The sequence below is a fragment of the Rhodococcus sp. 14-2470-1b genome (assembly GCF_002259415.1).
GTDB lineage: Bacteria > Actinomycetota > Actinomycetes > Mycobacteriales > Mycobacteriaceae > Rhodococcoides.
In genome coordinates this window covers 113,553-171,223 of record NZ_NPFY01000025.1, presented here as the reverse complement: position 1 = coordinate 171,223, position 57,671 = coordinate 113,553, and the positions used below count along the sequence as shown (strand labels likewise).

The 57,671-nt window shown below is 64.8% G+C and carries 45 protein-coding genes and 1 pseudogene (2 of these 46 cut by a window edge); 32 read left to right on the top strand and 14 right to left on the bottom strand.

The window, feature by feature from the left end:
- The 4 genes in view from CH293_RS19275 to CH293_RS19260 are tightly spaced (at most 9 nt apart) and all read left to right on the top strand, a layout consistent with a single transcriptional unit that may run on beyond the window.
- A protein-coding gene (locus CH293_RS19275; protein WP_094721181.1) for an alanine racemase crosses the window boundary here: on the top strand, positions 1 to 1,243 show its 3' portion. The gene continues 41 nt to the left of window position 1, outside the view; only the last 1,243 of its 1,284 coding nucleotides appear in the window; its start codon lies beyond the left edge, outside the window; the stop codon is at positions 1,241 to 1,243.
- 9 nt (positions 1,244 to 1,252) lie between these two features.
- Positions 1,253 to 2,845: an amidohydrolase family protein gene (locus tag CH293_RS19270; RefSeq protein WP_094721180.1), complete on the top strand. Its 1,593-nt coding sequence runs from the start codon at positions 1,253 to 1,255 to the stop codon at positions 2,843 to 2,845.
- Complete coding sequence (locus tag CH293_RS19265; RefSeq protein WP_094721179.1) at positions 2,842 to 3,471, top strand: bifunctional 4-hydroxy-2-oxoglutarate aldolase/2-dehydro-3-deoxy-phosphogluconate aldolase; 630 nt, start codon at positions 2,842 to 2,844, stop codon at positions 3,469 to 3,471. The genes CH293_RS19270 and CH293_RS19265 overlap by 4 nt, the downstream gene beginning before the upstream one ends.
- Entirely contained in the window at positions 3,468 to 4,901 is a 1,434-nt protein-coding gene (locus CH293_RS19260; RefSeq protein ID WP_037105375.1) for a GntP family permease, read from the top strand. The genes CH293_RS19265 and CH293_RS19260 overlap by 4 nt, the downstream gene beginning before the upstream one ends.
- Positions 4,902 to 4,913: 12 nt before the next feature.
- Here the strand turns inward: CH293_RS19260 and CH293_RS19255 are convergent, their stop codons facing one another.
- A complete protein-coding gene (locus CH293_RS19255; protein ID WP_094721195.1) occupies positions 4,914 to 6,005 on the bottom strand; it encodes a hypothetical protein in 1,092 nt (363 codons plus the stop codon).
- A 101-nt stretch (positions 6,006 to 6,106) separates the two neighbouring features.
- On the opposite strand from CH293_RS19255, the pseudogene CH293_RS19250 reads away from it, so the two are divergent.
- Positions 6,107 to 6,361 (top strand): annotated as a pseudogene (locus CH293_RS19250) (indolepyruvate decarboxylase); the annotation flags it as partial.
- 1 nt (position 6,362) lies between these two features.
- Here the strand turns inward: CH293_RS19250 and CH293_RS19245 are convergent.
- The 7 genes from CH293_RS19245 to CH293_RS19215 form a co-directional block, all read right to left on the bottom strand.
- On the bottom strand, positions 6,363 to 7,523 hold the full coding sequence (locus CH293_RS19245) for an NAD(P)/FAD-dependent oxidoreductase (protein ID WP_094721178.1): 1,161 nt from the start codon (positions 7,521 to 7,523) through the stop codon (positions 6,363 to 6,365).
- Positions 7,524 to 7,575: 52 nt separating this feature from the next.
- Positions 7,576 to 8,337 carry a DeoR/GlpR family DNA-binding transcription regulator gene (locus CH293_RS19240; RefSeq protein WP_094721177.1) on the bottom strand — a complete coding sequence of 254 codons (762 nt, stop codon included), beginning with the start codon at positions 8,335 to 8,337 and terminating at the stop codon, positions 7,576 to 7,578.
- 15 nt (positions 8,338 to 8,352) lie between these two features.
- The gene (gene pdxA / locus CH293_RS28630; RefSeq protein WP_094721176.1) at positions 8,353 to 9,366 is read right to left on the bottom strand and encodes a 4-hydroxythreonine-4-phosphate dehydrogenase PdxA; all 1,014 of its coding nucleotides are present in this window, start codon (positions 9,364 to 9,366) and stop codon (positions 8,353 to 8,355) included.
- Positions 9,363 to 10,556, bottom strand: coding sequence for a four-carbon acid sugar kinase family protein (locus CH293_RS28625; RefSeq protein WP_255122916.1), 1,194 nt, complete (start codon positions 10,554 to 10,556; stop codon positions 9,363 to 9,365). Before CH293_RS28625 ends, pdxA begins: the two co-directional genes overlap by 4 nt.
- Positions 10,557 to 10,647: 91 nt before the next feature.
- Positions 10,648 to 11,322, bottom strand: a complete 675-nt coding sequence (locus CH293_RS19225) for an SDR family NAD(P)-dependent oxidoreductase (RefSeq protein WP_094721174.1) — start codon at positions 11,320 to 11,322, stop codon at positions 10,648 to 10,650.
- On the bottom strand, positions 11,319 to 12,536 hold the full coding sequence (locus CH293_RS19220) for an exo-alpha-sialidase (RefSeq protein ID WP_094721173.1): 1,218 nt from the start codon (positions 12,534 to 12,536) through the stop codon (positions 11,319 to 11,321). Before CH293_RS19220 ends, CH293_RS19225 begins: the two co-directional genes overlap by 4 nt.
- A gap of 20 nt (positions 12,537 to 12,556) precedes the next feature.
- Positions 12,557 to 14,131, bottom strand: a complete 1,575-nt coding sequence (locus tag CH293_RS19215) for an ABC transporter substrate-binding protein (RefSeq protein ID WP_094721172.1) — start codon at positions 14,129 to 14,131, stop codon at positions 12,557 to 12,559.
- Positions 14,132 to 14,415: 284 nt separating this feature from the next.
- On the opposite strand from CH293_RS19215, the gene CH293_RS19210 reads away from it, so the two are divergent.
- The 7 genes from CH293_RS19210 to CH293_RS19180 all read left to right on the top strand — a co-directional run bounded on the left by CH293_RS19210 (position 14,416) and on the right by CH293_RS19180 (position 20,429).
- A complete protein-coding gene (locus CH293_RS19210; protein WP_255122915.1) occupies positions 14,416 to 15,435 on the top strand; it encodes an ABC transporter permease in 1,020 nt (339 codons plus the stop codon).
- Positions 15,435 to 16,367 carry an ABC transporter permease gene (locus tag CH293_RS19205; RefSeq protein WP_052060042.1) on the top strand — a complete coding sequence of 311 codons (933 nt, stop codon included), beginning with the start codon at positions 15,435 to 15,437 and terminating at the stop codon, positions 16,365 to 16,367. The genes CH293_RS19210 and CH293_RS19205 overlap by 1 nt, the downstream gene beginning before the upstream one ends.
- 3 nt (positions 16,368 to 16,370) lie before the next feature.
- A complete protein-coding gene (locus tag CH293_RS19200) occupies positions 16,371 to 17,204 on the top strand; it encodes an ABC transporter ATP-binding protein (RefSeq protein WP_094721171.1) in 834 nt (277 codons plus the stop codon).
- A complete protein-coding gene (locus CH293_RS19195) occupies positions 17,201 to 18,040 on the top strand; it encodes an ATP-binding cassette domain-containing protein (protein WP_094721170.1) in 840 nt (279 codons plus the stop codon). The genes CH293_RS19200 and CH293_RS19195 overlap by 4 nt, the downstream gene beginning before the upstream one ends.
- Positions 18,037 to 18,993 carry an aldo/keto reductase gene (locus tag CH293_RS19190; RefSeq protein WP_094721169.1) on the top strand — a complete coding sequence of 319 codons (957 nt, stop codon included), beginning with the start codon at positions 18,037 to 18,039 and terminating at the stop codon, positions 18,991 to 18,993. The genes CH293_RS19195 and CH293_RS19190 overlap by 4 nt, the downstream gene beginning before the upstream one ends.
- A gap of 14 nt (positions 18,994 to 19,007) precedes the next feature.
- Positions 19,008 to 19,769 carry an HpcH/HpaI aldolase/citrate lyase family protein gene (locus CH293_RS19185; protein WP_037105355.1) on the top strand — a complete coding sequence of 254 codons (762 nt, stop codon included), beginning with the start codon at positions 19,008 to 19,010 and terminating at the stop codon, positions 19,767 to 19,769.
- A gap of 393 nt (positions 19,770 to 20,162) precedes the next feature.
- Positions 20,163 to 20,429 carry a hypothetical protein gene (locus CH293_RS19180; protein ID WP_037105352.1) on the top strand — a complete coding sequence of 89 codons (267 nt, stop codon included), beginning with the start codon at positions 20,163 to 20,165 and terminating at the stop codon, positions 20,427 to 20,429.
- Positions 20,430 to 20,536: 107 nt separating this feature from the next.
- On the opposite strand, the gene CH293_RS19175 is transcribed toward CH293_RS19180, so the two are convergent.
- Positions 20,537 to 21,274, bottom strand: coding sequence for an SDR family oxidoreductase (locus tag CH293_RS19175; RefSeq protein ID WP_094721168.1), 738 nt, complete (start codon positions 21,272 to 21,274; stop codon positions 20,537 to 20,539).
- Positions 21,275 to 21,460: 186 nt separating this feature from the next.
- Here CH293_RS19175 and CH293_RS19170 point away from each other — a divergent pair, with 186 nt between their 5' ends.
- Complete coding sequence (locus CH293_RS19170; protein ID WP_037105493.1) at positions 21,461 to 21,868, top strand: VOC family protein; 408 nt, start codon at positions 21,461 to 21,463, stop codon at positions 21,866 to 21,868.
- Positions 21,869 to 21,905: 37 nt separating this feature from the next.
- On the opposite strand, the gene CH293_RS19165 is transcribed toward CH293_RS19170, so the two are convergent.
- Positions 21,906 to 22,880 (bottom strand): sigma-70 family RNA polymerase sigma factor, encoded by a 975-nt coding sequence (locus tag CH293_RS19165; protein ID WP_094721167.1) that lies wholly within the window; start codon positions 22,878 to 22,880, stop codon positions 21,906 to 21,908.
- A 172-nt stretch (positions 22,881 to 23,052) separates the two neighbouring features.
- On the opposite strand from CH293_RS19165, the gene CH293_RS19160 reads away from it, so the two are divergent.
- From CH293_RS19160 to CH293_RS19135, 6 genes are all read left to right on the top strand, one after another.
- Positions 23,053 to 24,021, top strand: a complete 969-nt coding sequence (locus CH293_RS19160; protein WP_037105344.1) for a GTP pyrophosphokinase family protein — start codon at positions 23,053 to 23,055, stop codon at positions 24,019 to 24,021.
- A 77-nt stretch (positions 24,022 to 24,098) separates the two neighbouring features.
- On the top strand, positions 24,099 to 25,553 hold the full coding sequence (locus CH293_RS19155; RefSeq protein WP_094721166.1) for a DUF2079 domain-containing protein: 1,455 nt from the start codon (positions 24,099 to 24,101) through the stop codon (positions 25,551 to 25,553).
- Between the two features lie 178 nt (positions 25,554 to 25,731).
- Positions 25,732 to 31,200 carry a glutamate synthase-related protein gene (locus CH293_RS19150; RefSeq protein WP_094721165.1) on the top strand — a complete coding sequence of 1,823 codons (5,469 nt, stop codon included), beginning with the start codon at positions 25,732 to 25,734 and terminating at the stop codon, positions 31,198 to 31,200.
- Positions 31,201 to 31,220: 20 nt separating this feature from the next.
- A complete protein-coding gene (locus CH293_RS19145; protein ID WP_094721164.1) occupies positions 31,221 to 33,008 on the top strand; it encodes a sulfite reductase subunit alpha in 1,788 nt (595 codons plus the stop codon).
- Between the two features lie 53 nt (positions 33,009 to 33,061).
- Entirely contained in the window at positions 33,062 to 34,117 is a 1,056-nt protein-coding gene (locus CH293_RS19140; RefSeq protein WP_094721163.1) for a hypothetical protein, read from the top strand.
- 101 nt (positions 34,118 to 34,218) lie between these two features.
- A complete protein-coding gene (locus CH293_RS19135; protein ID WP_094721162.1) occupies positions 34,219 to 35,094 on the top strand; it encodes a hypothetical protein in 876 nt (291 codons plus the stop codon).
- On the opposite strand, the gene recD is transcribed toward CH293_RS19135, so the two are convergent.
- From recD to recC, 3 genes are read right to left on the bottom strand one after another with little or no spacing between them, the layout of a single operon-like run.
- Positions 35,056 to 36,954 carry an exodeoxyribonuclease V subunit alpha gene (gene recD, locus CH293_RS19130; RefSeq protein WP_094721161.1) on the bottom strand — a complete coding sequence of 633 codons (1,899 nt, stop codon included), beginning with the start codon at positions 36,952 to 36,954 and terminating at the stop codon, positions 35,056 to 35,058. The two genes, CH293_RS19135 and recD, sit on opposite strands and share 39 nt — an antisense overlap.
- Complete coding sequence (locus CH293_RS19125) at positions 36,951 to 40,361, bottom strand: UvrD-helicase domain-containing protein (protein ID WP_094721160.1); 3,411 nt, start codon at positions 40,359 to 40,361, stop codon at positions 36,951 to 36,953. Before CH293_RS19125 ends, recD begins: the two co-directional genes overlap by 4 nt.
- A complete protein-coding gene (recC, locus tag CH293_RS19120; protein WP_094721159.1) occupies positions 40,358 to 43,633 on the bottom strand; it encodes an exodeoxyribonuclease V subunit gamma in 3,276 nt (1,091 codons plus the stop codon). The genes CH293_RS19125 and recC overlap by 4 nt, the downstream gene beginning before the upstream one ends.
- Before the next feature lie 117 nt (positions 43,634 to 43,750).
- On the opposite strand from recC, the gene CH293_RS19115 reads away from it, so the two are divergent.
- The 5 genes from CH293_RS19115 (at position 43,751) to fahA (ending at position 48,028) form a co-directional block, all read left to right on the top strand.
- Positions 43,751 to 44,164, top strand: a complete 414-nt coding sequence (locus CH293_RS19115; protein WP_094721158.1) for a nuclear transport factor 2 family protein — start codon at positions 43,751 to 43,753, stop codon at positions 44,162 to 44,164.
- A 42-nt stretch (positions 44,165 to 44,206) separates the two neighbouring features.
- Entirely contained in the window at positions 44,207 to 44,734 is a 528-nt protein-coding gene (locus CH293_RS19110) for a MarR family winged helix-turn-helix transcriptional regulator (RefSeq protein ID WP_020113024.1), read from the top strand.
- A gap of 75 nt (positions 44,735 to 44,809) precedes the next feature.
- On the top strand, positions 44,810 to 46,003 hold the full coding sequence (locus CH293_RS19105) for a homogentisate 1,2-dioxygenase (protein WP_033187813.1): 1,194 nt from the start codon (positions 44,810 to 44,812) through the stop codon (positions 46,001 to 46,003).
- On the top strand, positions 46,000 to 46,797 hold the full coding sequence (locus tag CH293_RS19100; protein WP_094721157.1) for a hypothetical protein: 798 nt from the start codon (positions 46,000 to 46,002) through the stop codon (positions 46,795 to 46,797). Before CH293_RS19105 ends, CH293_RS19100 begins: the two co-directional genes overlap by 4 nt.
- Positions 46,798 to 46,852: 55 nt before the next feature.
- Positions 46,853 to 48,028 (top strand): fumarylacetoacetase, encoded by a 1,176-nt coding sequence (fahA, locus tag CH293_RS19095; RefSeq protein ID WP_094721156.1) that lies wholly within the window; start codon positions 46,853 to 46,855, stop codon positions 48,026 to 48,028.
- On the opposite strand, the gene CH293_RS19090 is transcribed toward fahA, so the two are convergent.
- A complete protein-coding gene (locus CH293_RS19090; RefSeq protein WP_020113020.1) occupies positions 48,025 to 48,687 on the bottom strand; it encodes an IclR family transcriptional regulator in 663 nt (220 codons plus the stop codon). The two genes, fahA and CH293_RS19090, sit on opposite strands and share 4 nt — an antisense overlap.
- A 196-nt stretch (positions 48,688 to 48,883) precedes the next feature.
- Here CH293_RS19090 and CH293_RS19085 point away from each other — a divergent pair, with 196 nt between their 5' ends.
- The 8 genes from CH293_RS19085 to CH293_RS19050 form a co-directional block, all read left to right on the top strand.
- Complete coding sequence (locus CH293_RS19085; protein ID WP_020113019.1) at positions 48,884 to 49,708, top strand: SDR family NAD(P)-dependent oxidoreductase; 825 nt, start codon at positions 48,884 to 48,886, stop codon at positions 49,706 to 49,708.
- Positions 49,701 to 51,140, top strand: coding sequence for an FAD-dependent oxidoreductase (locus CH293_RS19080; protein WP_033187993.1), 1,440 nt, complete (start codon positions 49,701 to 49,703; stop codon positions 51,138 to 51,140). The genes CH293_RS19085 and CH293_RS19080 overlap by 8 nt, the downstream gene beginning before the upstream one ends.
- Positions 51,141 to 51,179: 39 nt before the next feature.
- Entirely contained in the window at positions 51,180 to 52,514 is a 1,335-nt protein-coding gene (locus CH293_RS19075; protein ID WP_027499034.1) for an MFS transporter, read from the top strand.
- An 11-nt stretch (positions 52,515 to 52,525) separates the two neighbouring features.
- Complete coding sequence (locus CH293_RS19070) at positions 52,526 to 53,299, top strand: SDR family NAD(P)-dependent oxidoreductase (protein ID WP_094721155.1); 774 nt, start codon at positions 52,526 to 52,528, stop codon at positions 53,297 to 53,299.
- 108 nt (positions 53,300 to 53,407) lie between these two features.
- Positions 53,408 to 55,006 carry an FAD-dependent monooxygenase gene (locus CH293_RS19065; RefSeq protein ID WP_094721192.1) on the top strand — a complete coding sequence of 533 codons (1,599 nt, stop codon included), beginning with the start codon at positions 53,408 to 53,410 and terminating at the stop codon, positions 55,004 to 55,006.
- A gap of 75 nt (positions 55,007 to 55,081) precedes the next feature.
- Positions 55,082 to 55,435, top strand: a complete 354-nt coding sequence (locus tag CH293_RS19060; protein ID WP_020113014.1) for a VOC family protein — start codon at positions 55,082 to 55,084, stop codon at positions 55,433 to 55,435.
- 197 nt (positions 55,436 to 55,632) lie between these two features.
- On the top strand, positions 55,633 to 57,045 hold the full coding sequence (locus CH293_RS19055) for a dicarboxylate/amino acid:cation symporter (protein ID WP_094721154.1): 1,413 nt from the start codon (positions 55,633 to 55,635) through the stop codon (positions 57,043 to 57,045).
- Positions 57,046 to 57,103: 58 nt separating this feature from the next.
- Positions 57,104 to 57,671, top strand: the 5' portion of a protein-coding gene (locus CH293_RS19050; RefSeq protein ID WP_255122914.1) for a hypothetical protein. The gene runs 557 nt beyond the window's last position; the window shows 568 of its 1,125 coding nt (coding positions 1-568); it begins with the start codon at positions 57,104 to 57,106; its stop codon lies off the right edge, out of view.

Genomic DNA, 57,671 nt, shown 5'->3' with positions numbered 1-57,671 from the left:
CCTACGAGCGCGAACGATCGGACCCGAACACAAGTCGGTTCCACCCCACGCCTGGGGACGTTCGATCGAGGAGTTCGTCCGAGAAGCACCGTCGGCGACGTCCTTCCAGACGCCGCTGTTGACGCTCGACGACAAACGAATCACTCACAACATCGAGGTCATGGCCGCCTGGGCTGCCGAGGCGGGTGTGAAACTCGCGCCGCACGGCAAGACGACGATGGCTCCGGCGCTCTGGAAACGCCAACTCGATTCCGGTTCGTGGGCAATCACATTGGCGACCATCTGGCAGGTGCAGTTGGCGAGAACGTTCGGCGTGCAACGCATCATGTTGGCCAACGCCCTCGTCGACCCGGTCGGTCTCGCCTGGCTGGCACGGGAACTCACCGAGCATCCGGAGTTCGAATTCTACTGCTGGGCAGACGGACTCGGTACCGTCGAGGCAATGAACGCAGCCCTGTCCGACGCAGGCGCAACCAGGCCGGTCCACGTCGTCGTCGAGCTGGGCGGCGAGCACGGCAGAACCGGTGCGCGCACGATCGACGAAGCTCGTGCGGTCGCCGACGCCGTCGCCGCGTCGCCTCGTCTGGCACTCGCGGGTGTCGGAGGATACGAGGGCGCCCTCAGCCACGATCGGTCCGAGGCCGGCCTGAAGGCCGTCGCCGACTACCTCGATGCCGTCGCAACGCTCCATCGAGAACTCGACGCAGCAGGTCTCTACGGCGAGCACGCCGTGGTCACCGCGGGCGGAAGCGCGTATCAGGACATCGTGGCCGCGCACCTGGCGCCGCTGGCCGACGAGGACGGCGCACGCGGCGTCGCGACCACGGTGGTGCTCCGGTCCGGGGCGTACATCATCCACGACGATGGGTTCTACTCACAGATCTCACCGATGATCCCGAGCCGTTCGGACCATCCACTCGAAGCTGCGATGCACGGCTGGGCGCGCGTCGTGTCGCGCCCGGAGCCCGGCCTCGCGCTCCTCGATGCTGGCAAGCGGGACCTCCCCTACGACGAGGGTTTGCCCACTCCGCAGTCGGTCGACGGCGAGATCACCGCCCTCAACGACCAGCACGCCTTCCTGCGGTTCGCCCCGGACGCCAGCGCGGCTCCGATCGGAAGCGTTGTTCGCCTGGGTCTTTCGCATCCGTGCACTGCCTTCGACAAATGGCGGCTGATCCCCCTCGTCGACGATGCAGGCAGCGACGATCCGCGCGTCGTCGACCTCGTCCACACCTTTTTCTAGGAGCCACGAATGACATTGCTGATTCGTGGAGCCGACGTCGTCGACGGAACCGGATCACCGCGCGTGCGTCGTGACGTCCTCGTCGACGGGGGCATCATCGCGGCCATCACCGAACCCGGCGTCACGACCGCAGCGGACAGGGTCATCGAGGCCGAGGCTGGGCATGTGCTCTCCCCCGGCTTCATCGACATGCACGCACATTCCGATCTTCGGTTGCTGACCGATCCAGGGCATTTCCCGAAAATCAGTCAAGGCGTGACCACCGAGGTCATCGGCCAGGACGGTATCGCCTACGCCCCGATCGACGACGCCACGCTCGATGTCGTGCGCCGTCAGATCGCCGGCTGGAACGGCAACCCGTCGGACCTCGATTTTTCCTGGCGGTCGGTGGCCGAGTACCTGACGCGGCTCGATCAGGGCATCACACCGAACGCGGCGTACCTCGTACCTCAGGGCACGCTCCGGTATCTGGCCGTCGGCGGCGATCAGCGTCCGGCGACGCCTCGCGAGATCTCCCACATGCAGGAACTGCTTGCCCAGGGCCTGAGCGAGGGCGCCGTCGGGATGTCGAGCGGGTTGACGTACACACCCGGGATGTACGCCGATACAAGCGAACTCCGCGCATTGTGCGAGGTCGTCGCCGATTTCGGAGGCTTCTACGCTCCGCACACGCGATCGTACGGCGCAGGTGCGCTGGAGGCGTATCAGGAGATGCTGGATCTTGCGCGGGCGACCGGATGCGCACTGCACCTCACCCACGCGACCATGAACTTCGGCGTGAACCGCGGCCGGGCGGGCGAATTCCTCGACAAGGTGGATTCTGCACTTGCCGACGGCTGCGACGTCACGCTGGACACCTACCCGTACCTGCCCGGAGCCACGACGCTGTCCGCATTGCTTCCGAGCTGGGCCATGTCCGGTGGGCCGGATCAGGCGCTTGCCCGTTTCGGCGACCCGGAGATGCGCGCTCGCATCACCGAGGACGTGAACGTGAACGGATCCGACGGCTGCCACGGTGTGACGGTCGAGTGGGAGACCATCCAGATCAGTGGTGTCGCGAATTCGGAACTGGACTCGCTGGTGGGCAAGACGATGGTGGACATCGCCGCCGAACGGGGCGAATCACCGGTGGACTCGTTCTTCGACATCCTCGTACGCGACCAACTGGCGACGACGATTCTGCAGCATGTCGGGCACGAGGAGAACGTGCGCGCGATCATGGCGCATCCTCGGCACATGGGCGGAAGCGACGCCATTCTCGTCGGCGAACGCCCCCATCCACGGGCGTGGGGAACATTTCCGCGCTACCTGGGCCACTACGTGCGCGAGGAGAAGCTCCTCGACCTGGAGGACTGCGTCAACCACTTGACCGGACGGCCGGCGGAGCGGCTCGGACTCACCGACCGAGGAACCATCGCGGTCGGCAACGCTGCGGACCTGGTTCTCTTCGATCCCGATACAGTCCGCGACACAGCGACATTCGAGCAGCCGAAGCAACAAGCCGTCGGTATCGGCCATGTGATCGTGAACGGCCGACTCGCCATCGACGACGGACGACCCACTGGCATTCTCGCCGGACATTCTCTGAGAGCGGAACGATGAACGCACTGCAGACCATTCTCGACGACCGTGCCCTCGCCGTGGTGCGAGCACCCTCGATCTCCGATCCGCAGGCACTCGCCGAGGCATTGGCCAGGGGCGGTATCCGCGCCGTCGAGCTGACGTTCACGACGCCTGGCGTGCTCGACCTGCTGCGGGTGGCCGCCGACGCGGGTGCGGTGGTCGGAGCCGGCACGGTTCTGACGTCCGAACAGGCCCGGGCAGCGATCGACTCGGGCGCACAATTCCTCGTCACCCCCGGGCTCCGACCCGCCGTCGCCGAGGTCGCCTCGGCACGCGGTGTTCCGCTGATGATGGGCGCTCTGACTCCCAGCGAGGTGATGGACGCGATCGACATGGGCGCTGCGGCCGTCAAGATCTTCCCGGCACGAGCCCTCGGTCCCGCGCACTTCAAAGACCTGCTCGGGCCGTTGCCGGACGCCAAGCTCGTCCCGTCCGGCGGCGTCAACACCTCCAATGCCGCGGACTTCCTCACGTTCGGCGCAGTCGCCGTCACTGCAGGAACAGACGTCGTCTCGCCCGCAGCCGTCGCATCCGACGACTGGGACGGTATCGCCGAACGCGCACAACGTTTCGTCACTTCTCTTTCACCGAAAGGCACTTCATGAGTACCGCCGTCGACTGGCTCAGGACATCCACCCCTGGCCTTCTCGTACTGTGTGGCCTGGCCATCGCCGTACTTCTCTTCGTCATCATCAGGGTCAAGCTCGAACCGTTCGTAGCCCTGTTGATCGTCGGACTCGGTCTCGCGCTGGCGGCAGGCCTGCCGGTGTCGGAAATCGTGGGTACAGCGATCAAGAGCAACGAGTCACTACTGGAGACCGGGTTCGGTGGCATTCTCGGGCACATCGCGGTCATCATCGGACTCGGCACCGTACTGGGCGCCATCCTCGAACGATCCGGTGGAGCGCAGGCATTGACGTCCAAGCTCCTCGGGGTGTTCGGGGACCGCGGTGCGCCGATCGCGATGGGCCTGCTGGGTCTCATCTTCGGCATCCCGGTGTTCTTCGACATCGGCATCTTCGTTCTCGCGCCGTTGGTCTACGTAGCAGCTCGCCAGGGCGGCAAATCGCTGGTGCTGTATGCACTTCCGATGCTCGCCGGCCTCTCGATGACCCACGCATTCCTACCGCCTCACCCCGGACCGGTCGCTCTCGGCGGACTGCTCGAGGTCAACCTCGGCTGGCTCATCCTCATGGGATTCGTCTGCGGAATACCGGGATTCATCGCTGCAGGCCTCGTCTGGGGCAACTGGATCGGCAAACGCGTCATCGTCGATGTGCCCGAGGACTTCGTCAACGAAGGCGACGACGCCGAGCCGACGGGCGGCAGCGGCGTCGCGACCAAGCGTCCCGTCGTCACCACTCCCCCGTCGGTCGGACTCATCGGTGCAATCATCGCGGTCCCGCTCGTCCTCATTCTCGGCGCCACGTTCGGCAGCATCCTCCTCGACCCGGGCAATCTGCTCGAGGTGCTGACTTTCCTCGGCACACCGGCCGTCGCACTGCTCATCGCCGTGTTGATCGCGTTCTACGTCCTGGGGATCCGGCGCGGTTCGACGGTTCAGGAACTGAGCACGTTGACCGGAGAATCCCTGCGTCCGGTCGGCATGTTGCTCCTGGTGGTCGGTGCAGGCGCCTTCTTCGGAAAGGTCATCTCGGCCACGGGAATCGGCACCGCCCTCGCCGACGCCATGGCCGCGGCCGGGCTACCGATCATCGTCCTCGCGTATGTCATCAGCTGCGCGCTGCGTATCGCCCAGGGCTCGGCCACCGTCGCGATCGTGACGACCGGCGGAATCGTCGGACCTCTCGTTGCGGCACAGGACTACTCACCGATGGCCACCGCGCTGGTCGCGATGTCGATCGCAGCGGGCTCCATCATTCTCAGTCACGTCAACGACGGTGGTTTCTGGATCATCGCGAAGTTCTTCAACATGACGGTCAAGCAGACACTGCAGACATGGACAGTGTTGGAAACGATTCTGTCGGTGGTCAGTTTCGCGGTGGCGGCAGTGCTCTTCGCCATCATCGCCTGACCCGTCGCGGCGCTAGAACTGGTCGCCGACGAAGTGAGTGTTGTCGGCGGACAGTTCGCGCTGGCCCGCGCGAGCCACGAGTGCATCGATTCTGCTGTCGAGGCTCTGCGCTTTCTGCATCACGTCCATGGTCCGCAGGTCGCCCTCCGCGTGGGTCACGAGATCCGCGACGCGCACCAGCGCTGCGACACGGTCGATGAGCTGAGACCACACGGTGTCGAGGGCGGCACGCCTGGTCGACACCTGAGCGCGGGTGGCGTCGTCGAACATCATCGCGGCGATGCCGTCGAGTTCGTCACCGATCCCCTGCAACGAATGCACGTCGACCGAAATCTGGGTCAGCTCGTCGATCAGGTCGAGTTGCGTGCGCTGGACGAGAAAATGGTCGGATCGCCACGCCGGTGAGGTGTGGATTCGGTCCACCGAGTGACCGGCGAGGAACAGTAGGGCTTCGAATTTGTCCAGGAACGCGTCGTCTCGTCGGTCCGCATAATCGACGACCACGCTCGCTGCCTTGTCCCCAAGCTCGGCGAACCGCGTGTTCGCGGCCGCCTCGGACACTCGTTCCGCCGCGGTCTCGAGCAAAGCCATCCCGGTGCGTTCCAGCGTCGTTCCCTGTTCGCGTCGAGGAACAGGGGTGTGCATCGTCGCGTCGAACAGCAGGTCACGCTGGTCGAGATCGAGGTGCAGACCGTCACGTCGATCCCGGCGGACGGCCCGCACGCCGTGCGCGTAGTGCGTGCTGGAGAGCGTGAATTCCGTCCGCAGGTGGTCCAGTCGTTTCGCCAGTTCTGCGGCGCGCAGGCGGTACACCATCGCCGACCCCGGTTTGTTCTTCGTGTCCTTCGACAACCAGCGATCACGCTCGTCCGCCAGCACACGCACCGCACCGAACCCGCCGACACTCGGCAGCGACCTACCTGCTCGACGCCTGGCCGACAGCACCGCGCGCGTCGCCTCGTCGAGCCTTCCGGACGCTATCGCCAGGGCGGAGGCGTCGGACAACAACGGACGGCGGCCCTCGAGCCGAGCGTCCTCGCACCAGCGCCGCACTCGTTCCTCGACGCGTTCGCGCTCGGTTCCGATCTCCGGGTGTGCGGGCATTCTGGACTCCTCTGCCATGTGTCGATATCCACTGTTCCAGAATTCTTCGATCGACGCGGCGGGAGCCCCGTCACACCGGGACCGTCGGTCCAGTTTCTTGCGCCATTCACGGTGAGACGGCCGAGTACAACGACATCGTGTCCTGGGATTGGACAGCGATCCCCGCCGCGCTCGGCGTCGGTACCGAGCCCATTGTTCGCCGGGTCACGACAGTCGGCGAACTCCGCGATGTACTGAACGACGCAGCGGCACAACGAGACCGGATGGTCGTGATCGAGGCGGTCGTACCGCGGATGGACGTGCCTCCACTGTTGACTCAGCTGGCGACGGCAGCGAGCGCGGCGAACAAGTCCTGATTCACACGGGCGGCGCCGACGCGTCGGCGATGAGCTGTTTCCCGTCGTCCAGGCCTTCCCAGACGTTCCAGAACAGCACACCTTTCACGGCATCGGACTCGTCGACGTAGTAGACGATGCCCTCGCTGGGCTTCGTCTTCCAGTCCTCCACCGTCTTCAACGACGTCGACACCGTGCCGACGGCCTGATATCCGTCGTCGAACACGTCGGAGTAGAAGTACGGGGTGTAGGTGTACGGGTCGGTGCCGCCCGCCATGATTCGACCGACCGCCTTACCCATCTCGTTGGCGTTGTCGACGTGCTCGATGCGTCGACGACCCAGGATCGCATCGGGGTAGTTCGCAACGTCGCCCGCCGCGTGGATGTGCTCGTCGTCGGTCCGCAAGAACTCGTCGACGACGATGCCGTTTTCGGTTTTCAGCCCCGCTGCCTCGGCGAGGTCGGAGTTCGGGGTGACACCGAGCCCGAACACCACCGCATCGGCTTCGAGAGCGGACCCGTCGTCGAGTTGTAGCTGAACCCGCGCCGACGCCTCGGCGCCCGACGTCACCTTCACTCCTCGGCGCACCGTCACACCGTGGTCGACGAACCCCTGATCGAACGCCGTTGCCAGGGCGTCCGGGAACATGTGCGCACCGACCTTGGCGTCGGACGTCACCAACGTGACCTCGACGCCGTTCTGAACCAGGGCAGACGCGATCTCGGCGCCGATGTACCCACCGCCGACCACGGCGATGTGTGACGCCGTCTGCAACTGCTCACGGAGCGCCCGGTAATCGGCGAACGTCCGGAAGTAGATCACCCGAGGACTCGGCGCGAGGTCGATCTGTCTGGGCGAGCCTCCCGTTGCCAGCAGCAGTTCGCCGTACTCGAATTCGTCACCCGAATCGGTGGCGACGGTCCGCTTCGCACGGTCGACGGACACCACCCGAGTGGTGGTGTGTATCTCCGCGCCGGTGTCCGACGCCGTGTTCAGCGGGACCTGGTCACGGCCGAAATCCTTGTCGGTCCACAGCTTCTTCGACAGCGCGGGCCTGGTGTAGGGCTCGTCGCTGTCGGCGCCCAGAATTCCGATGGAACCCGTCTTGTCCAGCTCTCGAATTCCACGTGCAGCGTTGTCGGCGACCATTCCGCCGCCGACGATCAGATAGTCGTAGCGCACAACGCACTCCTTGCAGTAGACAACTCTTCAGGTCGTCTACCCCGGATGCACGTCAGACAACCACGACGTCGATCGATGCCCTCTCGAATGGCTCGATCTGCTCCCGAGTCGCGGCCGAATCCGTGACGAGGGTCGTACCGGGAGGAATGGGCGCCCAGGCGTGGAACGGCTTCTGCCCCAGCTTGGCCGAGTGCGCAAGTACATACGTACGTCCGGCGCGCTCCATCATCAGTTCCTTCAGCCGTGTCTGCTCGTACCCGGCTTCGCAGATACCGAATTCCGCTGTGACCGCGTCCGCCCCGAGAAACGCTCGGTCGAACGAGACGCGCTGTAGCGACGCCTCGGCCAACGGACCCACGAAACCCTGGCTGAGGTGACGCAGCGTCCCGCCGATGCACTCGACGTGGACCGAGTCTGCGTCGGCCAACGACTCCAGCGCAGTCAGACCGGCTGCAATCACCGTCAAGTCTGTCGCCGATCGAAGAAATTCACCCATCGCGCCGACGGTCGTTCCTGCGTCGAGAAGGATGGTCTCCCCCGGCTCGACTTGCTCGGCCGCCCACGCCGAGATCTCGCGCTTGGCGTCGTATCCCTCGAGCGAGCGCTGTTTGATCGACGGTTCGCGGTGGCCGCTCAGCGCAATGGCCCCGCCGTACGTTCGTGCGAGCAGTCCTCGTTCGGTCAGATGGTTCAGGTCACGACGAATTGTCGACGCAGTCACCTCGAACAGCGAGGACAACTCGTCGACGCTCGTGAGTGCGCCCGATTTTGCCAGCCGAACGATTTCGCTACGCCGGATCTCCGATTCGCGCAATGACCCGCCCCCTTTTCAGCTCAGTAGTGCTGGGCTGGTTGCCAATTCGGCCGCCTGCCGTAACGCTTCGACCATGCTACCGGCCTCGGCGATTCCTTTCCCTGCGATATCGAATGCTGTTCCATGATCCACGGACGTCCGGATGACCGGAAGCCCCACGGTGATGTTGACGCCCGCCTCGATGCCGAGAACCTTCACCGGTCCGTGTCCCTGATCGTGGTACATCGCAACGATCAGGTCGTAGTCACCGCGACCTGCAAGAAAGAATGCGGTGTCCGCGGGCAGAGGGCCGACCGCATCGATCCCTTCGGATTTCAGCTTCTCGACAGCCGGGACGATCTTCAGGTCTTCTTCGCCGTATCCGAAGAGGCCGTTCTCCCCAGCGTGCGGGTTGATGCCGCAGACCCCGATCTTCGGGTTGTGATTGCCGGAACGTACCAGCGCCTCGTGTCCCCGCTTGATCGTGCGTTCGACCAGTCCAGGTTCGATCTTGGCGACAGCGTCGAGCAGACCGATGTGCGTTGTCACGTGAATGACCTTGAGCTTCGGTGTCGACAACATCATCGACACCTCCTCGGTGCCGGTCAGGTGCGCGAGCAGTTCGGTGTGGCCCGGAAAGATGTGCCCCGCGGCGTGCAGCGCTTCCTTGTTGAGCGGAGCTGTACAGATCGACTGCACTTCGCCCCGAACCGCGAGTTCGCTTGCCACCCGGATGTATTGGTAGGCGGCGTCACCGGCGACCGCGGAAAGTTGCCCCCACGGCAGATCCTCGGGAAGCAGGTTCAGGTCGATCACGTTGATGCGCGACGGGGTGAACTCGGCGTCGGTGACTGCGTCGACCACGACGATGTCGACCTCGATGCCGAGAACGTCCGCGGCGAGCGCCAGTCTCTTCGCGTCGCCGACGACGACCGGTCGGCACCGCTCGAGCGTCGACGGATCGATCATGGCAGGAACGATGACCTCCGGGCCGATGCCGGCGCCGTCGCCCATGGTCACCGCGATGTAGGGAGGGAGTGCTGAAGTCATGCCGATGCCTCACTGTGAGAGAGAAAATGGGAAGTGTCGTCGATGCCGCGCAGGTAGTTGCTCATCGAGATCAAGCTGTCGTGACCACCGAAGCTTCCGGGTCTGGTGGCGATCCACGACCCGTCCTCGGTGCGGGAGACCACCGCCCCGTCGTGCACTTCGGTGATCGGTACGAGTGTGGTGATCCCGAGAGCGTCGACTACGCGTCGGGCGGTCTCACCTCCGGTGAGAACGAGGCCGATCGCTCGGCCGCGCACCACCGATGCGACCAACTCCCCCAATGCGCGCGACACCGAGCCCGCCAGTCTCGTATCGACGGGCCCGGCGACCGTGAGAACGGCGACGCCGCCGGCCAGCGCGGATCGGACGGTGTCAGGGTTCGCACGCCCGTTCACCAAGTCGTCGACATCGATCTGTACCGGGCACGCACCGGCGGCCACCGCATGTCGAACCTGTTCGGCAGCAACGGTTTCTGCGGTGCCCACCACTATCAGAGCAGGTACCGGCTCGAGATTGCCGCTGTCGACCCGAGCCGCGGGAAGTGTGCGCGCCACGGCTGCTGCGAGCGCCGACGTACCCACGAGACGAACACCCGGAAGCGCTGCTGCCGCAGCCACCACTGCATCGAGGTCCGCGTCGGTCGCGGCATCGCAGACGGCGATCCCAGCGTCGAGCGCGGTAACCAGGTCGGAACTGTCGACGCCTGCGCCCACGAGAACGTGCGGGGCAGCACCGAGCATGGCGCCGATCGACGCAGGGGGCACAGCGTCTTCCATGTTCCATCGCCCGCTGAGGTGCAACGGAACTCCGTCGATGTGCAGAACACCGTTCACAGTGATCCGGTCGAGTGCAGGGAGAGCTGCGGCGATCACGACAGGGCCGGTTGCGGCGAGTACTTCCATCTCGGCTGCGATGTTGCCGCGAAGCATGGAGTCGATCTTCTTGATCACCTGGACGCTGGACGGGAGCCCCGCGACCGCGGCGTTCAGCTTCGCTGCAGCGTCTGCGGAAGACATCACTCTCGTACCGAGATCGACGACACGAACCTCGGCCGTCGACGGGACCACGCCAGTGGTGGCATCGGCGACGTCGATGGCGATGGCGACATCGCGTCCCAGGAACGCCGCCGCGCTTTCAGCGGCACCGGACAGATCGTCGGCAAGCACGAGAAGGTCTGGTCGAGCGTTCATCGATCGAACCTCCCAGTCCATATTGCGCTTTTCGCGCATCTCAAAGTAGCACTTTCGCGCGTTTTGCGCAGTAATTTCGCATGGGACGTTTTCACAACGAAGTCCCGGCGCATTGCACGATCGTCTGACCCGTGATGCTTCGACCGCTCGGCGACAACAGAAACGCAACGAGATCGGCAATCTCCGCGGGATCGATCAGATGGCCGAGAGGGGGTGTGATCGGCGGAGTACTACTGCGGCCGGGGTCGTTGAGCATCGGGGTGTCGGTCGGGCCCGGCGCAACGACATTGACCGTGATTCCCCGCTCCACCAACTCCATCGCCCAGGACCGTGCCATCCCCACCAGAGCCGACTTGGTCGCGACGTACTGACTCTTGCCCGCTACACCGGTCATGGTGCGGCTGCCGATCAGCACGACTCGCCCGCCTGTCGTTATCCGGGCCGACAGCCCGTCGACGAGTACCTCGGCTGCCGCGACATGCACGCGCCACATCTGCTCGCTGTGCGCAGGATCGAGAGCTCCCAGGCGGCCCGAACGCTGGACCCCGGCCGCATGGACCACTGCCGTCGGATCATCCAGAGTCCCGACGACCTCGGACACCGCCGCCGTGTCGGCCAGGTCGACACCGACCCACTCTCCGCCGAACTTCCCACGCGGCCGTGAGCGACTGAGACCGGTCACGCGCCAACCTCGATCGAGGAGCGTCCCGGCAACGGACGCGCCGATGCCACTGCTCACTCCTGTGACGATGGCGTGCGGAGTCACTGCGACTCACCGATCCACGCTCGCTCGAGCCGAACGTACTTTATCGCCTGACGAAAATAGGTGTAGGCGACATGAATCCGCCCGTCCGCCGTCTCTGCGATCGACGGATACGAGAATTCACGATTGGACCCGTCACGCGAATTGTTGGTCAAGCAGTAGCCGTCGCCCTCGTCGAGGTTACGTCGAATCGGCCACGTGAGACCGCCGTCGCGCGAGACAGCGAGAGTCATCGGCGCCCGTGGCGCACCCCAGAACGCGGAGCGTGCGTCGCCGTCGTCGACAGGTGCCTCCACCGTGACATCGGAACCGTCGGCCAACCCGTCGTCGTCGATCTCGTCGTACAACGAGGTGCGCCGCGAAGTCGCGTCCAACGCCGACGAGTGGTTGTAGACAAGGGCCACCCCTCCGTCCGCGAGACCGACCGCTTGGACCGACGAGTTGTTGTTGGGAAGTTCGGTGGGTACCGGCGCCGTCCACGTCTCGCCGTCGTCGGTAGAGATGCTGCGATACACGAAATCGGCCCAGCGGCTGCGATACAGCGCGACCAACGACGCGTCGGGTCTCACCACCACGTCCATGTGCACACACCCGACGCTCTCCGGAACGACGGCCTCGCGCCACGTGGCTCCGTCGTCGTCCGAGATCATGACACCGCTGTAGTCACGGTCGCCGACCCACTTCCGACCCTCGATCTTCACGCAGTGGAACACCGGAAGCAGCAATCGTCCCGACGCAGTCTCGACGACCGGCTGACGAACGAACACCCCGCCCGCATCGGATTCGGGAATCAGGACATGCGCGTCGCCCCAGGTGACCCCGCCGTCGTTCGAGATGCGCCTCAGCACTCGCGCGGTGTCCTGGTTACCGGCATGCTGTGACGTCCACAGCAACCAGATCACACCTGAATCGCGAACGAAGAGAACCGGATTCTGCTCGGATCTGGTCGGATCGTCGGAAAGCTGCACCGGGGTGGTCCACGTCTGCGAACCCACCTCGAGTCGGGAAAACCACACGCTGATATCCGGTACACCCTCCTGGGTTCCAGCGAACCACACGCAGCCGAGCGCTCCGTCCGGCAGCACCGCCAGATTGGCGGCGTGGTTCTGCACCTGGGGTGCGGGCAGGAACGCGTCGGCGCGTCCGGGGGCGTCCGTGGAACGAACCACACCGTCGGCGAGAAGATCGCCCGGAGTGAGGAAACTTGTGTCGCTCATGTTGTCCTTTCTCTTCCGAATCAGGATCGGAGGGTGACCGCGGCCATGTCGTACGAGTTGGTCGGCCTCAGACCGATACCGTCGATTCGGTTGCGCCGCGCGATGACCGTCTTCGGCACGAAGGACCACAGACATGGCCAGGTGTCCCAGATGCGGCGCTGCGCGTCGGCGAGCGTTTCTTTCCGGCTCACCGGATCCGTATCCTCGGATGCCTTCGCGATCAGGCCGGCGATCTCGGGAAAGATGTAGCCATGGTAAGTATCTCGGGTTTCTTCCTTCGCCGCGGTACCTGCGTACATACCTTGCATGATCGTGACGGCCAATCCCGTCGGGCTGGGATAACCGTTGCCGAGGATGTCCCAGTCACCGGCTTTGCCCTGTCGCCAGGTCGAGATGTCGCCGCCGGGCTCGAACTGCTGAAGTGTCGCACGCACTCCCACTGCCGACAGCATCTGCAACACCGATTCCATGATGTCGGTGTCCGCGGCGAATTCTCCTGTTTCCCATATGATCTTGAGCTCCAGATCCGACACGCCCAGCGCGTCGAGTTCGGCGCGCGCGCGGGCAGGATCGTATTCGTATTCTCCCGTTTCGATCGCACCGTCGAGAATTCCTGGAACGACACCGCGCGACGGTGTCGCCGCACCCTGCATGACCTGGTCGATGAGCGCATTTCCGTTGATCGCGTAGCTGAGCGCACGTCGCACCCGAGGGTCCGCGAGCGGATGCCCCGCAGGCTTGCGGAAGTTGTAGAACAGCTGATTGAGCCGCACTCCGTCGACCCGCTCGACGGTGACGCCCGCCAATCCGGCAAGTTGATCGGCAGCATCCGGCGTGATCGCATCGATGACGTCCACCTCGCCACTGCGCAGCGACACGACGCGATTCGACTCGTCGGGAACGAAACGGATGTTCACCGATTCGACCGTCGGCGCGGCCCCCCAGTAGGTCGGATTCCGCGCCAGCGAATAGTTTCCCGTCCCGCGATCGGACTCCGTCACGACATAGGGCCCCGTTCCGACTCCGTCCTGCAAGTCTTCGGGCACATTCTGCGCCGCGGGCGTGATGAGGATGTTGGACATCAGATAGTCGAGCACCGGCACCGGCCGTTCGGTGTCGAGGGTGAACGTCGACTCGTCGATCTTGCCGACGGTCGGCCATTCCGGAAAGAATCCGCCGACGAACGAACCGCTGACCTGGGGGTACATTCGCAGGGCGGTATCGACGTCCTCGACTCTGACCGGGCTGCCGTCGGAGTAGGTGACACCGGGACGCAGGTGAACGAGCCAGCGCGTCGGGGCCACCAGTTCGAAGCTGTCGGCCAGAACCAACTGCACCTTCAGGTTCGTATCGATGGTCGTCAGCGCCTCGCGGACGGCACGCTGGACGGTCAGGGCGGCGTCGAACTGCAGGAGCTTGTTGTCGAGGCTGACCATCGATCGATTCATGGCCAGGCTGACCGTGTCCGGTCCGGGCTTACCGGTCGGAGTAGCGCATGCTGTCACTCCGCCCAGGGACAGTCCTGCGCCGAGGATCAAGCCGCCACGGAACAGGTTTCGGCGTGAGAACGGCTGGCTGACAAAGCTTTCGGTCATCGTTGACCCCTCGTTACTGTCACATCGATATGCGTGTGCCGAGTCAGGGCCGGGGCGCCGCACTCGACAGAAGTGATCGTGAACACACTCGGGACTGTACACGGAGTTGCTCGAAATACGCAGGAATAATTTTCTGCTTGCGCAATTCGCGCAGTAGTGCCATTGTGAGCTGAGTAACAACGGGCCGTTGCCGGACGTGTGTGCAACCGGGCCCGCATCGAACGCAGCAGTGTTATCGAAAGGTCGACGATGACCCAGGCAACTCGAGGAACGGGGGTGGGGAGATGACGCAGCTGACCGCCGCTCCCCCGAGCGTTCCTGCGGCCAAGTCCCGCAAGGACTCTCCGCTTCCGGCGTTCCTCACCGCGCCGACCACCAGGTACGTGATTCGCCGGCTCGGACAGAGCCTCCTCACCATCTTCTTGACTCTCACCACCGTTTTCGTGCTGATACGCATGGCACCGGGTGACCCCGCGTACTCGATGGCGGGCCCCTTGGCCTCCACGGAGGATCTCGCGCAGATTCGCGTGAATCTCGGCCTGGATCAGTCAGTCGTCACCCAGTACCTGCTGTACCTGAAGGGACTGTTCACTCTCGATCTGGGCACGTCCTACTCCTTCCAAGCCCCCGCGCTCGAAGTTGTGCTGCAGCGCATTCCGTACACGGTCACGCTGGCTCTCGCAGCGATCTTGTTGACGACCCTCGTCTCGATCCCACTCGGTATCTGGATGGCGAAGCGCGCCGACACCCGGCGCGAGCTCGGCGCCAACGTCGTCACGATCGCGGGACAGTCGATGCCGGACTTCTGGACCGGGTTGATGCTGCTCACTTTCTTCGCTGTGCTGGTCCCGGTGCTCCCCGCCGCCGGCTTCACGACGTGGTCGAGTCTGCTGCTTCCCGCACTGACCGTCGCCGTCCTGCAGATCGCATTGATCTCACGCATGGTTCGACGAGAGATGGTCAACGCCTACTCGTCTCCCTATGTCACAGTCGCTCGATCTCGCGGAGTGTCCGAACGAGAGATCACGTGGCGATACGCGCTCCGCAACTCGTCGATTCCTGTCGTGACCGCACTGGGCACCCGCTTCGCGTCGATGCTCAACGGTGTCGTCGTCGTCGAGGTCGTGTTCGCCTGGCCCGGTGTCGGTTCGCTGGTCGTGCGAGCACTCGAAACCCGCGACTACCCGCTGATCCAAGCAACAGTTCTCGTGACCGCAGTTCTCGCGGTGCTCGTGCAACTCGCCGTCGACCTCTGCTATCCGCTCCTCGACCCCCGTGTCCGTCTCGGGAAGGCAGCCCACTGATGACCGTCGTCGCCCCCTCCGACAAGCCAACGCGTCCCAGCGCCGTCACCGCCAAGGACTTCGCCGCCGCGGGCGCAACCCGACGCGCACGCGACAGCCGTGTGAAGATCTGGATCGGCACAGTCTGCGCCCTGACCGTCATCCTTCCGGTCGCCCTGGCACGAGTACTGCCACTGGCGTCGCCCGATGCCACCGACCTCGCCCAACGCAGGTTGCCGCCGCTGACCGACGGACATCTGTTCGGCACGGACCAACTCGGCCGCGATCTTCTCTCCCGCGTGCTCTACGGCGGACAGGTATCCCTGACCGTCGGAATTCTCGCAGTCGTGGTCTCCGGCATCATCGGTCTCGTTCTCGGATCGCTCGCCGGTTTCCTCGGCGGCTGGGTCGACACCGTCGTTTCCCGCTTGCTCGAGGCCCAGTTGTCCCTGCCGCTGCTGATGATGCTGCTCCTCGTCGTAGCACTGTTCGGCCCTTCCATTCCGGTCATCACGTTCGTCATCGCCATCGCGCAATGGCCGGAAATCGCACGTCTGACAAGATCCCTGGTACTGGTCGAACGCGAGAAGCCCTACGTCGCCGCTGCTCGCGTGCTCGGACTCGGCCGGATCGCGATTCTCCTCCGACACGTCGTGCCGAACATCTTCAAGCAGGCCTCGCTCGTCGTACTCCTGCTTCTGGCGCAGGCCGTCCTGCTCGAAAGTGCCTTGAGCTACCTCGGTGCAGGTCCGCAGCGACCGTTCGCGACGTGGGGCCGGATCATCTCCGACGGTCAGGACTACATCACCACATCGTGGTGGCTCGTCACCCTGCCCGGCCTCGTCATCGTGCTCCTGGTCGTCGGAGTCAACCTGCTCGGCGACGGTCTCCGTGATCGACCGGCCGGCTTCGGCCGCTTCGGTCTCTTCCCCCGATTCGGAAAGGGTGCGTAAGTCATGGGAAACCTATTGAAGGTCGACGAACTCCAGATCGAACTCGTTACCGACAAGGGCGTCATCCGGGCCGTCGACGGTGTGTCGTTCTGCATCGACGCTGGTGAAACGGTCACGATCATCGGTGAATCCGGCTCCGGCAAGTCGACGACGGCAATGGGCCTGCTGGGGTTGTTGCCGTCGGATCTCGCGGTGATGACAGGATCGGTGACCTTCAAGGACACCGAGATCCTCGGTAAGGACAAGCAGCTGAGCAAGATTCGCGGGAAGCACATTGCACTGATTCCGCAGGACCCGATGACGGCGCTGTCCCCGGTTCACACCATCGGCAACCAATTGAAGGAAGCTGTCCGGCACAGCGGCGTGACGGGAAAGTCCAAGCAGACGGCGCGCTGCATCGAACTCCTCGAACAGGTTCGCATCCCCGACCCGAAAATCCAGTTGGGCAAGTATCCCCATCAGATGTCGGGCGGCATGCTTCAGCGTGTGCTGATCGCCAGTGCTCTTGCGTCGAGCCCGGAATTGATAGTTGCCGACGAGCCCACCAGTGCCCTCGATGTCACGGTGCAGGCCAGCATTCTCGATCTGCTGATGGAGCTGCAGGAACGAACCGGCATCGGGATGCTGGTCATCACCCACGATCTCGGTGTGGCACGGTTGGTGTCGGACCGCATCTACGTCATGAAGAGCGGTGTCTTCGTCGAGGACGGTGGCGCGGAAGAACTCGTCGGAGCGCCCCGGAATCCGTACACCAAGAAGCTGCTGGACGCGATCCCGCACCTCGGGACGTGGAACCAGAGTGCCGGCCAACCAGAACGAGTCGAGGTAACGGTATGACCACCCCATTGCTGTCGGTGGAGAATCTCGTCGTCGAGTACCCCGTCGCCGACGGCGTGTTCCGGGCTGTCGATTCGGTGAGCTTCTCGGTCGACAAAGGCAAGACACTGGCCGTTGTCGGTGAATCGGGCTGCGGAAAGTCGACGATCGCGAAATCCATCGTTCGTCTGCTCACCCCCACCTCGGGCCGCATCGTCGTCGACGGAACGGACATCGCCGGACTGTCCGAGAAGTCCCTACGCCCGTTCCGATCTCGCGTACAGATGGTGTTCCAGGATCCGTACGGATCCCTCGATCCTCACCTGACCGCAGTGGACATCGTCGGCGAACCACTGCGACTGAAGGGAATTCGCAGCAAGTCCGAGCGAGCCAAGAAGGCAGCGAGACTCATCGATCAGGTCGGCCTGCCGAGCACTGCACTGAACCGCCGACCGGTCGAATTCTCGGGTGGCCAACGTCAACGCATCGGCATCGCCCGCGCACTCGCGTCCGGGCCGGAAATTCTGGTGTGCGACGAAGCGACGAGCGCCCTCGACGTGTCCGTGCAGGCGCAGGTTTTGACTTTGTTGCGGGAGATTCAGCAGGACACCGGACTCACCTACGTTTTCATCTCGCACAACCTGGGTGTCGTCCGCGAGATCAGTGAAACCGTCGTCGTGATGAGCAAGGGCCGCATCGTCGAAGGAGGCGACACCGAGGAGGTGCTCGCACGCCCCAAGGAGCCCTACACCCGGGCGCTGCGCGCAGCTGCCCTCGACCCGGCGACAATGGTCGGAATCAAACCTCGTCACATCGTGTCTCGCCTGTCCACCCCTTCCGTAGGAGCTCCTGTATGACCTCGCTCGACATTTCCCCACTCGTACTGGGCACCATGACGTTCGGCGACACCGTCGACGCCGCCGGGTCTGCGAAGATGTTCGACGCTGCAGTCGACGCAGGCATCACCCACATCGACACCGCGAACGGGTACGCGGGCGGTGAATCCGAGCGGATACTCGCGGACCTGCTCGCAACTCGTCGCGATCGGGTGACCCTCGCGACGAAAGCGGGAATGCCCAACCCCGACGCCGGGGACAACAGCCCGTTGTCACCGAAGGGTCTTCGTCTGAGCGTGGAGGCAAGCCTGGCTCGCCTGAAGACGGACCACGTCGACCTGTTCTATCTGCACCAGCCGGATCGCGCGACATCGATCGCCGACACCTTGGCAACCGTCGCCGAACTGGTGCAGGAGGGCAAGATTCGTGCTCTGGGCGTCTCGAACTTCGCGGCGTGGCAGATCGCCGAGGCAAATCGGGTAGCCGACGAGGTCGGCGCGCCGCGGCCGATCGTCGCGCAGCAGCTCTACAACCTCCTCGCCCGGAGGATCGAAGAGGAATACGTCGAGTTCGCCGACGTGACCGGATTGATCACGATGGTGTACAACCCACTCGGTGGCGGGTTGCTCACCGGCAAGCATTCCTTGGACGCGACACCGACCGACGGACGATTCGGCGATTCACGCCTGGCTGCCATGTATCGCGAACGGTACTGGAACACAGCGATTTTCGACGCTGTCGCGCAGCTCACCACGATCGCCGACGAAGCAGGCGTCCCACTGACCGAACTCGCCCTGCGGTGGCTGGTGTCCAAGCCTGCCGCAGGTCCCATCCTGCTCGGTGGATCCAAGGTCGAGCACCTGCAGTCCAACATAGCCGCGATCGCGAAAGGTCCACTCGGCGCCGACGTCGTGGATGCGTGCGACGACGTCGGCTCCGCGCTGCGTGGACCGATGCCGAACTACAACCGCTGAAAGGCCCTCTACACATGTCTGCACAGGAATTCGCCGCTCGCGTCAGAAACCGGGAGCGCATCCTCGGTTACTGGTCCGTCATCGACAGCCCGGTCTCCACGGAGTGGCTCGCCCATGTCGGCTGGGATTACATCGCACTCGACCTGCAGCACGGATTGATCGGATACTCCGGAATGCTCGCCGGGCTCACCGCAATCGATGCAGCCAACGGTCCCGCCGGACTGATCAGGGTCGAAGCGAACAACGCGACGGTCATCGGGCGTGCGCTGGACGCAGGCGCGGCGGGCGTCATCGTTCCGCTCGTCGACACCGCAGCAGACGCAGCGGCGGCGGTCTCGGCGGCAACGTATCCCCCGACCGGCATTCGGTCCTACGGTCCGATGCGCTCGCAGCTTCGGATAGGACCCAACCCTGCCGATGCCGACCGTGACACAGTTGTGCTGGCGATGATCGAGACGCCTCAGGGGCTGGCGAACGTCGAGGAGATCTGTGCCGTTCCAGGTCTCGACGGTGTCTACGTCGGCCCGTCCGATCTGCGGCTCGCGGTGGGTGGATCGTCACCGACCGACACCTCCGTGGACGAGCAGTTCGAGGCTGCACTCGTTCGGGTGTGCCGAGCCGCCGCCGCCGCAGGCATCACGGCCGGCATTCACACACCGTCCGGTGCTGTGGCAGCCAAGCGCTTGGACGAGGGGTACACACTGGCGACCGTCGCGTCGGACCTGACACATCTCAAAGCTGTGTCCGCGGATCATCTGAAAGCCGCCCGCGGCTGACCGACCACGCCGAGATGGAGCTTCGCCCCTGGTGACACGCCTTCGTGACACCGGGGGCGCTCGTGTGTGACCAGCAGCGGACGTGGAAATCGGCGCTCATCGCAAAGTTCATCCAGTACGCAAGGCTCACGGCTACGAAGACTCAATGTGGGACGAACATCGACCGCCGCTGTCAGGAACACCGCGCTCGCTCGCGGTGTTGCTTCGACGGGTGGCAGGCACCGGGTGGCTGCGGATTGTTGGCAGCATCACAGCTTCAGATGGTTGGCCCAGCCCACAAGACTGGGCATCTTGGTAGGGGCCACGAAACATCGTTGACACATAGAGCGACCGTGTAACAGTTCCGAGGAGCGAAACGAATCATTCCTCAGGACGCGAACAAAAGGAGACGATGTGACTTTGCAGATCGATTCGCTCGCTATCAGCGCCGACGAAGCACCAACACACGACGTACAGATCGACCAGCTTCACGAGCAGGTCGCGACGCTCGACGCCGATATCCTGGGCGCTATCGAGCTCCGCACCGAACTGGTGCGCAAACTGGCTGCAGCCACAAGCGACGCAGCTGTATCTACCCCCACGTCGACTTTCGACGAACTGGGTTCCGACGGTTCGGCCCTGTCGCGGATGCTCGCCCGCATCGCCTCGGTGACCCGCTAGAACCGTTACATCCCCCTCCTTGTTTGCCACGAGGCCCCGAGCAGCACTGCTGCTCGGGGCCTCGTCGTCTGGCCTCGTCGTCTGTGCGGTCAGGGTGACCGGACCTTCTACAGCGCGCGCACGGCGCCGCCGTCGACGGTGACCGTCGAGCCGGTGATGTACGACGCGGCCGGCGACGCCAGGAACGCGACGGTACGTCCGAACTCCTCCGGATCGCCGATACGGCCGAGCGGGATCCGTGCCAACGCATCGTCGGACACGGCGCCGCCCCGGGACGTGTCGAATCGCCCGGGAAGGACGCTCACGACCCTGATTCCTCGTGGCCCGAGCTCGTCGGCAATGTCCTTGGCCACCATCGCCAAGCCCGGGCGCAGTCCGTTGGACACGCCGAGGCCCGTCAACGGCGATTTCACCGATGTCGACAAGACGAACACGATGGCACTTCCGTCGGTCATGACGTTCGCCGCTTCGCGGGCCAGCCGCACCGCCCCGAGGAACACGGACTCGAACGACGCAGTCCAGTCCTCGTCGGTGGCATCGAGGGCGGTGCTCGGCGGAGGTCCGCCGACACTCACGACGAGCCCGTCCAGCTTGCCCCAGTGCGCGATGGCCGACTCGACGAGCAACTGTGCGCTCGCAGGATGGCCGTTGTCGGCGACCATTCCGTGGACTGCGTTGGGGCGGTGTGCGCCCAGTTCGGTCACTGCCTCGTCGACCTTGGTCTGTGACCGGGAGGCCACCGTCACCTTCGCTCCCTCACGAAGCAGCTCACGCGCGGACGCGAATCCCAGCCCTTCGGTTCCTCCGGTGACGACGAACGCTTTACCCGACAGACCCAAATCCATGAACTCTCCTCTTGTTCGAACAGCGTCGACGCGCCGCTTCCGGCATGCATGACGTGTTCCCATCTTGCTACAGGCGAGTCGACTCCCCGAATGCGGTAGAAAGTCGATGTCGGATCCGCGATGAATTCACGATTCGTCCGTTGTCGATACACACGAGACTTCCACGCCGAATGAATGGAGACCCCAATGTCCCGAATGCTGTTCGCCAACATGCCCGTCAAGGACGTCACCGCCACCCGCGCTTTCTTCGGCGGGCTGGGCTTCGAGTTCAACGACGTGTTCAGTGACGAGAACTGTGTATCGATGGTCGTCAGCGAGCAGGCGACGGTGATGTTCCTGGCGGAACCTCGCTTCAAGGACTTCATCTCCGACGCGATCACCGACACGACGCAGTCGCGAGAGGTCCTGATGTGCATCAGCGCCGACAGTCGCGACGAGGTCGACTCACTCGTCGACGCGGCGATCGCCGCCGGAGGGTCGAGTTGGATGGAGCCTCAGGATCACGGGTTCATGTACGGGCGCGCGTTCCGTGATCTCGACAACCACGTATGGGAAGTCATGTGGATGGACCCCAGCGCCGTGCCGTCCGAATAGCCGGGACGGGCCAGGTGGGGCTCCCTCGAACTCCCTGTCAGAGACGCTCGGGCAGACCGAATTTCTCGAACAGGGTCAGATCGAAGAAGCACGCCACGTGGCCCACTCTCCCCGCCACGATGTCGACGACGTGGAGTTGGAACGGCTGGTGGATTCCGTCCTCGTTTCGCATGTACAGCCCGTAGGCGGGCTGACCGTTGGCCGACGTCGCGACCATCCGCATATCGCCCGCTCGCTGCGCCGGGCAGTTTCCACGGATGAGGGTGCCGATATTCTCGGCCCCTTGGTACCACCCTTCGAACGGTGGCATCTCCCACACCGCATCCTGGGTGAACAGAGTCACGAGCTGCTCGATGTCGTAGCGTTCGAAACTGTCGACGTACTTGGCCAGCAGTTCCCTGGTCTCGGCGGCTGCTGGCTCGACGACATCGTTTTCCGACGGCATGACCTCGTCGAGTTGCGCTCGTGCGCGTTGAAGCAGACTGTTCACCGCGGTGGTGGTGGTCGCCAAGGCTTCCGCTACTTCGGACGCCTTCCACTGCAGCACTTCACGCATCAGCAATGCTGCTCGTTGACGTGCCGAGAGGTGCTGCAGTGCGGCGACGAACGCCAGTCTGATGGTGTCCCTGCCGACGACGATCGATGCGGGATCGTCCGAATCCGCGAGTTCGGAATCCGCGATGGGCTCGAGCCACGCAATTTCGTGCGTTGCCACCAGGTCGTCGGTGGGGTCCGAACTCGGCGCGCCGAGCCCTGTCGGCAGCGGACGCTTGGACTTGCCGTCGAGCGCCGTGAGGCAGGTGTTGGTGGCGATGCGATACAGCCAGGTCCGCATCGACGAGCGCCCCTCGAACTTGGAGTAGCCCTTCCACGCGCGGATGTACGTTTCCTGCACGAGGTCCTCGGCGTCGTGAATCGAGCCCGTCATGCGGTAGCAATGAGCGAGCAGCTCACGACGATAGGGATCGAACTGCGCTACGAATGCGTCGCCCTCTGCGACCGTGGCCGTCATGAGTGAAGAGACTAATCCCACACTCCGACGAACGCCCGACTGATCGTACGAATTAGTTGTGCCGACGCGGCCGATCACGCAGGGCGCGCCGAAGCCGGCGGCGGTCGGCTCGTTCCCCGTCGAAGCGGATAAAGTGTGGACAGCCCGTTGGGCGTGATCGGAGGCGCGGACGGTGACAGCGTCGACGAGCATCGACGACCTGGTCGACGAGGCCTACGCCGAACGTCGCCGGGCATGGCAGGCCGCGCTGGTGACGGCTCAGAATTTTCTGGAGACCATCGCGGACGAGATCCTCGACAACGTCGACCGAGATCGGCTCAATGCGCAGACCGCCCGAATCAAGGATCCGGTACGGGCAGCCGACAAACTGCGGCGGAAGATCACGGAAGGCCGGATCGTCGAGCCGAGGACCATCGACGAGGTCGTGGAATCCTTGCCGGACCTGATCGGCATCAAGGTTCTGTGCAAGAGCCCGCGGGATCTTCACGCCTTCGTGGACGCGTTGGAACGCGCGTGCACCGACCCGGAATGCTCGGTGCGCTTCGCCCGAAACCCGACCGACTACGTCGCGTTCCCCAAACCCAGTGGATACCGCGCGTACCACGCGATTCTGGTCATTCGCGTCGCCACCCACCAGGGCGATCTGATCGTGAACGTCGAAGTACAGGTCAAGACCAGACTGCAGGACGCCTGGGGTGAACTCACCCACGAGGACATGTACAAGCCAGGCGAAGCTCTCAAGCCGACGGAGGCGCACACCGAGTACGCACGACAGATGGCCGAGCTTCTCCTCCAGGTCGACTTGATGGCGGACGACCTCGCGGCGCAGCTCGATTCACAGACGGCCGTCGCGAAGGGCGCCGTCGTCGAACCGGTTCCGAGGGACTCGGCGATCATCTCTGCTCGAGTCACCCGCACCGGTCCGAGGTATGCGTTGGCCGTCGGACCGGACGGTCGCCGGGGACTCATCCCCGCGCGTTCGGTCAAGGCGGTGATCGGTGCCAAGGACCGCATTGCCGTCGACGACTATCTCGAAGTCGGTGATGTCGTGGAGGTCGTCGTGGAGGACACCGCCGACGCCCTGTACTACCACTTGTCCTCTCAACCCCCGTCGAATCGTCCACGCAAACGGCGGGTGTGATCGAGAGGTCCGGCCCGGGCGCTGTCACCTGCACTTCTCAGGTTGGTCCAAGAAACGTCGGGTAGACAGCATTTCCTGTGACTGCAACCGAGATCTCCCCGCCCACTGCGGCCGAATCGGTCGAGGAACACCTGGACACGCGAGCGAGTCGTGCGCGGCCCACAGCTGATGTCGTCGTCCCGGTGACGGCGTTCGCGGCACTCGCGACGCTGTACTCGCTGTTGTCCGTGCTCGGCCACCGACAGCTCCGCACGTCCGGATTCGATCTCGGAATCTTCGTGCAACAGATCTCGTCGTACGCCGAGTTTCGGGCGCCGACGTCCGATCTCCTGGGCACCGGTTACAACACCCTGGGCGACCACTTCTCCCCGATCACCGCACTGCTGGCACCGGTGTATCGCCTGTTCCCGTCGCCGGAGGCGTTACTGATCGCGCAGGCGGTTCTGTTCGCGCTGGCAGTCGTTCCGCTGTCCCGGTGGGCGGTCCGTGAGTTCGGCACGGCAACAGGCATCGCGGTGGCGTTCGCCTACGGGCTGTCCTGGGGTGTGCAGGCCGCCCTGAACTTCGACTTCCACGAAATCGCGTTCGCCGTGCCACTGATGGCCATGTCTCTCGTCGCCCTGGGTAATCGCCGATGGCTACCGGCCTTGGCATGGGCGCTCCCGCTGGTGTTCGTCAAGGAGGACATGGGTCTGACGGTTGCCGTCATCGGCGGTCTGGTCGCATTCTGGACCACCGGACGCACCCGCGTGTTCGGAGCTCTGACGGTTCTCTGGGGCCTCGGCTGGGTCGTTCTCGCCGTCAAGGTGATCATCCCGCTGCTCAGTGCCGACGACTCGTACGGTCAGGGATCGAAGTTGCCTCCCCTCGGGTCGGGCATTGCCGATACCGCCCACGGTGTCGTCGCCGGTGACTCCCGCGCAGCGACTGCTTTCCTCATCCTGGCCGTGACCGCGTTCGTTGCGCTGCGCTCTCCGCTCCTGCTGGTCGCGGTCCCCACCGTCGCGTGGCGATTCCTCAGCGACAACACCAACTTCTGGAAGCCGATATTTCATTACAACGCGATCCTGATGGTCGTCGTCTTCGCGGCCCTGATCGACGCCGTCGTGCGGTGCCGCAGGCACGAGCAACTCACCGAGCGTGGGCAACGCACGATCTTCACGGCCGTGGCTGCGTTCGCGATCGTCGCCCTTCCGTTTCTTCCCATGGCTCGCTTGGCGACAGCCGACGGGTGGTCGACCGATCCGCAGGTGACCGCATCCCACGCAATCGCCGATGCCATCCCCGAGGGCGAGACGATCGCGGCGTCGAACAATCTGGTTCCGCAGTTCGTCGCCACGCACGACGTCTCTGTGTTTCCGCAACGTGTGACGAACACGGAAGTGCCGGACTGGATCGTGGTCAACCGCAGCGACCCTGCCGGATGGCCGACGGATGGTGCGGGCGACGACAAGGCAGTCGCCGACGCGGTGGCGTCGGGCTACGTGCTTCGCTTCACCGACGCCGGAATCGAGGTCTTCGAGCGGCCGTGATGATCGACCTGTCCAGGCGAATTGACAAAGGCTAGCCTTATCTTAGTAGTCTGGCCTCTCCGGGTGCCGCTTCATCGAAGCAGCGACGCCCTGCCCTGACGGCGTCGCGCCGTCGATTCTGCGCACGGCGGATCCGACTCTTCGCCCGCCTGCGCCCGGACAGGGAGAGGGTCGATAGATGCACGAGAAGTCCGTCGGTCTGTACGATCCGTCGCTGGATTCCGACAGCTGCGGGGTCGGCTTCATCACGCGCAAGGACGGCGTTCAGTCCCACGATGTGCTGATCAAGGCTCGGGAAGCGCTGTGCTCGGTGCCGCACCGAGGCGGCATGTCCGCCGAAGGCGTCGGCGACGGTGGCGGTGTGTCCCTCGACCTGTCCGTCGACTTCTTTCGACGGATCACCGACCGGCGGACTCTCGAACTCGGCCGATTCGCAGTAGGCAACTTCTTTCTCCCTGACGACGAGTCCCAGCATGCACGAGCGGTCGAACTGATCCACCGCGCCATGATCGATCGCGGATTCACCCCGCTCACTGTCCGCGATGTTCCGGTGAACAACGACGCCATTCGTCCCGCGGCCGTGAAATATCAACGCCCCGTTCGCCAGTGGATCTGGGAAGTACCACGTCCCCGGCCCGAACCCGCAGCCATCGATCGGCTGATTCACGAGGCACTGCTGCACATCGAATCGATCGCGTACACCACCCCCGCCCTGGCTGGGCTGTATCCGTTGTCGCTCAGCGCGAGGACGCAGGTGCTGAAAGGTCGGCTGAACTCCGACGAGGTCGTTCCATACTTCTGCGACCTCGTCGACCCGGAGCATTCGGTCCACACGATCTTCTTCCACACCCGCTTCTCCACCAACACCGATCCACATCCGACCATGGCGCAGCCGTTCCGGTTCATGGCGCACAACGGAGAGCTGAACACCGACAAGAAGAATCGCCTCGCGGAAGCAGCAGTGGCAAGCGCCAAGCGTCGCGCCATCGTGCGCCCGCCCGGCCAGTCCGACAGTTGCCGCCTGGACCAGACCGTGCAGGCCCGCGTCGTCGAGGACAACGTGGAACTGGTCACGGCCGTCGTGTCGATGATGCCTCCGGCGTGGGAGAACGACTACACGCTCTCGCCTCGGGTCCGAGCGATGTTCGAGTACTTCTCGCTGTACGAGGAGAAGAACGACGGGCCGGCCGCTGTGGTGTTCGGCGACGGCACGGTGATCGGTGCACGTCTGGACCGCCTGGGGCTTCGTCCCCTCCGGACGGTGGAAACGAACGACTACCTGTGTGCCTTCTCCGAGGCCGGGCAGGTTCGGTTCCCACCCGAGACCATCACGCATCGTGGTCGCGTCGAAGCCGGCGGAATGATCTACTTCGATCACCGCGACAAGCACACCTACTACACCCGCGAAGCCTTCGAAAAGCTCGCTGCCGAACGCGATTACACCGCTCTGCTCGCGGCCGCGCGCGTCGGCCTCGACGACCTGGAGACCACCGACTCCGTCGCCGACGCCTATGCGGGCGATTTGGAACGTCATCAGCGTTACGTCGCGTATTCGCTGGATCAGGAGAGCTTCAAGTTCCTGATGGATCCGATGCTGGCGAGCGGCGTCGAACGCGTCTCGGCGATGGGATACGGCAACGCGATCAATGCTCTCACCGACCGCGAAGGCGGCATGGCGAAGTACTTCTCGCAGCGGTTCGCGCAGGTGACCAACCCTCCGCTCGACAGCATTCGCGAGGCCGACGGAATGACGCTTCGGGTGTCGCTGGGCCCGAAACCCAATGTCGGTGGCCCTGTTTCCCGCCAGGTCGTCGTGCCCAGTCCCCTGCTGTCGCACGCGGATCTGCACCGGATCACCGAACAGTCGCATACCCCGGTCGCACGGTTCGACATGACGTACCGGTCGATCGACACCGACAGTGAGGCCAACGAACGCGCGCTCGTGGAGGCCGTGAACTCGCTGGCCGACTCGGTCGTTCGGTTCGCCCGTGGCGGCGGTATCGCCGTGCTCAGCGACAGAGACATCACCCGGGACAACGCTGCGCTCCCGGCAATTGCCGTTGTGGCGTTCGTCAACGAACGGTTGATCGCTGCGGGCGTCCGATTGCGGGTGTCGCTGGTGGTGGAGAGCGGCCAGATCTCCTCCTCTCACCACGTCGCACTCGTACTGGGATTCGGCGCTGCTGCGGTTCATCCGCTGACGGTGCGGTTGCGAGCCGAGGACAAGTTCGGCACCGACCCGGACGTGGCGTTCGCCAAGTTCGTGAAGGCCGCCGAGAAGTCCTTGATGAAGACGATGGGACGCGTCGGCCTGTGCACCGTGGAGAGCTACATCGGCGGCGAGTTCTTCGAACCGAATTTCCTCGACACATCGGATCCCGTTCTGTCGCAGTGGTTCCCGAACATGAAGTCTCCGGTGGGCGGCGTCGGGTTCCGCGCGATCGCCGCGGGTGTCGCGCACTGGCATGCCCACGCCCGTAGCGCGGCGAGCGAGAGCGACCTGCCGAACCTGGGGTTGTTCAAAGAACGCGCCGACGGCGCAGGCCATTCGTTCGGGGCCACGTCGGTTCGTGGATTCGTAGACATGACCAAGGAGAAGATCGCCTTCGCCGGTACCGAAGCCGATGCGGCGCAGACCGATGCACTGCGGCTGCTGACCATCACCAGGCTGGGTGACGCGTTCGGTCTCGGCGCCGAGGCGTACGCGTCGACGAGTTTCGACCGGTTGACCGACGAACAGATCGACGCGTTCGAGGTGACGGGCGACTACCGTTCGTTCGTCACCTCGATGCACGACGAGCGCTCGCGTCGACCGGCAGCACTGCGCGACGTGTTGGCCACGCCGGCCGACGTGTCGGAATGCTCGTCGGCGCAGGAGTTCGCGCTCGAGCTCGGCCGCTTCGACATCGAGGGCAACACGAGCATTCTCGTCCGCGGCCTGCAGGTCGACGCCGTGTCGGAGTCCGAGTTCGCACTGACTCTGCATGCCGACCCAGCGCGTACCGACCCAGCGCGTGTGCAGCTGCTCGGTGATGCTCTCGGTCTCCTCTTCGGCGACGAGGCCACGAGTCGTATCGAGCAGGACACCGTGATCGTGACCTCCCACGGCCGGGCGTCGCTGTTCCTCGGAAAACTGGGTGCGGCGCCTGTGTCGATCCCCCTGTCCGAGGTGCAGAAGGCAAGTGCGATCACACCGCTGCTCGCGTCGGGCGCGATGAGTCACGGGGCCCTCAACGCCAACGCACACGAAGCCGTCGCGCACGGAACCAACATGGTCGGCGCGATGTCCAACAGCGGCGAAGGCGGAGAGCATCTTTCGCGCTACGGGACCGTCCGCGCCTCTCGCATCAAACAATTCGCGTCGGGACGCTTCGGCATCTGGGCCGGCTATCTGGCCGATCCGATGCTCGAGGAAATCGAGATCAAGATCGGTCAGGGCGCCAAACCCGGTGAGGGCGGGCAGCTACCTGCCCCCAAGGTCACCGTCGACATCGCCGCCGCCCGCAGCGGCACACCCGGCGTCGAGCTTGTCTCTCCCCCACCGCATCACGACACGTATTCGATCGAGGACCTCGCGCAGTTGATCCACGACTGCAAGGCCGCGCGCGTACGGGTGATCGTGAAGCTCGTCTCGTCCGAGGGGATCGGCACCATCGCCGTCGGCGTGGCGAAAGCGGGCGCGGACGTCATCAACATCGCCGGCAACACCGGCGGAACCGGGGCGGCGTCCGTCACGAGCCTGAAGTACGCCGGACGCGCCGCGGAGATCGGCCTCGCGGAAGTGCACCAGGCTCTGTGCGCCAACGGACTTCGCCAGAAAGTGATCCTCCGATGCTCGGGAGCCCACCAGACCGGTCGTGACGTCGTCACCTCGGCGTTGCTCGGCGGCGACAGCTTCGAGTTCGGCACCACTGCGCTGATGATGATGGGCTGCGTCATGGCGAAGAACTGCAACGTCAAGTGCCCAGCGGGTTTGACGACCAACCCCGAGGTGTTCGACGGCGACCCTCGATCGATGGCGCAGTACCTGCTCAACATCGCACACGAAGTCCGGGAGTTGCTCGCCGAGCTGGGGATGCCGTCGTTGCGGCACGCCCGCGGCCGAACCGATCTTCTGCACCTCGTCGACCACGCGGCAACGGTGGGCGCGCTGGACCTGCACTCGATGCTGACCGTGGTTCCCGAATCCGTCGTCACCGATCCCGTCTATCTCGAACGCGAATACGGCATCGACGACATGCTGATGGCCGAAGTCCGCACCGCCCTGATCGACGACCACGCACGCACTGTCGCGCCCGGCGGCCGAACGCATCTGGGCAACCTGAACAAGAGCGTCGGCGGGCAACTGTCGATCGACATCGAACGCCTCCTCAACCACGAACTCCCGACGTCGGTGACCGACGCCATGCCGTCGGTGCTCGTCGACGACCGCGGCCGGCGATACCTGGCACCGGGCACGGCCCTGGTGTCCACGTACGGCGCGGCAGGCCTCTCGTTCGCCGCCTTCTGCAACGACGGCGTCGTCATGGATCACACCGGCACCTGCAACGACGGAGTCGGCAAATCCATGAACGGCGGCACGGTCATCGTTCGCTCGCCCGGCGGCGGATCGCCCGAAGCGGGCGGCAACGTTCTCATCGGCAATTTCGCGCTCTTCGGCGCGACCGGTGGACGCGCATTCGTCGAAGGTGAATCGGGCGACCGCTTCGGCGTGCGGAACTCCGGAGCCACCGCCGTCGTCGAAGGCGTGGGCGACTTCGCCGCGGAATACATGACCGGCGGCGCCGTTCTGAATCTCGGCGGGTTCGGCAAGGGTGTCTGCAACGGCATGAGCGGTGGATTCTTCTACCAGTACGACCCGAACCGCCTGTTGCCTCTCCGTGCGAGTGCCGACTCGGTGATTCTCGGATCCATCACGGCGGACGACGAGCAGGCAGCCGTTCACAATGTCGCGGTTCGGATGCTGCTCGAGTGGCACGTCGAGGCCACCGGGTCGGCCTCCGCGACACGGTTGCTGCAGAACTGGGAGGTGGAGCAGCACCGCTTCGTCTACGCGATGCCGCGGGCGCTGCTGCTCTACCAGGACAGCGACGCGATCCTTGCCGCGAAAACCCGGAAGGAGCTTCTCGACGAGCTCGCGGGCTCGCTGGCAACCCAGCAGGTCCGGTCCTACAAGCTCAGCCTGCGAGAAGGCACTCCGGTGCTCGGCGGATCGGTGCCGGGATACGGCGAAACCGACACCGACGCCGTGTACGCGCTGCTGAACCAGTACACGGTGATGCACTACGCGCACGAGGTCGCGCTCACCCGAGTGCCCGGTTCCAGCGCGATCGACGACCCGGCCGTGCACAAGGCAGCACGAAACCTCGTGCTGACCGAGGACTTCGCGCTCGTTCACCGGCTGACCGCGTACGCGAAGGACGTGCTGGGTGGGTACGAGGACGAGCAGTTGGCGGCCCTCGTCGGTCACAAGCGCGTCGACGACTACAAACAGGCCCTGACCGCGAGAAACGTGCGCGGTTCCGACAGCCCGGCCACCTACGGCTGGATCATCTACCAGGACGCCAAGAACCGCGCCAAGCTCGGATCGCTACCGAACTTCGACGAATTGTTCGCCGTGCGTTCCGTCCCCGACCTGGTGTCCTGACGAGAGAGACGGAAAGTTCAGTGCTCATTCCCTACATTCCCGAGGACGCGCCGTTCACCGGAGATCAGCGCGCCTGGTTGTCCGGTTTTCTGGCGGGACTCCACTCACGACTGGCGATGCCCACCGGTTCCGCCGTGCAGCCGGACACTGGCTCGGTAGCCGCTGCGGTCCCGCTGCAGATTCTGTACGGCAGCCAGACCGGAAACGCCGAAGCGCTCGCTCAGGACGCCGCCGACCTGGCCCGACAGCACGGGCTCGACCCTCATGTCGCGTCACTGGACGCTGTGGACATGAACGCGTTGGCGGCCATGCGTCGCCTGATCGTTGTGACATCTACATACGGCGAAGGCGAGATGCCGGACAACGCCCAGCTATTCTGGGATGCTGTTGCCGCCGACAGTGCACCTAGACTGGAAGGGCTGTACTTCGCGGTCCTCGCACTGGGCGACACGAGCTACGACGGATACTGTAAGGCGGGACGAGACATCGACTCACGACTGGAAGCACTCGGGGCGACCCGGACGGCCGACCGTCTGGATTGCGACGTCGAATACGAGGACGCGGCCGCAGCATGGCTGGCCGGCGCAGTCCCCTCCATCGCATCGGTCGACGGCGGCGCGGCTCCTCCATCTGCACAGCCCGAAGCACCTGCAGCGAAGCCCGCGAAAAGTGCCTCCAAGCGGTCACCGTGGAACCGGAAGAACCCGTACCGCGCCACCGTCCTCGCCAATCGCGTTCTCTCCGGGCCGCAGTCGTCGAAGGAAGTCCGTCACTACGCGTTCTCGCTGGGCGACAGCGGCCTGACGTACGAGGCAGGCGACGGACTGGGCGTCAAGCCGGTCAACCACCCGGAACTCGTCGACGCACTGATCGGGCGGCTCAGCGTCGACCCGGACACGACGGTCACGGTCAAGGGCTCCGAGCAGCGTCTCGACGAACTCTTGACGCATTCCTACGAGATCGGCGTGCCGTCGATGGACCTCATCGAGGCCGTCGCCGAACGATCGGGCGACGACGAACTCCAGCACGTCCTCCAGACGGGTGACCGCGAGTCTCTCGACGCCTGGACCTGGGGTAAAGACGTCCTCGATGTGCTCGCGCTCGATCCGGCGCTGACGATCGAGCCCGCCGAGCTTCTCGAACTGCTCCGCCCGTTGCAGCATCGTGTCTACTCGATCTCGTCGTCGCCGCTGGCCCACGAAGGCACCGTCCACCTGACGGTCGCCAGCGTTCGGTACCGCTCCGCAGAACGTGACCGCGGCGGTGTGTGCTCGACGTTCCTCGCGGACCGTGTCGGAGAGGGCGACGGCGCGGGGGTGTTTCTCTCCGCGAACAAATCGTTCCGGCTGCCGTCGGACGACGACGCGCCGGTCATCATGGTCGGACCCGGTACCGGTATCGCTCCGTTCCGTGCGTTCCTTCACGAACGGCGCGCGCGCAACGCATCGGGCCGCAATTGGCTCTTCTTCGGTGATCAGCACCGCGCGTCTGACTTCATCTACGAGGACGAATTGAACGCGCTGTCTCGTGACGGCGTGTTGTCCCGTCTCGACCTGGCTTTCTCGCGCGATCAGACCGAGAAGGTCTACGTGCAGAACCGCATGCGAGAGAACGGCAAGGAGCTGTACGCGTGGCTGGAGGAGGGCGGTCACTTCTACGTGTGCGGTGACGCCACTCGTATGGCCAAGGACGTCGATGCCGCGCTGCACGACGTCATTGCCGAGCACGGTGGACGCTCCGCGGATCAGGCCGAGGACTACGTGGCCGAGCTCAAGCGCGCCAAGCGCTACCTGCGCGACGTGTACTGACCCGTCGCGGGCCGAGAAAATCGTCACAGCAGTACTTCCTCAGGAGTATCACCATGTCCGCTCCATCCAGTTCGGATGGGGATCGGTCCGACGATCCCACATCCACCCCCGGCCCGCCGGCTCTGCCCAGCGGCTCACGCAGACCCTGCGGCCGCCACAGTGAATGCCGTTGCGCGGCTGGGGCACCCACCGACGCAGGCGACTCGGCCGCGATCAGCGATCTGGACGCACTGCTGACCAAGCCGGACTTCTCGGGTGGGCAGATCGGCGGCGGCGCCGCAGGAGTCGCCGAGTTCCTGCCCCTGCTCGACGAGATCGTGGCCATCACGGTCTCCGGGCCGGCAGTGATGAACGACGTCGGTCATTACGACGTCCCCACCGAGATCGGCGGACCGATCCGAACTGCGAAAAACCGAATCTCGCTGCGGATGAACATGTCTCGCCTCCACGCCGCGGTAGCCACCGACCCCGATCAGTACCTCCCTCCGACCTTGAGGATGTTCGACACCACCGGGTCCGCGGCGCACGCAAGCTATCTGACGCCCCGATCGGACAGGTTGGCGTTCGAAGCACTGAGATCGGTGCACACACGGCCGTCGTACACGGTGGTGCCACGCCCCCGCACCCCCGTCTCCGACGCGGACGCTCTCGCCGAGTGGGAGGGCGCCGACCAGATTCAGCAGTTCGACTCGATCCTCGCCGACGGCGGCATGGCGCGGCAGGCTGCGCTTCCGGCGTTGGCCTCGCTCGGCATACGCCAGATCGATCCGACGGCAATCGCGGGCGCGCTCGAGCACCTCGCCTACCTCGAACTTCCCATGACCATGGTCACCGCGGGCGCGGGATGCATGCAGATCCACCACGATCACCTCATCGCCGCACGCATGACCGGCGGCAACCTCACACTTGCGTCCGGACTGTGCCGGATGATGGTGGACCTGACCCACGTCACCGAATGCTGGGCCACCGTCACCTCCGGCGTACGCGGCCCGACAGCGTCCATCGAGCTCTACGACCGACGCGGCCACTGTCCCGTGCTGTTCACCCAGACCGGCGCGACGGACTCCGTGGTGGCAGGCGTGTGGGAGGAGATCGTTCACTCCCTCTGACTCGTGCCTCACCGACTTTGTCGGACCCAGCCGATATCTTTCGAGGGCGGCGGTTACAGCCGGGTGAAACTTCGAGAATCCGGTTCGACGAAGGAGCGCATGTGTCTACCGAGCAGGGTGGTATCGAGCACGGTCCGTTCGATGCCGGTGTCTTCGATGCCGGGGTGTTCGATGCCGGGGTCGCGGGTGCGTGGCAGCGGTTCGAGAAGAACCTGACCGCGCATGTCGCGGCGATGCCCACGGGAAGCTACGTCACCATCACCTCGGCCCAGGCATCCCATGGACAGCGGGGCCAGCGGCCCTATGTGGACCTCGTGGCGATCGACGGCGACGTCATCGTCGGCGTCGCGTCGTTGCCGTCCTACCTCTACCCCGGCGATGTCGACATGATGGCCGCCGATCGGCGCCTGCACGGTCTCGGCTGGTCGGAGGCCGGAAAACCCATGATCGACGGCACGGTGATGGACTTCACCGTGGACGGACCGCGGGACGAGGCGGATCTGCTGGCCACGGTGGCTGTCGCCACGTTCCGCGAAGTGTGGAACGTGCCTCATCCATCGTTCCTCAGCGCTTGGACGGTCGGACTGGCCGACGGCGGCGGTGGACCGGTAGCGCTCGCTCACGAGCCGCAACCCGTCGCAGCAGCATCTGCGGAACTGCACGCATCCACCGAACTGCCGGAGGGGCTTCGGTCACTGCACACGTTCTGCGAGCTCGCCGGAGGTCCGTTGGACAGCGTGACGGTGGCATCCCTCTGCGGCGTCGACCGGTTGGACGAACTGGCTGCCACAGCGAGCGTGCACGCCGACCGGGCAACCGCTCGGGCGTTCGAGCTCCGTCGCCGGGGTACGCCGGCCCGTGCTCGCGTCTGGGAACAGCAGGCGCGGTCGTGGTCGGACACCGCAGTCAGTCTGCGTCGCCACCTCGGCTCCGCGTCGTCACTCGACGATCGTCCGGCGAAGTCCGCTGGCTCGTAGAACCTGACGTTCCACGCCGGCGCGCAATGCGTCCTCGGTACCGATGATCCGCACATGTTTCCGTGCTCGCGTGATGGCCGTGTACAGCAATTCACGAGTCAGCAGCGACGAGGCTTCCGCGGGCAACAGCACGGACACGGTGTCGTACTGGCTGCCCTGGCTGCGGTGAATGGTCATCGCGTACACCGTCTGCACCGACGACAGAACGTTCGGATGCACCAACAGTGGCGTGCTACCCCGCTGGAACGCGGCCATCAACGCGCCCTCTCCGGTATCGATCACCACTCCTGTGTCGCCGTTGTAGATGCGTGCGTCGTGGTCGTTCGCGGTGACCAGCAACGGCTGGCCCGGGTACCAGCGCGAAGGATCGAGAAAGCTGCCGGACGACTCGCCCACCCAGTCCATTGCTCGGCGCGCCCACGTCTGCACCCCGTACGGGCCCTGACGGTGTGCGCACAGAAGTCGGTGCGATTCCAGCTCCGCCAATGCCGTGGATGCGTCACCGGCGCGGGCTGCGTCCGTCACCGACGCGGCGGTGGACAGAACATCCGCCTGGAGTTCGTCCAACTCCACTGGTGAATGAAAGGAGAGCTCGTTCGGCCTGTCCTTCAGCAACGCAATCGCGTCGTCCGCTCGACCGTCGCGAACAGCGACGGCGAGTTCCGCGATGGCACCGCCGAACCGTCGGCCTCGGCTCAACCGCACGACCCCGCCTGCCAGACGGGCCCGTTCCTTCGCCGACAACGCGGCCTCGTGCGGATCGCTGACGGCGTCGAGGTCGTCCTCGATCAATGCGGTCAGCGGCGAGGCATGCCGCCCGTCCGAATGTCCGCCGTCGGCAGCGGCGATGCCTCGGATCGGACGCGCCACCAGGTCCGCGAGGACGGCACCGGCGTCGACGGACGTCAGCTGATCCGGGTCGCCGACGAGCACGAGCCGGGTCTCCGGACGAACGGCTTCGAGCAGCCTGCACATCATGGTCAGCGACACCATCGACGTCTCGTCGACGACGATGACGTCGTACGGCAGGCGATTGGTCGCGTTGTGACGGAACCGGCTCTTGCTCCCCCGCTGCCACCCGAGTAATCGGTGCACCGTCATGGCAGTGATACCCGGCGGAAGACCGAGGGCTGCAGACTGTTCGGTCACCGATTCCTGGAGCCGGGCCGCTGCTTTGCCGGTGGGAGCGGCGAGGCCGATCCGAATCCCCGGACCGAACTGTCGGGAGAACATCGCCAGCACCCGGGCAACTGTGTGCGTCTTGCCCGTGCCGGGGCCGCCCGCGATGACCGTCGTCCATTGTGTGGCAGCAAGAGCCGCCGCGATCCGCTGCCGATCCGGGGCCATCGTCGGCTGCCCGCGCTCGTCGAGGAACAGCTCGTGCAGCAGCGACCTCACCTCGTCGACGTCCACATCGGGCCTCGACGATTCGCGGGTTTCCAGAACTGTCCGAATCGTGCGCTCCTGCAGGTGATACCGATCCAGGTACAGCAGTTCGCCGTCGTCGGTGTCGACGAGACGCAGTGGGACGAGCGGCCCGCGATCCCCTCCCGTCACCAACGGACTGGCACGCAAGGCCGTCAACACATCCCCGAGTTCCGGCCACGGTAACGAATCGAGGTCGACGTCGGACTCCTCGTCGACGGTTACGTCCCTCAGCCTCCGCAGATCCAGGCACACCGACCCTGACCGCACAGCCCGGACCGCAAGAGCAGCGGCGAACAGAACATTCGGATCCGATTCTCCGCCGAGCGCACCGAGCCGGAGGGCAACGTGGACATCGGCCGGAGCCAGAACGCCGACCTCGTTGAACGTCTTCAACAGCCCGTCCGCTCGCTTCACCAACGACGCATCGGTCACGACGAACCTCCTGTTCGGCCTGGTCGCTCCGCAGGCTCCGCTCCTGCCCAGCCTGGTCGCTCCGCAGGCTCCGCTCCTGCCCGACCTGGTCGGTCCGCCTGTGGTCGACCGGATCTCGAATCGTGTCCCGCGAGAAGATCGGACACGTCGGTGACCAGTGCCGGTGGCGGGTACCAATCGAAGACTCCGCAACCGGCCGGTGTCTGCGGGCCTGCCATGCCGCGCACGAAAAGATACTGCACACCGCCGAGATGGGTGTGGGGATCGTAATTCGGTTGGCGCCAGCGCAAATACCTGTGCAGGGCAACGGCATACAGCAATGCCTGCAGCGGGTAGTGCGAGCGCATCATCTCCTGGGCCATACGCTCGCGGGTGAAGTGTTCGACGGTGAGGTCTCCACTGGTGATTCTGTTTGTCTTGTAGTCGACGACGACGTAGCGCGTCCGGTCTGCTTCGTGAACACGCAGGACCGAGTCGATGCTTCCGGTCAGATACCCTCGCAGCGGCGGTGATTCGAGGGCATCGAGACGGTCTGCATACGAGGCCAGGACGTCGTCCGCGGGCAGATGGCTGCGAAGGAGCCGAGCGATGCCCCGGATGGTCACGACCTGCGCGGTCGGGTTGTCACCGCCCGCGAGAGGAAGTTCGAAGTTCAGCTCCGCCAAGTGATCCGACGGTGCAATATCCTCCAGGGTTCCGAAACCCAGGGGTGTGCGCAATACCGGTAGCAACGCGTCGGCCAGCGCCTGCGGCTCGATGTCCGCGACGTTCTCCTCGATCGCGTCGGTGCATCGGCTCAGCAGCTCGGCCTCCACGTCATCGGCGGACGTGTCCAGGTGCTCGAGAATCTCGTGCACCAGGGTTCCGAATGCCGCTCCGGCGGGCAAACCGTTCATCGGGGACGGGATGCCCTGCATGTCGTCGTCTGGTCCGACCACCGGACCCGACGCAGGCTCGTCGGGTTCGTCTTCGATCCCCGGTTGCTCGGGCTCGCTGCGCACTCCTGGCCCCTCGTGGGCCGCCGCGGTCATGGCGGAGTAGGACGTGCGGCGCCAGAGCATGTCGAGCGAGCGTCCGAAGACCGCTGCGCCGAGCGCCGGCTGCACACGGGGCGTCGAGTCGACCGGCGCACGCGCATCGCGGCGTTCGGCCGGTTCGACCGCGACTGTCCCGTTCGCGGCCCCTGCCCATGATTCCAGCCGGTTCGCGGCGGCAGCGTCGTCGAGCACCTTCGGTCTCGGCTCCAGTTCCGCCGTTCCCGGCATTCGGCCGAACAGCACTCGGTGCAGCGGTGACCCGGCCGTCGTGACCGCAGGCGCCCACCACAGGACGACTCGGCACTGGGCTCTCGTGAGTGCCACGTACAGCAGGCGTAGCTCCTCGCCTGCCTGTTCCTTGTCGGACAGCGTTTTTCTCGCACCCCACCCCTGACCGCGCCCACCACCGACGTCGAGGATTCGTCGGTGTTCGTCGTCGTGGTAGACCAGCGTCGCGGGCTTCTGCGGGGATGTCGCGTGCCACGCGAACGGCACGTACACGACCGGAAACTCCAGTCCCTTGGTCGCGTGGATCGTTGCGATCTGCACTGCTGCAGCCTCGCTGTCCAGTCGGCGGCTGCGTTCACCGGTGTTCACCGCATGCGGATGGCTGATGCGCTCGGTCAGCCACCGGACGAGTTCGGTTGCGCCGAGCAGGTCTTCGACGGCCGCCTTGTTCAACAGCTGCGCGACGTGGCGAATGTCGGTCAGCGCGCGCTCCCCCGAATCGAGTGCCAGGAGGCGCGCCTCCAATGCCGTGTCTCCGCTCAGCTTCTCGAACATGGCCGCGAATCCCGCTCGACCGAAGAGGTTTCCGTATTCTCGCAAGCTGCTGCTCAGCCCGGCGACGATGTCGTCGGCACCGGCGTCGAGCTGCTCTGCCGTACGACCCAGCAACGGTGTGAGCGCAGCCATCCGGACGCGATCGGCTCGGTGAGGTTGTTCCATCGCTTGAAGCAGCCACAGCCACTGCGTTGCCGCGGGCGTTTCGAACACCGAGGATCCCCCGGTCAGCACCGACGGAACGCCTACCCGATCGAGAGCGTCACGAACGAGCGGAACTTGCGCGTTGTATCGGACGAGGACCGCGATGTCTCCTGGTTCGACCTGCCGTTCCACGCCGTTCAGTCGAATGGTCGTGCCGCCGGCGATCAACTCGGCGATGTCCGCGGCGAGATCGGCGGCGACGATGCCTCGCACTCTGTCGACAGCAGGGAATCCGGACCGGTTCAACGGGCCCGCACCCGTGCGTGGGAGGTACCTCACCTGGAGCGGCTCGCCGTGGCTGAGCCTGGAGTACTCGTGCGTGGCGCCGACCCGGTGAGCGACGATGCCCTCGTGGCCCAGCGCAGCGCCGCCGTACACGTGTTCCAGTGCCGCGAGCAGGCCCGCGTCGCTTCGCCAGTTGGTGGTCAGCTCGAGCCGGTGATCGGCAACGGACACCGCGTCCAGGTAACTGAACACCTCGGCGCCGCGGAACGCATAGATCGCTTGTTTCGGGTCTCCGACGAGAAGCAGCGTCGAGTTTCCGTGGAAGGCGCGGGCCAGGATTCCCCACTGCCACGGGTCGGTGTCCTGGAATTCGTCCACGAGGACGACCTGAAACTGTTCACGGACACGTGCGCACGCGAATTCGCCGAGCTCAGGATCCGCCAAGACCCCGTGCAGTAGCTCCAGCAGATCGTCGAAGTCTCGGATTCCTGCGATCCGCTTGCGTCGGCCGACCTCGGTGCGTACCTCCTCGGCGAACGACACTCGATGTCCGACGGCAGGATCGACATCCGTCTCGGGTGCCAGGACAGACTGCCTGTCGGCGATGGCCTTTCGCGCAAGCTCGCGTGCCTCCGTGAGCGTCATCGGCGGATCACGGTCCGCGACCTTGGCGTAGCGACGAAGGAAGGTGTCGTCGACGACCTCCATCGTCAGGTCCTCGACGTTCTCCACCAGCACGGCGTCCGGCTCGTTCTCCCCCGCGATGCCCAGACTGTCGAGCATCCGCTGGCAGAAGCTGTGCGTCGTCGCAATGGTGCCGGAGTCGAACTCGGACAGTGCCTGCAGCAGACGCTGCCGTCTCGCCAGAACTTCCTCGTCGGTGGTCTCGGCCAGAAAGGCCACCAGGCCGTCGTCGTGCGGACCGGGCAACGCGAGTTGTGCTGCCACCGAGGCGAACCGCGCGCGGGTTCGATCACGCAGTTCCCGCGTGGCGGCTCGGGAGAACGTGACGAGTAGCAGTTGCGAGATGTCGCACAAGCCCTCGGCGACGTAGCGCGTGGCCAATCCGACTATCGCGTAGGTCTTTCCGGTGCCCGCACTGGCTTCCAGCACTGTGGTGCCGGTGGGGAGCGGACCGTAGAGGTCGAAGTCCGTCATGGTCGCCGTACCTCCTCGTTCGCCAGCAGTGGGCGCCAGACCACCCCGGCGAGCGATTCGAACACCGTCTTCTCGGCACCTGCTCCGGAGGGGAACTCGTTCCAGTGGCCTCGGGTCAGAGCCGCGAGGGGCGCGGAGGGGCCCAGTACGTACGCGATACTGCGGTCGGTGTGGTCACCGAACCTGTCGGACCATTTGTCGCTCGCGTCCTTCCACGCGTCCTCGGCAGGCAGTCCCGCCGTTCTCCTCTCCGCGTAGACCGACGACGCGATGGGCCCGATCGGCAGTGGTGCGTCGAGGCCCGTGTCGCGCAGCGCAACCAACTCCGCCAACACCGCGAGAGCGTCGGTCGGCGCGTTCATCGTCGATCGCATCGGGTGATATCCCATCCTGCGGCCTGTCGTCACGGCCAGCCAGGGACGCGAACCGTCCTGCGCAGCAACGGCCAGAAGTCTGATCCACGCAGCGATCCGGTGCTTGGGAGCGAGCTTGGAGTACGACGTGCGCGCGATGACGTCACCGTGAATTCCGGTGACCGTCCCGGTGAGCCTGCGTCCACCGCCGAGGTCCACCGAGATGTCCACCACGCGGGGAGGAACGAGGTGTATCTCTCGCGAGGCCTCGTAGAGAGTGTCGACGCCGGTGACGATGTCTCTCAGGGACCGGGCTCCGAATTCGAAGGGCGGCAACGTTCCACGACGCATTTCCGCCGCACGGAAGTCGTCCAGCTCGGTACCGGAGAGCATCTCGTTCAACATCCGGTCCCCGACTTCCCACCGCTGAAGGCCGTCGAGGGTGATGTCGAGCGAATCGGCGATGTCGTCGTCGGTCTCGGGAATCCGCACACCGAGGCGTTGCTTCAGGAAACCCGCAATCGGGTTCTCGAAGAACGACACCAGGTCGGCGAGCGCGACATCGGTCGGCGTGCGGGCCGGCAGGCGACTCGGCAGGAACTCGTCGGCGGGGACGCTGTCCTTCTGGGCGGCGAGCGCACCCTTCAACGACACGGCGTCGAAGCTGAACGGATTCTCGGCATCGAAGTTTCGCGCATCGAACGGCTGCAACGGATGTCGGCGGACCACGTCGGCGCCTGCGGTGGTGCGTACGACGTCGAGCAGCTCGCTCAGCGGTATCGCCGGAGGTTTGGTGGATCCGTTCACGGGGTCGGCGCCGGTGTAGAACAGCAACAATTTCTGCCCGGCGGACATCACCGCGTCGAGCAGCAACTGACGGTCCTCGCTGCGGACGTCCCGTTCACCAGGTGCTGGATCCCTGGCGAGCACGTCGTCCCCGTCCATGCCGCCTGTGCGGGGGAACACTTCGTCGTCGAGGCCGAGAAGTACTACCACCCGATGCGGAACCGAACGCATCGGAACCATGGTGCACACCGTCAGCTCGCCCGTCCTGAAATTCGTTCGAGACGGGCGGCCTGCGAGCGCTCGGGCGAGCATGGCCCGGACGTCGGCGAGCCGGAGCGGTGCCGCATCGCCGTGACGTGTGGCGGCCGCGATCTCACGCAGTGCCTGCGCTCGCTGCCACGCGTCGGCCGGTGCCACGTCGGCGAGGAGGTCGAGTGCTCGAACCAGGGCACGACGCCACTCGGACGTGGTGGAGGTTCCCTGCATGTCGCGTACGACGCTGGCAAGGCGGTCGATGAATTCCGCCAGACGCCCGGTCAGATCGATGTCGCTGCCGTCGACGTCGTCGACGGGCAGGGCACGTCCGAGCCAGTGGTGCGCGGTTTCGTCGGCCGATACTCCCAGAAGCAGTCGATCGACGGCGGCGAAGAACGTGTTCTCGGTGAAGTCGTCCAAGCCGACGTCGCGTCGCTGCCGGGAGTTCAGGCCCCAACGTGCGCCAGCCACCTGCGTCCACTCGCGGAGTCGTTCCAGATCGTCGTCGGTGAGCGAGAACTGCCGTCGAACGGGTTCGGCGGCAAGCAAGTCGAGAACTTCGCTCGCGGTGATCCGCCCGACGGCGAGATCGAGCACTGTCGCCACGACGGACAGCATCGGGTTGGTCTGACGGAGACTGCGGTCGGCGAGGCGCACCCTGAGCGAGTGCCCGGGATGATCCAGCGAACCCAGTCCGAACGTCGCTCTGATCAACGGTGCGTAGGTCTCGACGTCCGGACACATCACCACCACGTCACGCGGTTCGAGTGTCGGATCCTCCTCGAAGGCGTGGAGCAACACCTCGCGGAGGACCTCCACCTGCCTGGCCGCGCCATGGCACGCGTGCACGGCGATGGTTCCGTCGGGTGTCGCCGAATGCACCGGCGCGCGTGCAGCTTCGATATCGGCTTGGACACGTCCGAGCAGGGTGGGTACTTCGAAGGATTCTTCCTCGGCGCGATCGACGATCCTGGCGTCCAGAGCAAGGAGTCTCGACTGGAGCTCTCGGACGTCCCGGGACAGGCTGGCGAGCAGCGGGTGATCGATCGTCAGGATCGATCGGTCGTCCGCACGCTTGACGATGGAATTCGACCGCGCCCTCTCGTCCCACAGCGCACGACTGGGATGCGGAAGCCAGAAGTGCACGTCTCGATGCGCTGAAATGGCTGCGACCACCTGCAGTTGATCGGTCGTCAGACGAGTAGCGCCGAAGATCGACAATCGGTCCGGAAGCCGGAGAAGATCGGGACGGCTCCGCACGACGTCACAGCTTTCCGAGAGCCGTTCCGCCGGACTCGGCGTGCCGATACGTTCACGGACCGCGCGCCACAGCTCGGCTTGCCAACGCAGATCCTCCGGCAGGTCGCCGCCGAGTCCGTCACTGTCGACGCCGCGCTGCCAGTCGACGAGCATGAGCGGCCGGTCCGCCCCGTAGGTGCGGAACAGACCCGCCAGATGAGCCGCCGTGGACCACCGACGTCCGGCGCGATGGTCGTCGGCACCGTGCCCGAGGTGGTGCGCCACCACCGCGCACCACGGCTGGTCCATCGACTCGTCGAGGACCGCGAGGGTTGCCCAGAGAACTCGATCCGTCGACCACGCGTCGTCCACCGGGTCGAAGCCCGCAGCGTCTGCCAGGGCTTCGTCGACAAGCTTTGCCGGAGAGGGGAACTCGATGTTGGCGGCAACGCCGTCGCCCCTGTCACCACCGAGGGAGACCGACAGCCGCTGCGTCAACCACCGCTCGACACCACGTGCGGGGACGGAGACGACCTCGGCCGCGAACGGATCCGACAACGGCGTGGCCAGAACATCGGCCAGAGCGGACGCGAGAACACTCGTGCGTGTCGCACGATGGATCAGCAGCGTCAACGTCACTCCCCTTGCTCGTCGCCGGCGGCGGAAATCTGACTTGACCCTACTCGAGCGACCGACATACTCTCGCGACTACGAATCGCACATTATGTGCGTTTATCGCACGGCTGAGGGAGCTTCATGATCGACGCGGAGACTGCTACTGCGATACAACTTCTCTACGGCCGCCAAAGTCATGCGATCGACTCGGGACGCGCGGACGAATGGGCGCGCACGTTCACCCAGGACGGGGTATTCGATTCACCGAGCTACCCGCAGCCCGCAGTCGGCACGGCCGCGCTGACGGCGTTTGCGGAGCAGTTCTTCGCCGATGCCACTGCCGCACGGGAAAAGCGCCGCCATGTGATCACGAATCTCTCCGTCGACGATCGCCAGGACGGCTCACTGGACGTGGACTGCTATCTGCAGATCATGGCGACTCCTCGAGGTGGCGCCACTCGACTCGTACGCTTCACCGTGGTCCACGACCGAGTAGTCCACGAGAACGGCAGTTGGCGTGTCGCCTACCGAACGGTGTCCCGCGACGATATTTGATACATACATTTATTTTCTAGCACGGTCGTTAGGGTTACTGACGTGACCGATTCCGACGAACCCGACTTCTGGTCGTTCATCGCCGCAGCCAACTCCAAGCTCGCGGGCGAGTACGGCTTCGAACATCAACTGGCAACCGAAGTACTCCTGACGCTCAACCGCGCGTCGAACATCGTCACCTACGACCTCGAATCCTCGATCCATCGGCCGCGCGGCTGGTCGTGGTCCTCGTTCCGCCTGCTCTTCGTGACCTGGCTCGCCGGACCGATCGAACCGAAGCGCGCGGCCGAACTGAGCGGAATGAGCCGAGCCGCGGTATCCAACCTGTCCAAGACACTCATTGCCGACGGGTTGCTCGTCAGGACACCCGACCAGGTCGACGGCCGATCGGTCCGACTCGCCCTCACCGACGACGGACACACCCGCATGGTCGAGTCCTTCGCCGAACAGAACGAGCGCGAACAGGCGTGGGCAAGCGTCCTCACCGAACCCGAGCAGCGGATTCTCGTCATGCTGCTGAACAAGCTGATCACCAACCGCAGCCAGTTCGACGTTCGCGGGCGCAATTGACGGCCAGGGTTGCACAGATCACTCCAAACTAGTTAATGTGTTTACTATCAGCTCAGGACACATCTAGGAGATCTCGTGGCCTACTACCGGCAACTCGGCTCGGTACCGCCGAAGCGTCACACTCAGCACCGGACACCCGACGGAGGCTTGTACTACGAAGAGTTGATGGGCGAGGAGGGCTTCTCCTCGGATTCGTCGCTGCTCTATCACCGCCACATCCCATCGGCGATCGTCGACGCGACCGTCTGGGAGTTACCCGACCAGTCGACGACGCCGAATCACCCACTAAAACCACGACACCTGAAGCTGCACGATCTGTTCCCGCCGGACGTCGTCGCAGAGACCGACGTGGTCGACGGCCGCCGACTGATCCTCGGAAACGGTGACGTCCGAATCTCGTACGTCGTCGCCACGAAGCCGTCGCCGCTGTACCGTAATTCGACCGGCGACGAGATGGTCTATGTCGAATCCGGCAGCGCTACAGTCGAAACCGTGTTCGGCGCACTGCAGGCACGCCAAGGCGACTACGTACTGATCCCCCGCGCGACGACGCATCGCTGGGTCCCCGACGGCGAGATACGCGCTTACGCGATGGAGGCGAACAGCCACATCGTCCCGCCCAAGCGGTACCTGTCGAAGTTCGGCCAGCTCCTGGAGAACGCACCGTTCTGCGAGCGTGACCTTCACGGTCCGGCCGCCCCTTTGCTTGCCGAGGGCACAGATGTCGAGGTCCTCGTCAAACACCGTGGATCCACTGGAATCGTCGGCACCCGCTACGTGTATCCGAACCACCCGTTCGACGTCGTCGGCTGGGACGGATGCCTGTATCCGTACACGTTCAACATCTCCGACTACGAACCCATCACCGGTCGTGTGCACCAGCCCCCGCCTGCGCATCAGGCGTTCGAGGGCGACAATTTCGTCATCTGCAACTTCGTGCCGCGCAAGGTCGACTACCACCCGCTGTCGATTCCGGTGCCGTACTACCACTCCAATGTCGACTCCGACGAGATCATGTTCTACGTCGGCGGCGACTACGAAGCCCGTAAGGGCTCGGGCATCGGGCAGGGCTCGATCTCCATCCATCCTGGCGGACATGCTCATGGTCCCCAGCCCGGCGCGTACGAACGTAGTATCGGCGCCGAGTTCTTCGACGAACTCGCCGTCATGGTCGACACGTTCCGCCCCCTCGAACTCGGCGAGGGCGCGCTCGCCTGCGAAGACCCGGCTTATGCCTGGAGCTGGGCTGGGCGAGGACCGGCGTCGTGACCGCATCCTCGATACCGGAGCTCTTCCACGGACTGTGCGACGACGCAGCCCTGTTCCCGCCCGGCAACGCACCTCTGGGCCACGCGGTGCCGCAGCACCTCGGCTACCGCGACGCAGCCTACGCACATCTCGTCGGGCCGTTCGTCTTCCCGATCCCGCGACTACATGAGCTGACGCCCACGAAGATCGACCTGTCGTTGACCGCTCCTGGAGGCCCGTCGAGCGTCGCTGCAGGACTCGAAGCAGCGCAGTCGATCCCAGGCGTTTCGGTCGTAGCCGTCGAGGTCGCAATTCCGGACGGCACCGACCTGACTGCACTGCGCGCCGTCGCCGACAACGTCGATGTCTACGTCGAGATCCCCCGCGACGATCGCCGAAACGACGTCTTCGACGCCGTCGAGCGGCGCGGTTACCGGGCGAAGTTCCGCACGGGAGGCGTCACAGCGGACCTGTATCCGGACGAGGCGGAACTGGCGGCGGGCATTGCCGAGGCCTCCCGTCGTGGTGTTCGGTTCAAAGCCACCGCAGGGCTTCATCACGCGATCCGGAACACCGCCGCGGACAACGGTTTCGAGCAGCACGGCTATCTGAATGTGCTGCTTGCAGCTCAGGCCGCGGCCGACGGTGATTCCGTTCGTGATCTCGAACGCATCCTCGCGATCCGGGATCCCGATGTCGTGGCGAAAGAAGTCGCCGCGATCGACACCGACCGCGCATTCCTGTCGTTCGGGACCTGCAGTATCAGTGAACCGCTCGACGACCTGATTTCGCTAGGACTCATCAACCCCTTGTGAGTAGAAATGTGCACCAGTGTGCACATTTCTGCTCACAGCTCCGAAGGAGCCCCACGTGACACATATCGACGTCCCTTTCAATTCCGAGTTCGGGATCGACAACCTCCCGTACGGCATCTTTTCGACCGGTACGACCGACAAGCGCGTCGGAGTCCGGCTCGGCAACAACGTCGTCGACCTCGTGCAAGCTTTGCACGACGACGTGTTCGACCACGCGTCTCTCAACCCCTTCATGGCTCAGGGCCGCGCGCGCTGGATCGAGGTCCGCACCACGCTCACCGAGGCCGTCACGACAGACTCCGTCCCAACCGACGCAATTCACCCGCTCGACACCGTCACGATGCACATGCCGTTCGACGTGGCCGATTACGTGGACTTCTACGCCTCGGAACATCACGCCACCAATCTCGGTCGTCTGTTTCGTCCCGACGCAGAACCGTTGCTGCCCAACTGGAAACACCTTCCGGTCGGATACCACGGTCGCTCAGGTACCGTCGTCGTCTCCGGAACGGACATCGCGCGACCGAACGGTCAACGCAAGGCGCCCGATCAGGCGATGCCGTCCTTCGGGCCGAGCACTCGACTCGACATCGAGGCAGAGATGGGCTTCGTCGTCGGAATCCCGTCGAACGGCCCGATCACACCGGACCGATTCGCAGAACACGTTTTCGGAGCCGTAGTCGTCAACGACTGGTCGGCCCGCGACATCCAAGCCTGGGAATACGTGCCCCTCGGCCCCAATCTCGGCAAGAGCTTCGCGACGTCGATCTCGCCGTGGGTAGTGCCGCTGCTCGCCCTCGAGTCAGCGCGAACCATCACCCCGATCCAAGAGCCGCAACCCCTCGAATATCTGCGTGAAACTCAGTCCTGGGCACTCGATATCGACCTGACCGTCTCCTGGAACGGCCACGACGTCTCGTACCCGCCGTACCGCGAGATGTACTGGTCACCCGCTCAGATGCTCGCTCACCAGACCATCAACGGAGCCACCTCGCGCACCGGTGATCTGTTCGCGTCGGGAACGATCTCCGGGCCGGAGAAGCACCAGCGCGGGGCGTTCATCGAACTGACCTGGGGCGGAGCGGAACCCGCGATACTGGGCGACGAGACTCGAACTTTCCTCGAAGACGGCGATGAGGTAGTCATCGCTGCCAACGCACCAGGACCGAACGGCACCCGCATCGGTTTCGGCGACGTCCGCGGCCGCATCGTCCCGGCAAAGAAGGACTAACGCAACAGCCGACCCAATTGTGCCGCCGCGGCGACCACCGCTGCGCCGAGGCGCTTTTCGTCGTCGATCTCGAAGACGGACGCGCCGAGACTTGCCAGCGCATCACCGCGGCGGCCTGGAATCACCGCTGACACACCACCTACAGACGGGATGACCTCACCCTGGGTGACCGCATAGCCGACGGCGCGGGCCCGGGTCACTTCTGCGCGCTCGCCTTCCACCTCGGGCAGAGCGGCGAGCATTGCAAGTCCGGCGGATCCGCGGTCGATAGGATCCACCTGTCCGCCGCGAAAGGCGACGTGTACCTTCGCGCCGCGGGGTTCGACGACCATCAAAGCTCGCACCTCGTGGTCGTTCTCGCGTACGACGAGATGCACCGTCGCACCCAGCTGATCAGCGAGCTCCTCCAACACCGGACGCGCCACGGTTCGGAGATCTTGCTCGACGGGCTCGGCAAGCGCTACGAGTCCTGCCCCGAGTGCAATTCGTTTGAAGTCGTCCCGACGGCACAGGTGATGCGCCTCCAGGGTCCGCACCAGTCGGTGCGCGACAGTGCGATGCACGCCGATGCCTTCGGCGATCTCGGTTATGGACAGTCCGTTCGGACACTCGGCCAGAAGCTCCAGAACCACCAGGCCGTGATGAAGGGTTTTCGACATGCCCGAATCGAGCTGAACAGCATCTTTACTCGAGAAACCATGAGTCACTTGTCGCCCCTGTTGACGTTTGTGAGGTGGACCACCTACAGTTCGATATGTATCGCACACTGCGTGCGATTATCGCACATCTCCCGGGCCACCGCAAGCTCTGCTCCGGTCAGCCCGATCGAGAGACTTTTTCGCAAGGAGAGATTTCATGACCACCACCAATCCTGGACGCGTCGTGGACCGCACGATGACCGCGGTCTACCCGGAACTCGCGGGCAAGGTCGCCGTCATCACCGGTGCCGCGCGCGGAATGGGCTCGGTGTTCGCCAAAGGTCTTGCGGCTCGCGGTGTGAACGTCATCGGCGCCGACATCAACGACGCGCAGATGAAGGAAACAGCCGAGCAGCTGAACCGCGAGCTGGCCACCGACAAGCTCGTCGCCCAGCCCGGAAAGGTCGTCGGCGCGCGCATCGACGTCACCGTCGCCGACGATCACGAAGCCCTGGCGCAGACCGCTCTTTCAGAGTTCGGCCGAATCGACTTCTGGATCAACAACGCGGGCATCTTCCCGTTCGCCCTTGCTGCCGACATCACGCCGGAGCAGATCAATGCGACGCTGAGCGTCAACGTAGAGGGAGTCCTGTTCGGTTCTCAGGCGGCAGGCAGGCACATGAGCGAGGGCGGCGCCATCGTCAACATGTCCTCGGTGTCCGCACTGCGTGTCCGCAAGGGCCGTGGCGCCTACTGCACCTCGAAGGCGGCCGTCGCACATCTGACGGAGTCCCTCGCTGTGGAATTCGGCGACATCGGCATTCGCGTCAACTCCATCGCACCCGGCTACATCGACACCGAGATGACCCGTTGGGTCCAAGAAGACCCCGAAGCCCTCGCAAAGGCGCTCGACGCCGTACCGCTGCACCGCCTCGGCGCACCCGAGGAGGTCTTCGGTCCACTCCTGTTCCTGTTGTCGGACAGCGCACGCTACGTGACCGGGCACAGCATCGCCGTCGACGGTGGCTCGCGCCATGTCTGACAACGATTACGACGTCGTGGTGATCGGTGGTGGCGGTGCAGGACTCGCGGCAGCTGTAACCGCAGCCGAGAACGGCGCGTCGGTGATTCTGTTCGAGGCGTTGAAGGAACTCGGCGGTTCGACGGCTCTGTCCGCCGGCCTGTTCACTGCGGCGGGGACGTCCGTCCAGCGCGGTCTCGGTATCGAGGACAGCGCCGAGAAGTACTTCCAGCACTACATGGACCTGAACCAGTGGATGCTGGAGCCCGGACTCGTTCGCGCGTTCTGCGAGAACGCCGGACCGACACTCGAATGGCTCATCGAGCTCGGTGTCGAGATTCCCGTCAGGGTCTCCGGCAACGCTCACCAGCCGGGGCTGAGTCAGGCGGGAGTCGAAGACGTATGGCGCGGACACGTACCGAAGGATCAGGGATACGGACTGGTGCAGGTTCTCGACGCCGCTCGCCGTAAGCACGGCATCGACGTCGTCCTCGATACCCGCGTTCAGTCCCTGCTCTCCGAGAACGGACGCGTCGTCGGTGTCGTCGCCGACGACGTCGAGCTCAGTGCAGGCGCTGTCGTCGTCGCGTCGGGAGGCTTCGCTCAGGACCCGACGTTCGTCGATCGCCACTATCCCGTCGCGAACAAGGCAGGCGACTCGCTGTTCGTCGTTGCCGCCGAAGGCAGTCGCGGTGACCATCTTCGCTTCGCCGAGGCGGTGGACGCGTCGATCGCCGGTGACGGATGGGGCCTGATGCTTCCCACTGTCTACTTCCAGCGGTACCACCACTGGCAGTCCGGATTCCCGCCGAAGTCACGCATCTACGTCAACGCCGCAGGACGACGATTCATGGACGAGGACGCTTCCTACGCCGTCTCTACCGGCATCATCGATCACCAGGGCGGTTCGGCGTGGATCGTCTTCGACGAGAACGCACGGGTGAATCTGCCCGTGGGGTATGCGGATTGGGCAGCCGATCGTGTCACCGAGGAGGCCGACGCCGGCCGCACCCTGCGGGCCGACACCCTCGATCAGCTTGCCGACCTGATGCAGGTCCCCGTGACGGCCTTGAACGCTACCGTCGCGCGATGGAATGCGAACCTGCCGCGCGGCGAGGACCCCGACTTCCTGCGTCATCGGACGTTGTCGAACAAGGGGAGCACCGAGAATCCTGACCCGGTCGACCAGGGCCCGTTCTACGCAGCACGCATCCTCCCCGCGGAACTGGTCTGCACACACGCAGGACTGCAGATCGACCGGAACTCGGCCGTACTGAACACCGACGGCGTTCCGATTCCCGGACTCTATGCCGCCGGTGAGGCAGGTGCCGGTGTTCTCGGCCTGCGCTACGTGGGCGGCGGTAACGCAGTAGCCAACGCGTTGACGATGGGTCGCATCGCCGGCCGAAACGCCGCGCACGCAACAGCGAGCGCCGAGGCGCTGGCGATCTGACCTCTCCACTCCCCTACCCTTGACCACTGAGGAACAATGATGACTACCAACGAGAGCGCCGTGCACTCCGAGCCCGGCCGCGAGGCCGATGAGTCGACCACGGTGAAGCAATCCCCCTTGACGGTGATACGCGCCGCCGTCGTCGGAACCGTCGTCGAGTACTACGATTTCGGCATCTACGGCTACATGGCCACGACCATTGCAGCCCTGTTCTTCGTATCGGAAGATCCCACCGCCGCGTTGCTCGGAACCTTCGCGGCATTCGCTGTTGCCTTCTTCCTTCGCGTTCCCGGTGGAATCTTCTTCGGACACATCGGTGACAAGTACGGACGAAAGAACGCGCTGTCCTGGACCATCCTGCTGATGGTCATCGCGACAGCCGGAATCGGACTGCTGCCGACGTACGTCACCCTCGGAGTGTGGGCGACCTCGGTCCTGGTGCTGTGTCGATGCCTTCAAGGATTCGCCGCAGGCGGCGAACTCGGCGGAGCGAACGCCTTCGTCTCGGAGTCCGCACCGACTCGGTGGCGTGCGACTCAGACCTCGATGGTCAACACCGGCACCTACATCGGTTCGTTGTTGGCGTCACTGTGCGCACTGGCGTTGAACACCGTCTTCACCGAGGACCAGGTCCTGTCGTGGGCGTGGCGAATCCCATTCCTGCTCAGCCTCGTCATCGGCGGAGTCGGCATCTGGATCCGTAGCAAGCTCGACGACACACCGGAGTTCAAGGAGCTCGAGGACAAGGGCGAGACCAAGAAGCTGCCCATCTCGGAGCTCCTGAGCACCTCCCGCGGAAGCGTCGTCAAGATCATTTTTCTCGGCGCACTCATCACCGGCGGCTACTACATCGCTTCGGTCTACGCGGCGACGTACCTCAGGACCGAAGGCGGCCAGACTGCCCAGGCAGCATTCCTCTCCACCTCCCTGGCCCTGGTCCTGGGCGTCATCACCCTTCCGATCGCGGGCTACATGGCCGACAAGTACGGTCGCAAGCCGGTGCTGTTCGGCGGCAGCTTCGCATCCATCGTCCTCGGCGTGCCGATGTTCATGATGATGGCGGGCGGCAGTTTGTGGCAGGCCGTCGTCGGCCAGTCCGTCCTGTTCATCGCGGTCTCGGTGGTCAACGGCGCTTCGTACGTCACCTACGTCGAGATGCTCAAGACATCGGTGCGCTACAGCGGTCTCGCACTCGGAAACAACACCACCAACATGCTCCTCGGTGGTACCGCGCCGTTCATCGCGACGTGGCTGATCTCGATGACCGGCAACGCACTGGCTCCGGCCGGTTACTTCGTGTTCTGCGCCATCCTCACGTTCGTCACGGTCTTCTTCGTCGCCGAGACCAAGGGCACCGAGCTGAAGACCGGATAGGGAACGCAGACATGAGTTTTCAAGGAAAAGTCGTTCTCGTGACCGGCGCGGGCAGCGGTATGGGCAAAGTCGAATCCCAGTTGCTCGCGCAGCGCGGCGCGAAGGTGTGGGTCACCGACATCTCGTCCACCTCGGCCCAACAGGTGGCGGGAGAGATCGTCGCCGACGGTGGCCTCGCAGAGTTTCACGCTCTCGATGTGACGTCGCCGGACTCCTGGCAGCAACTCGTGGAACGCATCGACGACGTGGACGGCGGCTTGGACGGACTCGTCAACAATGCAGGCGTCAGCCACCGAGCGGGGATCGTCGAGACGACCGTCGAAGATTGGCACCGCGTCATGGACATCAATCTGAGTTCGGTGTTCTACGGCATGAAATTCTGCGCGTCCTTGCTCGTGCGAGGAGGTGGGTCCATCGTCAACGTCTCGTCCATCGCCGGCATGCTCGGCTACTTCGCGGCCGGATACGGCGCCAGCAAGTGGGGAGTACGTGGTCTGTCGAAGGTCGGTGCACTCGAATTCGCCGAGCACGATGTCCGCGTCAATTCGATCCATCCCGGCCTTGTCGACACACCACTGCTGCACTCGGGCTCTTCGGAGTTCGTCGACACCAGCCTGGAGTCCGTTCCGGCAGGTCGTGTCGCCGACTCGGAGGAGATCGCCGAGTCCGTCGCATTCCTGTTGTCCGACGCCGCTCGCTACATCACCGGGACCGAGATCGTCGTCGACGGTGGCTTGACGTCCGGCGGGATCTACCACCGAATCACCCGCGAGTTGAAGGGATGATCGTCGCGGTCATCCGCCAAGCATGAGATCGATCCGAGTATGGGCCGCAGCATGTCGCTGCGGCCCATACTCGTTCTCGTTCGATCATGCGACGGAGGTGGCGTACACGTGAGTGCAGATGTGCTGATTGCCGGAGCGGGACCGATCGGGCTGACCGCGGCGATAGAGCTGCGTAGGCGAGGTATCGACTGCCGCATCGTCGATTCCGCGTCGACTCCGCCGCAGTACGCGAAAGCCGTTGGTATTCAGCCGCGCACGCTGGAGGTGTTCGAGAACATGGGCGTTTCCGGTGCGATCCTCGATGCTTCGGTGCCGATGCGGGGTCAGATCGCGTTCGACGGAGGTGTCGAGGTCGGCCGAATCGAGCTGACGTTGCCGCCGGATGTTCCGTACTGGTTCGCCGGACTCCCCCAGTACGAAACCGAACGCATTCTCGCCGAGCATCTCGCCGGGCTGGGGACTGTGGTCGAGCGGGGCGTCGGGCTGGCGTCGTTCGAGCAGGACGAGCAGCGCGTCGCTGCGACCCTGACCGACGGATCGACGGCGGACGTGCAGTACTTGATCGGCTGCGACGGGGCCCACAGCGCGGTGCGCAAGCAGCTGGGACTGACGTTCGAGGGTGGGGCGTTCGCGGAGGGCTACATGCTGGGCGACATCGAGGTCGACTGGTCGCTACCACCGGGATACGGGGTCAGGAGCTCACACCGGACCGAGGACGGAACCGTCGACGATCTGCTGGTGGCGATCCCACTTCCCGGCCACGGTCGTTACCGGATGTCGATGTTCGTGCCGGAGGAGCTCACGGCCGCGCCCAGTGCCGGCGACGGCATCGTGCACGGCTTCACCGGTGGGCCGGCGCCCGAACTCCACCACATCCAGGCGGTGTTGGACCGGTTGTCGCCCGAACCGACGACGGCACGGAATCTGCGGTGGTCTTCCGTGTTCAAGATCAGCCACCGCATCGTCGACGCGTACGGCAGGGGACGCGTCTTCGTCGCCGGGGACGCTGCGCACATTCATCCTCCGACCGGCGCTCAGGGCATGAACACCGGCATTCAGGACGCGCACAATCTGGCGTGGAAGGTAGCCCTCTCGGTGCGGGGCATCGCCGCGGACGGCCTGACGGACACCTACGACGCGGAGCGCAGGCCTGTCGGTGAGGACGTCGTCGGGATGACCGTCCGCAGCGCCCGCGAGGGCATCGGCGCCGGTGAGAACTCCTTCGAGACGGCGATGCGTCGGCAAGCGCAGTTGTTGATCTCCTACCCGCCGGGTCCTCTCGTGTCGGTAGTCGACGACGCGTCGACCGCGGTGCAACCGGGAGAACGCGCTCCGGATGCTCGGGAGTTGCGTCGGGACATCGTCGCGTTCTCCTTCCGGTTGTTCGATCTGTTCGCCGGGGTGTCGCACACGCTGCTGCTGTGGTCGGACGTCTCGGGGGGCTCGGGGGGCTGGGTGGCGGAGTACGAGGAACTGGCAGCTGACGCCGTCTCTGCGGCACACGGCCTGCTCGACGCCTACCTGGTGGTCGCCGAGCGGGTCGACTCGACGTTGCCGGTGATCGTCGACGCGCAGGGGCAGTTTCGCGACGCGTATTCGATTGCCGGTCCCGAGGTGTTCGTCGTGCGGCCCGACGGGTACCTGGGCCACCGGGGATCTCCCGATACCGCGGCGGTCGTCGGCTATCTGAAAGGCACCTTCGCCTGAGATCGATGACTTCGCACGCCGGCGCGGGTCTTCATAGGTGTACGAAGCACAGTTCTCCTGACGAACGGACACCTCATGGCCATCGAACACGTACTCGCCGTCGTACCGGTGACGGACATCGACGCAGCCGAAACGTGGTACTCGTCGTTCTTCGGGGCGCCTGCCACCAACAACCCGATGCCGACCCTCGTCGAATGGAAGGTGACCGATGTCGGGTGGGTGCAGGTCACCGTCGACGACGTACGCGCAGGCACCGGTCTGCTGAATTTCGGGATCGACGATCTCGACGCTCACCGCGCGGAACTCGCATCCCGAGGTATCGACGCCGGTGACGTCGTCGACGCGAACAAAGGCGTTCGGTTGTCGACGGTTCTCGACCCCGACGGCAACACCATCACCCTCATCGGCGGGTTCCGGGTCGACTACTGAACCCGGGCGCACGTTCGAGGTCGAATCAACTGGGAGTAATCTCCAGTAAGTGATGCCGCTCCTGACCAGTCGACGCTACGTCGACCTGCGCCTACAAGCGAGCTCTCTCTGTCTGTGACCGAGTCGTCTCGGCGTCGCATTCTCTGATTCGAAGGGCTTCTCCGCCCTCACCTCTTTTCCTGTCGAAAGGCATCTTCATGTCTGCGCCCAGTACTACGCGCGCGTCCCGCATACCCACGTGGGCAAAATCCTTCGGGCCTCAGATCGTCGCCGGGTTGATCCTCGGCGTCGTTCTCGGTCTCATCGCACGATCGATGCCCGACGCGGCCGACGGTAACGAGAACTGGCTGGTCGGCACCGTCGCCACCATCGGGTCGAGTTACGTCAAGCTGCTCACCGTCGCAGTCGTGCCGCTGGTGTTCACCGCCATCGTGTCCTCGATCGCGAATCTTCGCCAGGTAGCCAACGCTGCCCGGTTGGCGGTCCAGACTTTGTTGTGGTTCGCGATCACCGCGTTCATCGCCGTGATCATCGGAATCGTCATCGGTCTGGTCGCTCAACCGGGTTCACGCACCGGCGTCGAAGCGACGTCCGCGAAGGACCCGAGCAGTGTCGGTTCCTGGTGGTCGTTTCTGACCGGGCTGGTACCGAACAACTTCTTCGCGCTCGGGTCGAAGACATCGGTCACCACCGAAGCTGCCGGTGACGGAATCGCCAGCACAGCAACCACTTCGCTGAGCTTCAACATTCTCCAGCTTCTCGTGATCGCGGTCGCCATCGGCATCGCGGCGTTGAAGATCGGCGAGAAAGCGGAGCCGTTCCTGAACTTCAACGCATCGTTGCTCGCGATCGTGCAGAAGGTGTTGTGGTGGATCATCCGGCTCGCCCCCATCGGCACGGCCGCACTCATCGCGAACGCGGTCGCGACCTACGGGTGGGATGCGATCGGTTCCCTCGGCGTGTTCACCGTCGCCATCTACGTCGGCCTGGCCATCGTCTTCTTCGTCGTGTACCCCGTCATCGTTCGTGCGCACGGACTTTCGGTTCGCCAGTTCTTCTCCGGCGTGTGGCCCGCCACGCAGCTGGGCTTCGTCTCGCGCTCGTCGATCGGCACGCTGCCCCTCACCGAGCGCGTCACCGAACGCAATCTCGGTGTGCCGCGTGAGTACGCATCCTTCGCAGTACCGCTGGGCGCCACCACCAAGATGGACGGTTGCGCGGCAATCTATCCCGCCATCGCCGCCATCTTCGTCGCCCAGTTCTACGGCGTCTCCCTCACGTTCACCGACTACCTGTTGATCGTCGTGGTCTCCGTCATCGGATCCGCCGCGACCGCGGGAACCACCGGTGCGACGGTGATGTTGACTCTGACACTGTCGACGCTCGGATTGCCACTCGCCGGCGTCGGATTGCTGCTGGCGGTCGAGCCGATCGTCGACATGGGCCGCACGGCCGTCAACGTGACCGGACAGGCGCTCGTCCCGGCGATCGTCGCCAAGCGCGAGGGCATCCTCGACGAAGCCCGGTACAACAGTCCTCGCAACGGCGACCCGTTCAGCGATGACGACGTCACTCCGCCGACGGACCGACAGCCGCAGCTGTCGCCCTAGCAATGGTGGCTGCGACGGTGCGCCGAGCGCGCCGTCGCAGCCATTAAACTAGGCACTCATGGGATCCAAAGGACCGGCAAGCCGGGGGCAGAAGCGCGCAGCGAAAACGAAAGCGCGTGCCCGACGGCAACAATCCGCAGGCTCCGCTGCCCGCACATCCACGATCCCCCATGCCCTGCTGGAACATTTCCACTCCTGGCTCACCGATCGCGACATGGGTGAGCACGCCGACCGCGTCGTGAGCCTGGTGAAGACGACGCTGGGTCAGGTCGACCGGGCCAACCCGGGATTCGTCGTGACCTCCTGGACTCCGAACGACGCCCACTTCATCGTCGACGCCGTCGAGCGGATCGAGGACTCCGATCCGGACAACGGTGCTGCAGCAGCAACGAACATCGTCGTGACGCTGCTCGAATTCCTCACCTTCCTCGACGAGACCGACGCATGGACCGGTAGCGACGAGGACTTCGCGCACTGCATGGAAGACCTCACCGACTTCATCGACAACGATCCGGACGTCCTCGCCCCGGAAGACATCGAGTTGCCGCTCGTAGCGCCGGCCGACGAGTCGACAGCACTGGCCGCACTTCCCGTCGTGGCCGGTGTCGCTGCCGTGGTCGACCGGG

Coding starts and splice junctions, on each gene's coding strand:
- CH293_RS19125 (WP_094721160.1), bottom strand. CDS start 40,361: ATGACGGACTTCGACCTCTACGGTCCGCTCCCCACCGGCACCACAGTG.
- CH293_RS19055 (WP_094721154.1), top strand. CDS start 55,633: ATGTCTGCGCCCAGTACTACGCGCGCGTCCCGCATACCCACGTGGGCA.
- CH293_RS19210 (WP_255122915.1), top strand. CDS start 14,416: ATGACGCAGCTGACCGCCGCTCCCCCGAGCGTTCCTGCGGCCAAGTCC.
- pdxA (WP_094721176.1), bottom strand. CDS start 9,366: ATGACTTCAGCACTCCCTCCCTACATCGCGGTGACCATGGGCGACGGC.
- CH293_RS19090 (WP_020113020.1), bottom strand. CDS start 48,687: ATGTCGAAAACCCTTCATCACGGCCTGGTGGTTCTGGAGCTTCTGGCC.
- CH293_RS19170 (WP_037105493.1), top strand. CDS start 21,461: ATGTCCCGAATGCTGTTCGCCAACATGCCCGTCAAGGACGTCACCGCC.
- CH293_RS19075 (WP_027499034.1), top strand. CDS start 51,180: ATGACTACCAACGAGAGCGCCGTGCACTCCGAGCCCGGCCGCGAGGCC.
- CH293_RS19255 (WP_094721195.1), bottom strand. CDS start 6,005: ATGCCCGCACACCCGGAGATCGGAACCGAGCGCGAACGCGTCGAGGAA.
- CH293_RS19265 (WP_094721179.1), top strand. CDS start 2,842: ATGAACGCACTGCAGACCATTCTCGACGACCGTGCCCTCGCCGTGGTG.
- CH293_RS19190 (WP_094721169.1), top strand. CDS start 18,037: ATGACCTCGCTCGACATTTCCCCACTCGTACTGGGCACCATGACGTTC.
- CH293_RS19115 (WP_094721158.1), top strand. CDS start 43,751: ATGATCGACGCGGAGACTGCTACTGCGATACAACTTCTCTACGGCCGC.
- CH293_RS19195 (WP_094721170.1), top strand. CDS start 17,201: ATGACCACCCCATTGCTGTCGGTGGAGAATCTCGTCGTCGAGTACCCC.
- CH293_RS19205 (WP_052060042.1), top strand. CDS start 15,435: ATGACCGTCGTCGCCCCCTCCGACAAGCCAACGCGTCCCAGCGCCGTC.
- CH293_RS19260 (WP_037105375.1), top strand. CDS start 3,468: ATGAGTACCGCCGTCGACTGGCTCAGGACATCCACCCCTGGCCTTCTC.
- CH293_RS19200 (WP_094721171.1), top strand. CDS start 16,371: ATGGGAAACCTATTGAAGGTCGACGAACTCCAGATCGAACTCGTTACC.
- CH293_RS19165 (WP_094721167.1), bottom strand. CDS start 22,880: ATGACGGCCACGGTCGCAGAGGGCGACGCATTCGTAGCGCAGTTCGAT.
- CH293_RS19060 (WP_020113014.1), top strand. CDS start 55,082: ATGGCCATCGAACACGTACTCGCCGTCGTACCGGTGACGGACATCGAC.
- CH293_RS19080 (WP_033187993.1), top strand. CDS start 49,701: ATGTCTGACAACGATTACGACGTCGTGGTGATCGGTGGTGGCGGTGCA.
- CH293_RS19085 (WP_020113019.1), top strand. CDS start 48,884: ATGACCACCACCAATCCTGGACGCGTCGTGGACCGCACGATGACCGCG.
- CH293_RS19215 (WP_094721172.1), bottom strand. CDS start 14,131: ATGACCGAAAGCTTTGTCAGCCAGCCGTTCTCACGCCGAAACCTGTTC.
- CH293_RS19150 (WP_094721165.1), top strand. CDS start 25,732: ATGCACGAGAAGTCCGTCGGTCTGTACGATCCGTCGCTGGATTCCGAC.
- CH293_RS19220 (WP_094721173.1), bottom strand. CDS start 12,536: ATGAGCGACACAAGTTTCCTCACTCCGGGCGATCTTCTCGCCGACGGT.
- CH293_RS28625 (WP_255122916.1), bottom strand. CDS start 10,556: ATGAACGCTCGACCAGACCTTCTCGTGCTTGCCGACGATCTGTCCGGT.
- CH293_RS19140 (WP_094721163.1), top strand. CDS start 33,062: ATGTCCGCTCCATCCAGTTCGGATGGGGATCGGTCCGACGATCCCACA.
- CH293_RS19270 (WP_094721180.1), top strand. CDS start 1,253: ATGACATTGCTGATTCGTGGAGCCGACGTCGTCGACGGAACCGGATCA.
- CH293_RS19070 (WP_094721155.1), top strand. CDS start 52,526: ATGAGTTTTCAAGGAAAAGTCGTTCTCGTGACCGGCGCGGGCAGCGGT.
- CH293_RS19175 (WP_094721168.1), bottom strand. CDS start 21,274: ATGGATTTGGGTCTGTCGGGTAAAGCGTTCGTCGTCACCGGAGGAACC.
- CH293_RS19185 (WP_037105355.1), top strand. CDS start 19,008: ATGTCTGCACAGGAATTCGCCGCTCGCGTCAGAAACCGGGAGCGCATC.